This is a genomic window from Ignavibacteriales bacterium (genome assembly GCA_016709155.1).
GTDB lineage: Bacteria > Bacteroidota > Ignavibacteria > Ignavibacteriales > Ignavibacteriaceae > JADJEI01.
On record JADJEI010000001.1, the window covers coordinates 1,557,128 to 1,614,798 of the forward strand.

At 35.7% G+C, this 57,671-nt stretch carries 51 protein-coding genes, 1 tRNA gene and 2 pseudogenes (2 of these 54 running past the window's edge); 26 read left to right on the forward strand and 28 right to left on the reverse strand.

Features of this window, described 5'->3' with window-relative positions:
* Nucleotides 1-876, reverse strand: the start of a protein-coding gene (locus IPH11_07500) for a TonB-dependent receptor (GenBank protein MBK6913503.1). 1,407 nt of this gene lie to the left of the window's left edge; only the first 876 of its 2,283 coding nucleotides appear in the window; it begins with the start codon at nucleotides 874-876; the stop codon falls past the left edge of the window.
* Between the two features lie 156 nt (nucleotides 877-1,032).
* Here IPH11_07500 and IPH11_07505 point away from each other — a divergent pair, with 156 nt between their 5' ends.
* From IPH11_07505 to IPH11_07525, 5 genes are all read left to right on the forward strand, one after another.
* Nucleotides 1,033-2,559 carry a response regulator gene (locus IPH11_07505; protein MBK6913504.1) on the forward strand — a complete coding sequence of 509 codons (1,527 nt, stop codon included), beginning with the start codon at nucleotides 1,033-1,035 and terminating at the stop codon, nucleotides 2,557-2,559.
* A 145-nt stretch (nucleotides 2,560-2,704) separates the two neighbouring features.
* On the forward strand, nucleotides 2,705-4,030 hold the full coding sequence (locus tag IPH11_07510; GenBank protein ID MBK6913505.1) for a UDP-glucose/GDP-mannose dehydrogenase family protein: 1,326 nt from the start codon (nucleotides 2,705-2,707) through the stop codon (nucleotides 4,028-4,030).
* 14 nt (nucleotides 4,031-4,044) lie between these two features.
* Entirely contained in the window at nucleotides 4,045-5,037 is a 993-nt protein-coding gene (locus IPH11_07515; protein MBK6913506.1) for an HD domain-containing protein, read from the forward strand.
* Between the two features lie 35 nt (nucleotides 5,038-5,072).
* On the forward strand, nucleotides 5,073-5,834 hold the full coding sequence (locus tag IPH11_07520) for a hypothetical protein (GenBank protein MBK6913507.1): 762 nt from the start codon (nucleotides 5,073-5,075) through the stop codon (nucleotides 5,832-5,834).
* A 13-nt stretch (nucleotides 5,835-5,847) separates the two neighbouring features.
* Entirely contained in the window at nucleotides 5,848-6,591 is a 744-nt protein-coding gene (locus tag IPH11_07525; protein ID MBK6913508.1) for an NAD-dependent deacylase, read from the forward strand.
* Between the two features lie 92 nt (nucleotides 6,592-6,683).
* Here IPH11_07525 and IPH11_07530 read toward each other — a convergent pair whose 3' ends face one another.
* Nucleotides 6,684-6,959 (reverse strand): GlsB/YeaQ/YmgE family stress response membrane protein, encoded by a 276-nt coding sequence (locus IPH11_07530; GenBank protein ID MBK6913509.1) that lies wholly within the window; start codon nucleotides 6,957-6,959, stop codon nucleotides 6,684-6,686.
* Between the two features lie 101 nt (nucleotides 6,960-7,060).
* Here IPH11_07530 and IPH11_07535 point away from each other — a divergent pair, with 101 nt between their 5' ends.
* The 9 genes from IPH11_07535 to IPH11_07575 all read left to right on the forward strand — a co-directional run bounded on the left by IPH11_07535 (nucleotide 7,061) and on the right by IPH11_07575 (nucleotide 14,530).
* Nucleotides 7,061-7,591, forward strand: a complete 531-nt coding sequence (locus tag IPH11_07535) for a cob(I)yrinic acid a,c-diamide adenosyltransferase (GenBank protein MBK6913510.1) — start codon at nucleotides 7,061-7,063, stop codon at nucleotides 7,589-7,591.
* Between the two features lie 212 nt (nucleotides 7,592-7,803).
* The gene (locus IPH11_07540; GenBank protein MBK6913511.1) at nucleotides 7,804-8,463 is read left to right on the forward strand and encodes a metal-dependent transcriptional regulator; all 660 of its coding nucleotides are present in this window, start codon (nucleotides 7,804-7,806) and stop codon (nucleotides 8,461-8,463) included.
* 7 nt (nucleotides 8,464-8,470) lie between these two features.
* A complete protein-coding gene (locus tag IPH11_07545) occupies nucleotides 8,471-9,496 on the forward strand; it encodes a metal-dependent transcriptional regulator (protein MBK6913512.1) in 1,026 nt (341 codons plus the stop codon).
* Between the two features lie 2 nt (nucleotides 9,497-9,498).
* On the forward strand, nucleotides 9,499-10,308 hold the full coding sequence (locus IPH11_07550) for a 50S ribosome-binding GTPase (protein ID MBK6913513.1): 810 nt from the start codon (nucleotides 9,499-9,501) through the stop codon (nucleotides 10,306-10,308).
* Nucleotides 10,309-10,356: 48 nt separating this feature from the next.
* Nucleotides 10,357-10,743: a GxxExxY protein gene (locus tag IPH11_07555; protein MBK6913514.1), complete on the forward strand. Its 387-nt coding sequence runs from the start codon at nucleotides 10,357-10,359 to the stop codon at nucleotides 10,741-10,743.
* Between the two features lie 82 nt (nucleotides 10,744-10,825).
* Nucleotides 10,826-12,250 carry a ferrous iron transporter B gene (locus tag IPH11_07560; protein ID MBK6913515.1) on the forward strand — a complete coding sequence of 475 codons (1,425 nt, stop codon included), beginning with the start codon at nucleotides 10,826-10,828 and terminating at the stop codon, nucleotides 12,248-12,250.
* A 22-nt stretch (nucleotides 12,251-12,272) separates the two neighbouring features.
* A complete protein-coding gene (locus IPH11_07565; GenBank protein ID MBK6913516.1) occupies nucleotides 12,273-13,382 on the forward strand; it encodes a VIT1/CCC1 transporter family protein in 1,110 nt (369 codons plus the stop codon).
* Nucleotides 13,383-13,392: 10 nt separating this feature from the next.
* Nucleotides 13,393-14,169, forward strand: coding sequence for an exodeoxyribonuclease III (gene xth / locus IPH11_07570; protein ID MBK6913517.1), 777 nt, complete (start codon nucleotides 13,393-13,395; stop codon nucleotides 14,167-14,169).
* Nucleotides 14,170-14,350: 181 nt separating this feature from the next.
* A complete protein-coding gene (locus tag IPH11_07575) occupies nucleotides 14,351-14,530 on the forward strand; it encodes a hypothetical protein (GenBank protein ID MBK6913518.1) in 180 nt (59 codons plus the stop codon).
* Nucleotides 14,531-14,670: 140 nt separating this feature from the next.
* Here the strand turns inward: IPH11_07575 and IPH11_07580 are convergent, their stop codons facing one another.
* From IPH11_07580 to IPH11_07590, 3 genes are all read right to left on the reverse strand, one after another.
* Entirely contained in the window at nucleotides 14,671-16,023 is a 1,353-nt protein-coding gene (locus IPH11_07580) for an insulinase family protein (GenBank protein ID MBK6913519.1), read from the reverse strand.
* 62 nt (nucleotides 16,024-16,085) lie between these two features.
* The gene (locus IPH11_07585) at nucleotides 16,086-17,402 is read right to left on the reverse strand and encodes an insulinase family protein (GenBank protein MBK6913520.1); all 1,317 of its coding nucleotides are present in this window, start codon (nucleotides 17,400-17,402) and stop codon (nucleotides 16,086-16,088) included.
* Nucleotides 17,403-17,502: 100 nt separating this feature from the next.
* On the reverse strand, nucleotides 17,503-18,393 hold the full coding sequence (locus IPH11_07590) for a DMT family transporter (protein ID MBK6913521.1): 891 nt from the start codon (nucleotides 18,391-18,393) through the stop codon (nucleotides 17,503-17,505).
* Between the two features lie 346 nt (nucleotides 18,394-18,739).
* Here IPH11_07590 and IPH11_07595 point away from each other — a divergent pair, with 346 nt between their 5' ends.
* On the forward strand, nucleotides 18,740-19,222 hold the full coding sequence (locus IPH11_07595) for a hypothetical protein (GenBank protein MBK6913522.1): 483 nt from the start codon (nucleotides 18,740-18,742) through the stop codon (nucleotides 19,220-19,222).
* Nucleotides 19,219-20,275, forward strand: a pseudogene (gene mnmA / locus IPH11_07600) (tRNA 2-thiouridine(34) synthase MnmA). Before IPH11_07595 ends, mnmA begins: the two are co-directional and overlap by 4 nt.
* A 19-nt stretch (nucleotides 20,276-20,294) precedes the next feature.
* Here the strand turns inward: mnmA and IPH11_07605 are convergent.
* Nucleotides 20,295-20,519, reverse strand: coding sequence for a hypothetical protein (locus IPH11_07605; GenBank protein ID MBK6913523.1), 225 nt, complete (start codon nucleotides 20,517-20,519; stop codon nucleotides 20,295-20,297).
* A gap of 360 nt (nucleotides 20,520-20,879) precedes the next feature.
* On the opposite strand from IPH11_07605, the gene IPH11_07610 reads away from it, so the two are divergent.
* On the forward strand, nucleotides 20,880-21,812 hold the full coding sequence (locus tag IPH11_07610; protein MBK6913524.1) for a DUF4097 family beta strand repeat protein: 933 nt from the start codon (nucleotides 20,880-20,882) through the stop codon (nucleotides 21,810-21,812).
* Nucleotides 21,813-22,002: 190 nt separating this feature from the next.
* Here the strand turns inward: IPH11_07610 and IPH11_07615 are convergent, their stop codons facing one another.
* The 13 genes from IPH11_07615 to IPH11_07675 form a co-directional block, all read right to left on the reverse strand.
* Nucleotides 22,003-23,667 carry a T9SS type A sorting domain-containing protein gene (locus tag IPH11_07615; GenBank protein MBK6913525.1) on the reverse strand — a complete coding sequence of 555 codons (1,665 nt, stop codon included), beginning with the start codon at nucleotides 23,665-23,667 and terminating at the stop codon, nucleotides 22,003-22,005.
* 121 nt (nucleotides 23,668-23,788) lie between these two features.
* A complete protein-coding gene (locus tag IPH11_07620; GenBank protein MBK6913526.1) occupies nucleotides 23,789-24,418 on the reverse strand; it encodes a T9SS type A sorting domain-containing protein in 630 nt (209 codons plus the stop codon).
* Nucleotides 24,419-24,852: 434 nt separating this feature from the next.
* Entirely contained in the window at nucleotides 24,853-26,748 is a 1,896-nt protein-coding gene (locus IPH11_07625) for a hypothetical protein (GenBank protein ID MBK6913527.1), read from the reverse strand.
* Between the two features lie 19 nt (nucleotides 26,749-26,767).
* On the reverse strand, nucleotides 26,768-29,716 hold the full coding sequence (locus tag IPH11_07630) for a T9SS type A sorting domain-containing protein (GenBank protein ID MBK6913528.1): 2,949 nt from the start codon (nucleotides 29,714-29,716) through the stop codon (nucleotides 26,768-26,770).
* A gap of 19 nt (nucleotides 29,717-29,735) precedes the next feature.
* Nucleotides 29,736-30,365 carry a T9SS type A sorting domain-containing protein gene (locus tag IPH11_07635; GenBank protein MBK6913529.1) on the reverse strand — a complete coding sequence of 210 codons (630 nt, stop codon included), beginning with the start codon at nucleotides 30,363-30,365 and terminating at the stop codon, nucleotides 29,736-29,738.
* Between the two features lie 2,321 nt (nucleotides 30,366-32,686).
* Complete coding sequence (locus tag IPH11_07640) at nucleotides 32,687-33,376, reverse strand: T9SS type A sorting domain-containing protein (protein MBK6913530.1); 690 nt, start codon at nucleotides 33,374-33,376, stop codon at nucleotides 32,687-32,689.
* Between the two features lie 1,288 nt (nucleotides 33,377-34,664).
* Entirely contained in the window at nucleotides 34,665-35,990 is a 1,326-nt protein-coding gene (locus IPH11_07645) for a T9SS type A sorting domain-containing protein (GenBank protein MBK6913531.1), read from the reverse strand.
* Nucleotides 35,991-36,407: 417 nt separating this feature from the next.
* Nucleotides 36,408-37,247 carry a hypothetical protein gene (locus IPH11_07650; protein MBK6913532.1) on the reverse strand — a complete coding sequence of 280 codons (840 nt, stop codon included), beginning with the start codon at nucleotides 37,245-37,247 and terminating at the stop codon, nucleotides 36,408-36,410.
* Nucleotides 37,244-38,479 (reverse strand): T9SS type A sorting domain-containing protein, encoded by a 1,236-nt coding sequence (locus tag IPH11_07655; GenBank protein ID MBK6913533.1) that lies wholly within the window; start codon nucleotides 38,477-38,479, stop codon nucleotides 37,244-37,246. Before IPH11_07655 ends, IPH11_07650 begins: the two co-directional genes overlap by 4 nt.
* 155 nt (nucleotides 38,480-38,634) lie before the next feature.
* Nucleotides 38,635-40,203 carry a serine/threonine protein kinase gene (locus tag IPH11_07660; GenBank protein ID MBK6913534.1) on the reverse strand — a complete coding sequence of 523 codons (1,569 nt, stop codon included), beginning with the start codon at nucleotides 40,201-40,203 and terminating at the stop codon, nucleotides 38,635-38,637.
* Nucleotides 40,204-40,207: 4 nt separating this feature from the next.
* A complete protein-coding gene (locus IPH11_07665) occupies nucleotides 40,208-40,834 on the reverse strand; it encodes a sigma-54-dependent Fis family transcriptional regulator (protein ID MBK6913535.1) in 627 nt (208 codons plus the stop codon).
* A complete protein-coding gene (locus IPH11_07670) occupies nucleotides 40,747-41,694 on the reverse strand; it encodes a sigma 54-interacting transcriptional regulator (GenBank protein MBK6913536.1) in 948 nt (315 codons plus the stop codon). Before IPH11_07670 ends, IPH11_07665 begins: the two co-directional genes overlap by 88 nt.
* 9 nt (nucleotides 41,695-41,703) lie before the next feature.
* Entirely contained in the window at nucleotides 41,704-42,684 is a 981-nt protein-coding gene (locus tag IPH11_07675; GenBank protein ID MBK6913537.1) for a hypothetical protein, read from the reverse strand.
* Nucleotides 42,685-42,855: 171 nt separating this feature from the next.
* On the opposite strand from IPH11_07675, the gene IPH11_07680 reads away from it, so the two are divergent.
* Complete coding sequence (locus IPH11_07680) at nucleotides 42,856-44,016, forward strand: metallophosphoesterase (GenBank protein ID MBK6913538.1); 1,161 nt, start codon at nucleotides 42,856-42,858, stop codon at nucleotides 44,014-44,016.
* A gap of 9 nt (nucleotides 44,017-44,025) precedes the next feature.
* Here IPH11_07680 and IPH11_07685 read toward each other — a convergent pair whose 3' ends face one another.
* From IPH11_07685 to IPH11_07715, 7 genes are all read right to left on the reverse strand, one after another.
* Nucleotides 44,026-44,997, reverse strand: a complete 972-nt coding sequence (locus IPH11_07685; GenBank protein ID MBK6913539.1) for an aldo/keto reductase — start codon at nucleotides 44,995-44,997, stop codon at nucleotides 44,026-44,028.
* Between the two features lie 119 nt (nucleotides 44,998-45,116).
* Nucleotides 45,117-46,103: a porphobilinogen synthase gene (gene hemB / locus IPH11_07690; protein MBK6913540.1), complete on the reverse strand. Its 987-nt coding sequence runs from the start codon at nucleotides 46,101-46,103 to the stop codon at nucleotides 45,117-45,119.
* Between the two features lie 39 nt (nucleotides 46,104-46,142).
* Nucleotides 46,143-46,508: a four helix bundle protein gene (locus IPH11_07695; GenBank protein ID MBK6913541.1), complete on the reverse strand. Its 366-nt coding sequence runs from the start codon at nucleotides 46,506-46,508 to the stop codon at nucleotides 46,143-46,145.
* A 19-nt stretch (nucleotides 46,509-46,527) separates the two neighbouring features.
* Nucleotides 46,528-47,904 carry a protoporphyrinogen oxidase gene (hemG, locus tag IPH11_07700; GenBank protein ID MBK6913542.1) on the reverse strand — a complete coding sequence of 459 codons (1,377 nt, stop codon included), beginning with the start codon at nucleotides 47,902-47,904 and terminating at the stop codon, nucleotides 46,528-46,530.
* Between the two features lie 132 nt (nucleotides 47,905-48,036).
* Nucleotides 48,037-48,603 (reverse strand): DUF1697 domain-containing protein, encoded by a 567-nt coding sequence (locus tag IPH11_07705; GenBank protein ID MBK6913543.1) that lies wholly within the window; start codon nucleotides 48,601-48,603, stop codon nucleotides 48,037-48,039.
* A gap of 22 nt (nucleotides 48,604-48,625) precedes the next feature.
* Complete coding sequence (hemH, locus tag IPH11_07710) at nucleotides 48,626-49,288, reverse strand: ferrochelatase (GenBank protein ID MBK6913544.1); 663 nt, start codon at nucleotides 49,286-49,288, stop codon at nucleotides 48,626-48,628.
* Between the two features lie 61 nt (nucleotides 49,289-49,349).
* Nucleotides 49,350-49,577, reverse strand: a complete 228-nt coding sequence (locus IPH11_07715; protein ID MBK6913545.1) for a ferrochelatase — start codon at nucleotides 49,575-49,577, stop codon at nucleotides 49,350-49,352.
* A 281-nt stretch (nucleotides 49,578-49,858) separates the two neighbouring features.
* On the opposite strand from IPH11_07715, the gene IPH11_07720 reads away from it, so the two are divergent.
* Nucleotides 49,859-50,428 (forward strand): DinB family protein, encoded by a 570-nt coding sequence (locus IPH11_07720; GenBank protein MBK6913546.1) that lies wholly within the window; start codon nucleotides 49,859-49,861, stop codon nucleotides 50,426-50,428.
* Between the two features lie 30 nt (nucleotides 50,429-50,458).
* On the opposite strand, the gene IPH11_07725 is transcribed toward IPH11_07720, so the two are convergent.
* Complete coding sequence (locus IPH11_07725) at nucleotides 50,459-50,899, reverse strand: YtxH domain-containing protein (GenBank protein MBK6913547.1); 441 nt, start codon at nucleotides 50,897-50,899, stop codon at nucleotides 50,459-50,461.
* A 91-nt stretch (nucleotides 50,900-50,990) separates the two neighbouring features.
* On the opposite strand from IPH11_07725, the gene IPH11_07730 reads away from it, so the two are divergent.
* Nucleotides 50,991-51,257, forward strand: a complete 267-nt coding sequence (locus IPH11_07730) for a CoA-binding protein (protein MBK6913548.1) — start codon at nucleotides 50,991-50,993, stop codon at nucleotides 51,255-51,257.
* Nucleotides 51,235-51,453 (forward strand): CoA-binding protein, encoded by a 219-nt coding sequence (locus tag IPH11_07735; protein ID MBK6913549.1) that lies wholly within the window; start codon nucleotides 51,235-51,237, stop codon nucleotides 51,451-51,453. Before IPH11_07730 ends, IPH11_07735 begins: the two co-directional genes overlap by 23 nt.
* Nucleotide 51,454: 1 nt before the next feature.
* Here the strand turns inward: IPH11_07735 and IPH11_07740 are convergent, their stop codons facing one another.
* Nucleotides 51,455-52,357, reverse strand: coding sequence for a DMT family transporter (locus IPH11_07740; GenBank protein MBK6913550.1), 903 nt, complete (start codon nucleotides 52,355-52,357; stop codon nucleotides 51,455-51,457).
* Nucleotides 52,358-52,510: 153 nt separating this feature from the next.
* On the opposite strand from IPH11_07740, the gene IPH11_07745 reads away from it, so the two are divergent.
* The 5 genes and pseudogenes from IPH11_07745 to IPH11_07765 form a co-directional block, all read left to right on the forward strand.
* A tRNA-Lys gene (locus tag IPH11_07745) sits at nucleotides 52,511-52,583 on the forward strand.
* A 183-nt stretch (nucleotides 52,584-52,766) separates the two neighbouring features.
* Complete coding sequence (locus IPH11_07750) at nucleotides 52,767-54,095, forward strand: lysine 2,3-aminomutase (GenBank protein ID MBK6913551.1); 1,329 nt, start codon at nucleotides 52,767-52,769, stop codon at nucleotides 54,093-54,095.
* An 81-nt stretch (nucleotides 54,096-54,176) separates the two neighbouring features.
* Nucleotides 54,177-55,916: pseudogene (locus IPH11_07755) on the forward strand (bifunctional metallophosphatase/5'-nucleotidase).
* A gap of 109 nt (nucleotides 55,917-56,025) precedes the next feature.
* Entirely contained in the window at nucleotides 56,026-57,315 is a 1,290-nt protein-coding gene (gene hemL / locus IPH11_07760) for a glutamate-1-semialdehyde 2,1-aminomutase (protein MBK6913552.1), read from the forward strand.
* Nucleotides 57,316-57,512: 197 nt separating this feature from the next.
* Nucleotides 57,513-57,671: the 5' portion of a hypothetical protein gene (locus IPH11_07765; GenBank protein MBK6913553.1), read on the forward strand. The gene runs 270 nt beyond the window's last position; the window shows 159 of its 429 coding nt (coding positions 1-159); the start codon lies at nucleotides 57,513-57,515; the stop codon falls past the right edge of the window.

The following is a 57,671-nucleotide window of genomic DNA, read 5'->3' on the forward strand; positions in this document are numbered from 1 at the left end:
CGGTACAAAACCAAAACCCGCGGCTTTAAAAATAAAATCGAGATAACTTCTCCTGACCGAAAAAATAAAATCAGAGTTTTCGGAAATAGGACCTTCGAGATTCAAACCAAATTGAGAGGCAGAGATAGTAGCTTTGCCGCCGAATCTGTCGTTGCGTCCGTTTCGTAAATCAATGCTAAGCACGGAAGAAAGTTTGTCACCGTAAAGCGAAGAGAATCCCCCCGTTGAGAATGAAGTTTCTTTTACAAAATCAAGATTGATATAACTTAAAGGTCCGCCAGTTGCCCCCTGCGTACCAAAATGATTTATGTTTGGAATTTCGAGTCCGTCAATAATATAAAGATTTTCGGATGGAGCGCCGCCGCGAACTATCAAATCATTTCTTCCGGCATCAGCTTGCGCAACACCCGGTAGGATTGATAAAGCACGAATCACATCTTCGAAGCCGCCGGGGCTTCTTCTGATCTCTTCGTAATTAAATTTTCGGATACTGTTTACTTCGTATGGATCGTTATTGAAGTAATCGCTGGTAATAATTACTCCGCCTATTTCAATCACTTGCTCTTGAAGTTGAAAATCAACCTGCACCGGTTTTGCGCTCATCAAAATCACGCTGGTTTTTGTAATAGACGAAAAACCAACCGATGAAGCCCGCAGTTGGTAAGTGCCCGGAGGAATATTTTCAATTCTATAATTGCCATAAATATCGGCGGCAGCACCGAAATTTGTTTCGAGAATTATTACATTGGCTCCGATTACAGGCTGTTGAGTAATGCGGTCGAGAATTCGACCGTAAATGCTGGAAGTTTCAGTCTGTGCATCTAGAAAATTTTGGTGGAGAAAAATGAGTACTATTATGATAAAGTATTTTGTCATGATAATTTTATTTTTTAATTCAACTTATGAAGAAAGATTCAATATAGATTTGATTGAGCTCAATAATTTTACTTTTGAATTTCTTATATTTCACTGTAAATAATTCAACAAATTAAAATTTTCTATTTTACAGCAAATACTAAATTCGGTTTTAGTATGGAACCGCATACAATATTGAATAATAACCACATAACTTCTGAAGAATTAAAATCGCTGTTAAATAACCCCTCCGATCAATTTAATTGGCTTATCAAATTTGATTCTGAAGGTGAGAAAATTTTCTATTCAGATAATTTTCTTTTTATCACTGGTTATGCTCCTGATGAACTAAGAACTCCTCACTTTAAAAATAATTTAATTGTAATGCAAGAATATTATTCCGCAGTAAAAAGTGAGTTCAACAAGTTTTTTAACTCTGATTCTTCAAATGATTTAGTCATTCAATATAAAATTCGGACAAAAGATAAAAGAATATTGTGGCTGAGTGAAACCGTAAAAGCAGCAAGAGATAAGAATGGCAAAATAATAAGCTGCTACTGCTGCTCGAGAAATGTTACTGAATATGTTGAACAGCTTGATAAAATGAGTTCTTACATCAATGAACTCCGTGCAAGCATTCATGCTAAAGATGGATTTATATCAATTTTATCGCACGACCTTCGCGCACCGTTTACAAGCATTCTTGGCTTTTCCGAAATACTGCTTAACGAAACTCATCTTAGCGAAGCTGATAAAAACGAATATCTTAGTTACATAAATCAGTCATCGCAAAACCAGCTTCAACTCATAAATTATATGCTGGAATGGTCACGTTTGCAAATGAACAAAACGAAACCCGATATACAACGAATTCAATTGCAGAGTGTTGTTTTCAATTGTGTTTCTTTTTTAACAGGAAATGCTGTTAGAAAGAACATTGACATTAAGGTAAATGTTGAAAGCAACCTATACGTTGATGCCGACGAAAGATTATTGGTTCAGGCAGTGCTTGGCTTGTTAAGCAATGCAATAAAATATTCGCACGAAAATCAAACCGTGGAAGTAAACGCCGGGGTTTATGATGAAAAGTTTGCTGAGCTTTCGGTAAAAGATGACGGTGTGGGGATTTCTGATATACACAAGCTTAAACTTTTTAAGATTGATAGATTATTTTCAGTAGAAGGAACTAAGGGTGAAAAAGGAACCGGGCTGGGCTTAACTCTCGTTAAAGAAATTATTGAAAAACTTGGTGGTCAGATATGGTATTTCTCAGAACAGAATAAAGGCAGTGAATTTCACGTAACAATGCCAAGATCGAAAGAAACTATTCTCATCATTAATGATGATTTATCTTCGCTGGATAATATGAGAGAAATCATATCATCAAACTTTCCAACTTACTCTTTAATCTGTGCTGATAATGGTTATTTGGGACTTGATTTGATTAAGGAAAAGATTCCCCGTTTAATAATTATTAATCATGATCTTCCACTTATGAATGGGCTGCAATTAATTCAGGAGATAAGAAAAAATGAAAGAAATTTCGCGATCCCCATTATTGTTCTGGCAGAATTAATTTCGGATGAATTGATTGCCCATTATAAAACTGCCGGTATAATTTGTGTTATAAAAGATTTATTCAATTATACTGAATTAATAAATAAATTAAATGAAACTCTCATCAATGAACTTTCCGCAAATTGATTACTAAGGGATTGCTCTCCCGCTGCACATAAAATTGTTCAAAGCACTTCTGAAAATTTTGACAAATAAATCTTTATCTTTCAGAAGTTCTTAAAAAAATAATAGAATTTGAACTCATTTAATCAATAAATAATCGGAGGTAATTTTGAATATTGCGGTTATTGGCACCGGATATGTTGGTTTAGTCACAGGCACTTGTTTTGCAGAAACAGGCAATAATGTAGCGTGTGTAGATATTGATCTAAAAAAAATAAAGATGATGAAATCCGGCAAGGTTCCGATTTACGAACCGGGGCTTGATATTTTATTTGAAAGAAATATTAAAAATGGCAGATTAAGTTTTACGAGTGACCTGCACGATGCAGTCAGGCATTCTTCTATTATCTTTTTATGCCTGCCTACTCCTCAGGGAGGGGATGGAGCTGCAGATCTTAAATATGTACTCGGTGTTGCCGAAGATCTCGGAAAATTTTTCAAAGCTGAACCAAACATTGGATTTAAAGTGCTTGTTGATAAAAGTACTGTCCCGGTTGGTACAAGTGAAAAAGTTAGATCACTTGTTAAAAAACACGCCCCGGATTTTGAATTTGATGTTGCAAGTAACCCGGAATTTTTGCGGGAGGGTATGGCTGTTGAAGATTTTATGAAGCCGGAAAGAGTTGTTATTGGAACATGTAATGAAAAAACAAGAGAGTTAATAGATCTGCTTTACGAACCATTTGTAAGAAGCGGCAACCCAATTTATTTTATGGACGAGAAGTCGGCTGAGATGACTAAGTATGCTGCTAATTCATTTCTTGCAGCCAAAATTTCTTTTATGAACGAAATAGCTAATCTATGTGAACTTACCGGAGCCGAAGTGGAAAAGGTTCGTATCGGAATGGGTTCTGATTCAAGAATCGGGAAGAGATTTCTTTTCCCCGGCGTTGGTTACGGCGGTTCATGTTTTCCAAAAGACGTTATCGCATTGGTAAATACTGCAAATGAAAATAATTATGACTTTAAAATTCTCAAATCAGTTGTTGAAGTAAATGCTAACCAAATAAAATTATTTTATAATAAAATTGCTAATCATTTTGGCTCGCTAAAAGGAAAACATTTTGCTCTGTGGGGATTAGCATTTAAGCCAAACACTGATGACGTGCGCGAAGCGCCTTCAATACAACTTATTCAAATGCTTAAAAAGGCTGGGGCAACAATTTCGGCTTATGATCCTGAGGCAAAAACCACGACACAGGCTGTTATCGGTGATGCAATCACCTATGCTAAAACTTCTTACGAAACACTTGACAAAGCTGATGCTTTACTGATTGTCACTGAGTGGAATGAATTTAGGACTCCGGATTTTGAAATAATTAAATCAAAACTAAAAAATCCATTAATCTTTGATGGAAGAAATCTTTATGATCTCGATAAAATGAAAGATCTTGGGTTTACTTATTATTCTATTGGAAGAAGAATTATCAAGTAGATATTATTTAAAAAATGCTGAACCAAACTGAACTTAAAACGCTGAATAAGGGCGAGGCTGTAAATCATTTTCTTTTAGTAAAGAAAATTGAAACAAGGCTGACCAAAGCAAATAAAGAATATTTGTATCTTGAACTTTCAGATGCGAGTGGTTACATAAGTGCAAATATCTGGGATAATGTTGATTCTGTTTCTTCTATAATTAGCGCAGGATCTGTTGTAAAGATCAAAGGAACTATTGATGATTATCAGGGGACACCCCAGCTTAAAGTTAATTCAATATTGCCAGCCCGTGCAGATGCCGGAATTTCCGCTGTAGATTTTCTTCCGCTATCAAAAAGAAATTTTGATGAGATGAAAAATGAGTTCGATGCAAGAATAAATAAAATCGAAAACAAATATTTGAAAGCGCTTCTTCAATCTATTTTCAATGAAGAAAGATTTAAAAAATTTTCTTACGCACCGGCAGGTAAATCGTGGCATCACAGTTATATTCACGGACTTCTTGAACATACGCTGGAAATAATTCGTATATGCGATTTGATGTGCGAGATTCACTCTGAACTCAATCGTGATCTTCTTATCACCGGTGCGATGCTGCACGATTTCGGAAAGACAGAAGAATTGTCATTCGAATCGGGTTTCGATTATACAACAAAAGGAAGATTACTCGGGCACATTGTTATCTCTGCAATGCTGATTGATAAAACAGCAGATGGAATAAAAGACTTTCCAAAAGATTTGAAAGATTGTCTAATTCATCTTGTATTAAGTCATCAAGGAAAGTTGGAATTTGCCACCCCCGTTGTACCAAAAACTCTTGAGGCAATCGCCCTTTATCAAGCAGATGAATTAAGTGCAAAAGTGAATGCTTATAAAAATGCTTTAAGTGAAATCAAAACTCCCACAGGCTGGACAAAATATCTTAGTCTTATTTCGACAGAACTTTATAATCACGGGATTTCTTCCTCACAAGAGGTAGATCAAAACAAAACTCTTTTCGACTAAATGAAAGGATCGTAATGCTTAACTATTCTAAATCTCTGTTTCTTTTTTTTATAATTGTTTGTCTAATCTTATCAAACAATTTATTAAATGCTCAATCATTGGATGAACTTTTAAGGGATGGGGATAAGTTTACCGAGGAATTTAATAATCAGAAAGCACTGGATACATATTTGAAAGCGGATAAAATGTTTCCTGATCAATGGGAAGTTAAATGGAGGATCAGCCGCGCCTATATTGATATTGGCGAACATATGCCTGAAAAAACTGACGAGCAAAAAGATGCTCAGCTTGCGTTCTATCAAAAATCATTGAGTTATGCAGAAAGTTCGGTGAAGCTTGCGCCCGATCAGTCTATTACTTATATCCGAAGAGCAGTTGCCAATGGACGAATTGCCTTATTCAAAGGAGTTTTTTCAGTGGGTGGAATTGTTACCCAGGTAAAAGAAGATTGTGAAAAAGCTATTAAACTTGGCAATGGCGGTAATTATGTTCAGTCACTCGCTCATTATGTGCTTGGTAGAACCCACGCAAAAGTCAGCGAAAAATGGGCACCCGCCCGAGCTGTGCTTGGACTTGGTTGGGCTGACCTTGAAATTGGAATTAAGGAATTAAAAAAATCTACCGAGCTTTATCCAAACTTCAGAATGTTTTATCTCGATCTCGGCAAGGCTTATATTGAAGATGGTCAGGATGACAAAGCTAAAGAGGTTTTGAATAAACTTATCAACAGTCCAAAGAAAGATGAGGACGATGATAAGTTTTTAAGCGAAGCTAAACAACTGCTAAAAGAATTATAAGTTGAATATTGAAATTTCTAAGGAAGTAATTAATATTCTTAAGGAGGCTCAATCAGTAATTTTTTTTACGGGAGCCGGAATATCAGCCGAAAGTGGTATTCCGACTTTCCGCGGTAAAGATGGAATCTGGAATAAACTAAGACCTGAAGAGCTTGCAAGTTTTGATGCTTTTCTGAAAAACCCCGACCTTGTGTGGGAATGGTACAATCACCGCAAACAAATTATTCATAACACGAAACCAAATGCAGGACATCTTGCAATAGCAGAATTGCAAAAATATTTTTCAAAAGTTACTGTAATTACACAGAACATTGATAACCTTCATCGAAGAGCGGGAAGTAAAAATATTTTTGAACTTCACGGAAACATCGAACGAAATTACTGTTCGGTTTGCAAGAAACCTTTTACGGAAGAGCTTGATTTCTCAGCAGGAATTCCTCATTGCGAATGCGGCGGGATGATCAGACCCGATGTTGTTTGGTTCGGTGAAATGCTTCCTCAAGATCAGTTTGATGGTGCTGAAAAAGCCGCTTCGAGCGGCGATGTATTTTTCGTTGTTGGAACCTCCGCCGCAGTTTATCCTGCCGCCGGTTTAGTATTTACAGCACAAAGAACCGGAGCCTATTTAATTGAAATTAATATTGAACCAACAGAAATAAGTTCAATTGTTAACTATACATTTATTGGTGAATCCGGGAAAATTCTGCCGCTAATTTTAGACGAACTAAAATCAGATAATTATTTTACTCCTGCCTAAATTCGTTGCTGATTAATATGTACTGAAAAAATATACTATTAAGGTTTAATTATTAATAATAAAACTTTAACAATGCAGAGAATAAAAAGCCATTAACCTTTCTTACCCGTCAACACACTCAAGACAGTAGTGAAAATAACGGCTCCGATTATTGCCCAGATAAACTGAAAATTTCTTCCAGCTAAATCTAAGGTAAAAAACTCCGGCAGTTCAAATACTGAGGCAATCCAATTACCCAGTGCAGCTCCAATGAATCCTACAAGCACTGATATAATACACCCGCCTCTGCTGAAACCTGTTAATAACTTAGCAATCGAACCTGTAATACCTGCTATTATAATTAATAGCAATAATTGAAATACTGACATAAATAACCCTCTATGTAATTTATTGTTGCTTAAATATAGAGATATTTTTTGTTATCATTAAGATTTTTATGATAATTGGTATAAAAAAAATTATAATAATTATGCCGCTTGAAAAAGGATTTATTCAAATTTACACCGGGAATGGAAAGGGCAAATCTACTGCCGCAATTGGACTTGCTGTTCGTGCCGCAGGAAATGGTCTGAAAACTTATATCGCACAGTTCATGAAAGAATTTCCCTATAGCGAACTAAACAGTTTAAAGTACTTTAGTGAATGGATAACTGTCGAGCAATTCGGCGGCGATGATTTTGTTTATAAAAAACAAATGCCGGGCAAAATTGAATTGGACAAAGCTAAACTTGGATTAGCTAAAGCAAGGGCAAAAATGATCAGTAAAAAATATGATGTTATAATTCTTGATGAAGTTTGTGTGTCAATCTATTTTGGTTTATTCAGCGATGAAGAAATTCTTACTTTTATGAAAATGAAACCCGATAATGTTGAACTGATTTTAACCGGCAGATATTGTCCCGACAAACTATTAGAAAAAGCTGATCTTGTCACTGAAATGAAGGAGATCAAACATTATTACCAGGAGGGGGTTTTGTCAAGAAAAGGAATTGAATCCTAAAATTAGTCTGTGTTTTTCTGTGGAACTTGGAGCTGAATTATCATTCGGAGAAACACAAAACAGACACAGCGTAAGCAGCAAAATAATTTTATGTCACCTCCTTTGACATGCTGCCGGGAATTCCTATTACAACTGCCAATTTTTATCCTTGCTTCCAATTATACTAAAGTATATTTTTAAGCGTCCTTAAAAATATAATTAGAATAACTTAAATGGATAATATTTCACAAGAAGATTACTTAACGGCAATTTATCGGAATCTCAATGATGCAGGAGAAATAAAACCGAATTTGCTTGCATCAAAACTTGAGATTTCAAATGCTGCGGTAACTGATATGCTGCGTAAACTATCACGTGATGGTTTTGTAGATTACCAAAAATATAAAAGTATAAAACTAACATCCCAAGGCGAATCTTATGCTAAAAACATGCTTCGCCGTCACAGGATTTGGGAAGTGTTTCTTCATCAGACTTTAGGAATGCCCTGGGATAAAGTTCACGATGAAGCTGAAAAACTTGAGCACTCTTCTTCAGATGATTTGATAAATCTTTTAGAAGAATTTTTAAAATTTCCCGAAGTTGATCCGCATGGCTATCCGATTCCAGATAAGAATGGTAAGATAAAAAAATCAAAATCTGTTATTGCTATAACGGAATTAAAAGAAAATGATTCGGCAAATGTGATCCGTGTTAATGACGACGTAAAAAATTTATTATCGTATGTGACAAAAATTGGAATTACCCTTGGCAAAAAAATCGTTGTTAAAGACAAACTCGAATACGACGGTTCGGTATTGATTAAAATAGAGAGCAAAGAAATAAATCTTAGTAACAAAATTGCTTCAAACATTTTTGTTGAAAAAATAAAATAGGTAATGAATGAATGAACCCTTGGTGCTTTTAATTATTGGAATTCTGGTAACATTAATTTTTGTGATACTGTTCTACCCCAACAAAGGTATTATAGCGGTTTGGAAAAAGTCTAAATACGCAAACAAAAAAATTTTAATTGAAGATGCTTTAAAATATCTCTACAACTGCGAGTACAACCGAACTAATTGCACGCTAAATAGTATTGCAGGCAATCTTTCTATTTCGGCAGATGATGCTGCAGATATAATCTCAAGACTCGAGTCAATGGGACTTGTTTCCGCCAAAAAAGATGAGCTTGAATTAACTTCTGACGGCAGATCATACGCACTTCGTATTGTCCGCGTCCATCGTTTGTGGGAAAAATATCTTGCTGATGAAACAAGTGTAAAAGAAGACGAGTGGCATCTGAAGGCAGAAGAATTAGAACACACCCTAACAACTGAGCAAGCTAATCAACTTGCAGCGCGAATTGGTAATCCCGTATTCGATCCGCACGGCGATCCTATTCCATCGGCTTCTGGTGATATTCCCGAAAAAAAAGGAAAGCCTTTGACTGAAATGAAAGTCGGTGAGTTTGGAAATATAATTCACATTGAGGACGAACCACACTCAATTTACAGTCAGATACTTGCCGAAGGATTGTTTCCTGGAATGCAGATTCGAATGATCGAACATTCGGATAAGCGTATAAAGTTTGTTGCAAACGGTGAAGAATGTATCCTCTCTCCTCTGATCGCTAAAAATATCACAGTTGGGATATTAAAGTTTGAAAAACAAATTGAAGGAAAATTTAAAACTCTTTCATCACTAAAAATAGGAGAGGAAGGAACTATCCTAGGAATAGCAAAAGCACTTCGCGGTCAGCAGCGAAGAAGATTAATGGATTTAGGAATTGTGCCGGGAACAAAAATAGAAGCAGAACTCGAAAGTTTTTCTGGTGATCCTGTGGCATACAACGTTCGCGGAACAACTGTAGCCTTGCGGAAACAGCAGACAGATAAAATTTATTTATTAAATGAAGAAGAAAAATAAAAATGGCTGGTGTTGATTTAAATAATTGTGCAAATTGTCCCATCCACAATATGGGCAACCTTAAAAAGCTTGGTATCGATATGAGCAGTTTTGATTTTGTTGTTGCTCTTGCGGGTAATCCAAACACCGGTAAAAGTACTGTATTTAATTATCTAACTGGGTTAAGACAGCATACAGGCAACTGGCCCGGGAAAACTGTTACACGTGCTGAAGGTGGCTTTGAATATGGTGAAAAAAAATTTAAGCTTGTTGATTTACCGGGAACGTACTCACTTCTTTCTACAAGTACAGATGAAGAAGTTGCACGTGATTTTATTTTATTCGGGCAGCCGGATGTTACGGTAATAGTTGTTGATGCAACTCGGATCGAAAGAAATCTAAATCTCGTATTGCAAATTTTAGAAATCACTGATCGTGCGGTATTATGTCTTAATCTTATGGATGAGGCACGTAGAAATGGGATTGAAATTGATGATAGAACCTTAGCAAAAGAATTGGGAATTCCTGTTATTCCAACATCCGCAAGGCGGGGTGAAGGGATGAATGAACTGCTTAATGCTGTTAATGATGTCACAGCAGGGAAATATGTTTGTAAGCCGTACAGGTTAAAAACCAATCAAAGTGAATTAAACTTTGCCATAGAAACATTAAGTGAAGAAATAGAATTAGAATTTCCCGGCTTACCAAATCTGCGATGGGTGGCATTAAGATTACTTGAAGGCGATCAAAGTATTATTGATGCTATTCGCAGCGGTGATTTAGGAAATCTAAAAAAAGAAGAATCTATTGAAGTATCTAATTCTGAAAATTAGTAAGAAAATAATAGCCACAAAGGCACAAAGACACGAAGGGATGAAAATATGATTCCTTTATCAGATGAAGAAGAACGAATTGGAAAAATTATTGTTAATGCAGCATTTAAAGTTCATAAAGAATTGGGACCTGGCTTACTAGAAAAAATTTATGAAATTGCGTTAACACATGAGATCCAAAAAACAGGTTTAAATGTAAAAAGGCAAGTAGATATTCCGATTGTGTATGATGGGATTCAGTTTGATGAAGGGCTAAGATTAGATTTATTAGTGCAAGATTTGGTAATTGTAGAAACAAAAGCAATTGAACAAGTAAATCCAGTATGGACAGCTCAAGTACACAGTCATTTAAAACTTACAAAAAAGCGACTTGGTTACTTAATAAACTTTAATGTTGTACTTATTAAAGACGGAATAAAAAGATTAGTGTTATAGACCTTTGTGTCTTCGTGCCTTTGTGGCAAAATTTTTTCTTTATCGTTAAGACGCAAAGAACAAATGAATAAAAAAGAATTATATGAATAACGATAACATAAAACGAGAATCAATCTTAGCCACGGCAAATAAGTTGCGCTGGGATGTGGGAGAAAATCTCCACGACACTCTAATGGAATCCATTTATGAAAATGCCACCTCCATTGCAAGTAAAGTTGTAAGCTTTCCCGATAAGAAACCCGCGTTTAGTCTAGATAGAACTTTGGATAAAATACTTACAAGCAAGTATCTCGGTTTTCCAATTATGTTTTTGATACTTGCAGTTGTCTTCTGGATAACAATAGAGGGTGCAAATGTTCCTTCAGGTTTAATTGCAAACTTACTCGTAGATACGATGCATCCAATTTTAAAAACTATTACTGCTTCGTTTATGCCATGGTGGTTAAGCGGGGTATTGATTGACGGCGCTTATCTTGCAATGGCGTGGGTTGTAAGTGTAATGCTTCCGCCAATGGCAATATTTTTTCCTGTCTATACCTTGCTTGAAGATTTTGGTTACCTTCCGCGAGTGGCTTTTAATATGGACCCCCTTTATAAAAAAGTTGGTGCGCACGGAAAACAAGCATTAACAATGACAATGGGATTTGGCTGCAATGCTGCGGGTGTTGTTGCAACAAGAGTTATTGATTCCCCGCGCGAAAGATTAATTGCAATCATTACAAATAATTTTTCTTTATGCAACGGAAGATGGCCCACACAAATTCTTATCGCGACAATTTTTATTGGCGGTGCTGCCCCAGCGTATCTTGCAGGAATCGCATCAGCAGGAGCAGTTGTGTTTATTGCAATTTTAGGAATTGGATTTAGTTTAATTGTTTCGTGGGGATTATCAAAAAGTTTATTAAAGGGCGAAGCATCAGCATTTAGTTTAGAGTTACCGCCTTATAGACCACCAAGAATTCTGCATACACTTTATAGCTCTATAATTGATAGAACAATTTTTGTTTTGTGGCGTGCAATTGTATTTGCTATTCCTGCCGGAATGGTAATCTGGTTAGTTGCAAATATTATGATTGATGGAGTTTCAGTAGCAAATCATTTTATAAGTTGGTCAAATCCGGTAGCATTTATCTTCGGGTTAAACGGAATAATTTTACTTGCATACATAATTGCAATTCCCGCAAATGAAATTGTGATTCCAACAGTTTTAATGTTAACGGTTGCAAACCTTGCAATTTCAGGAATTGGCGGTGATAGCGGAGTAATGTTTGAACTCGATTCTGTTACAGATACCGCATCAATTTTACATGCTGGAGGATGGACTTTATTAACGGGAATTAATTTAATGATTTTCAGTTTACTACATAATCCTTGTTCAACTACCATCTTTACCATTTACAAAGAAACTAAAAGTATAAAATGGACTGTCATCTCTACGCTACTTCCGATTGCAATGGGTTTTACAATTACATTTTTTGTAACGCAGGTTTGGCGATTACTATTTTGAAAGTTCAAATTTTACACAAACTATGATTGACAAAAAAACTAAATCTCTTTGGCTTCATCACCTTCGCGATGAAGTTGATGCAGCATTTTTGTACAGAAAACTTGCCGGCTTAATTTCTGATGAAAAGAAAATTAAGATATACAAACAGCTTGCTGAAATCGAAGACAAACATGCCAAAGCGTGGAGCGACCTTCTTCAGAAGGAAAATATTAAAACTAATTATGAATCTGTATCTACGAAAGCAAAACTACTGGCATGGTTTTCTGAAAAATTTGGCCCGGGTTTATTAACAAACATGCTTTTAAAAGAAGAAGCCGCGGAAGTAAAAACATACCTTGCTTTATATAATTCAAGTCCCGCCGGGATAACAAAAAATATAGCACTACGCCTTGCACGCGATTCAGCCGAACACGCAGATAGGCTTATGCGTTCGGATGGGATCAAATCCGAACCCTGGCACAGTTCTAACTCGGGCGGTTTACTGCGAAATATTGTTTACGGTTTTAATGATGGTTTAACTGCAAACTTTGGTTTGATTGCCGGCATAATCGGAGCTAGTGCCGCACCGCATCTTATTCTTATTTCCGGCATAGCCGGCTTAACTGCAGATGCACTTTCGATGGGTTCGTCAGGTTACTTGGCTGCGGTAAGTGAAAAAGAAGTTTTTGATTATGAGCGTAAAATGGAAGCTGAAGAAATTAAACACATGCCCGAATTAGAAACTGAAGAACTTGCACTTATTTATGAATCAAAAGGAATGAACTCCGAAGAAGCACATGCACGTGCCGTAGAAGCTATGAAAAATCCCGAACAAGTTCTCGAAGATAAAGTGCGCGAAGAACTCGGCATTATTAACAAACCATTTACTCCATTTAAAGAAGGATGGGTTACCGGACTTTCGACTGCCGTGGGTGCTCTCATTCCTGTCTTTCCTTTTTTTTTCCTGGAGGGTTCAATAGCGATAATAAGTTCTTTTATTATCTCAATGCTCGCACATTTTGGAGTTGGTGCAGCAAGAAGTTTTTTCACAGGGCGTGGGATTTTCCGAAGCGGCTTTGATATGTTTGTTGTTGGCTTCGGTGTTGCAGCAGTTGGTTATTTTATCGGTGAATTAATTATTAAAATTTTATAGAGAAATTTTTATGACAAAATTAAAATTACTTTCGTGGAATGTTAACGGGATCAGGGCTGTTCAGAAAAAAGGATTTATCGAATGGTTGTTAAAAGAAAATCCCGATATGCTTTGTGTTCAAGAAACCAAAGCTCATCCCGAACAATTATCCGAAGAACTTTTAAATATTAATGGATATAAATCATATTTCTCTTCTTCGATAGTTAAGAAGGGGTACAGCGGAGTTGCTATCTACACGAAGGAGGAGCCAATTAACGTTGAACATGGTTTTGGAATACCGAAGTTTGATGATGAAGGCAGAATTATTCTCGCCGAGTATAAAAATTTTATGTTGATTAATATTTACTATCCAAACGGTAAAGCAAGCGCTGAGCGGTTGCAGTACAAAATGGATTTTTATGATGCCTTTCTCGATTACTCAAATAAACTTGTAAAAAAAGGAAAGAAACTTGTTATCTGCGGGGATGTAAACACAGCTCATAAAGAAATTGATCTTGCCCGGCCAAAAGAAAACGAAAAAACTTCAGGCTTCCTTCCAATCGAAAGGGAGTGGATGGATAAATTTTTCTCGAATGGTTATCACGATACTTTCAGAATGTTCAGCAGCGAACCGGAACAATATTCCTGGTGGGATATGGTAACGCGTGCCCGCGAAAGAAATGTCGGCTGGAGAATAGATTACTTTTTTGTATCATATAATTTTAAACAGAATGTAAAAAATGCTTTCATCCTCGAAGATGTAATGGGCTCAGACCATTGTCCGGTAGGAATTGATATAGAAATTTAAAGATCGCACGAAAGTCTCTTATCGAAATAGAATTATCCGCGAAGCAAAGAATATCTAAAACTTCAGCAATAGTTCTCTCTATAAAATTTTGATCTTAACATTATTTCCCAAGTGACGAAACCACACTGCCCATTTAGCCTTAACTATGCCAAATTAGCTTGCAGACTTTTACAATATTACCTTGAAGCTTCAGAACCCTATTGCAGATTTTGACAATGCCACCATGAAGCTTCAAAGCCCTATTGCAGATTTTCGCAATACCGCCATGAAGCTTCAATGCCCTATTGCAGATTTTCGCAATGCCGCCATGAAGCTTCAAAGCCCTATTGCAGATTTTAACAATGCCGCTATGAAGCTTTAGAGTGCTACTGCATATTTTTACAATACCATCATGAAAATTTCAAACTAAGCTGCTGATTTTTAAATTATAAATATGAAAATTCTGCTGAAGTAAACTTTTCAGTTTTAAAGAATTTTAATCATTGCTTCAGCAGAAAAAACCTAAAATCCTTCTGCAGTAATTTCTTTCTCTAACACTTCGCCGTATTTTTTTACTTCACTGCGCAACTCATCTGCTTTGCCGATTAGTACAAACTGAAGTTTATCTTTTGGAAAATATTTATTGATTATTTCTTTTGATTTTTCAATAGTAAAAGCGTCAACATTTTTTTCAAAATCATTTATAAAAGAATCATCCAATCCGAAGTGGAACATTTCAGTCAATAAGTTTGCAAGGTCGCCGGAAGTTTCATAGTCTGGGGGAAACTGTCCTTTAATATAATTTTTTGCAGATGAAAGAGTTTTATCATCAATGCCTTTTGCCCAAAGGCGATTGTAAGTTTCAAGTGCAAGATCAATTGCCTGAATAGTTGTTGAAGTTTTTGTGAAAGTGCTGATTAGAAAAGTCCCGGAATATTTATAAGGAACAAATGAACTTCGCGCACCGTAAGTCAATCCCGAATTTACACGCAGTTCATCATTCAACCAGGAAGTAAATCTTCCGCCGAGTATTGTGTTAATTACTTGAAGCCCGACAAAATCGGAATTATTTCTTGTAACCCCCGCCCCACCAATCAGAAAAGTGGTTTCATAAGAATCGCTTTTGTTTACAAGTAATACACGGCTCTTTTCAAATTTTAATTCAGGAGTTTCAAATATTTTTACTCCGTCAAACTCAACCGATTTCCAGTTTCCGAATAATGACGAAATTTTTTCTTTCATTTCAGAAGTAGAAAAATCTCCGACAATTGCGATTGCCGAAAGCGAAGGCTGATAATTTGATTTATAAAAATTCTGAATATCAATTGGAGTGATAGCTGTAATTCCTGTTGATGTCCCGTTAACAGGATTGCCGTAAACGCTATTGGCAAAAATAAATTTGTTGAAGTAAGAACGAATCACACTCCGCGGACTCTCTTTTGCCTGTTCAAGTTCAACAAGCCAGCGCTGCTGACGTTTATTTATTTCTTCTTTGGGGAAAACCGGATCAACAATTATTTCTTTCAATATTGGTAAAATTTTATCAGCATCATCTTTTATGAATGAAGTTGATAGGGTTGATGTTTCGGTTCCCGCATTTGTGTTAATATTAGCACCAAAAAAATCAAAAGTTTCTTCTATCTGATTTTTAGTGAAGCTCTTTGTCCCGTATAACAACGCATCTGAAGTGAAGGAAGCTAACCCGTTTTTTTCTCCGTCATTAACTGCACCTGCGGGAAAGACTGCTGTAATATAAATTAATGGAACTTCATGGCGTTCCATTAAATAAACAGTCAGTCCGTTGGAAAGGGTTACTTTTTCATAAGGGGGTAGCGAAAACTTTTTTGATTCCATTTGTGCCATTGTGTTGAACATCGTTGATAATAAAATGGTAATAATAAATACTTTGGTGAATAATAAATTATGCTTTTTCATTTTTAATTCTCCTCTCCCTGCATTATCCCAATTGTTTTGTTTGTTTTTACAAAATATTTTGCAGCAACTCGTTTAATATCTTCCGTCGTGACTTTCTTAAAATCTTTCGGTGCATTGAACATTTTTTTATAATCACCAAAAAACATTTCATAAGTGCCGAGTGTGTTAGCTTTGCCATTTATGGTTTCGAGCGAGTGATAAAATTCAGAATGCTTTTGATTTTTTACTTTTTGAAGTTCATTCTCAGACACGCCTTCTGAAATAATTTTGCTTAATTCATCTTCAATCGCATTCTCAAGTTGAAGAGCGCTCACTCCATCATTTGCAACTGCATAAATGAAAAAGAGAAAGGGATCAAACGCCTGCGGGAAATAAGTTTCTACATCAGTTGCAAGCTGCTGTTTATCAATGATTGAACTATAAAGCCGTGAAGAATTGCCGCTTGTTAAAATTGAATTGAGAAGTTCGAGAGCGTAAAAATCTTCAGAGCCGGTAGCAGGAACATGATAAGCAAACATAACGTTGGGAGTAAAAACATCTTTCTTAACAAAAATTCTTTTCTCGCCGAGTTGATTAGGTTCAACTGTATGAATTTTTCGCGGCGCATCCTGTGCAGGGATTGGTTCAAAATATTTTTCGGCCAGTTTTTTCACTTCATCAAAATTGACATCACCTACTATCACTACGCTTCCATTGTTTGGTGCATAATAAGTTTTAAAATAATTTTGAAGATCTTTTTTCTGCCACCCCTTTATGTCCGATTCATACCCAATAACAGGCCAATGATAAGGATGGGCTACCATCGAAACACCAAGCAGTTCCTGATTGAGATATTCCCAATTACTGTTCTCAAGCCCGGTACTCCTTTCAGAAAGTATAACTCCGCGTTCACTTTCGATCATTTTGTCATCGAAATTTAAATCGGCAATTCTATCGGCTTCAAGTTCAAACATTAATTCGAGAGATGAACTTGGAAACCAATCAGTGTAAACAGTTACATTCTCTGTTGTGTACGCATTGTTCGAACCGCCGGCAGCTTCCATAGTTCTGTCGAATTCTTTTGGTCCGTATTTTTTAGCACCGTTAAACATCATATGTTCGAAGAAGTGTGAAAGCCCCGTAATGCCGGGATATTCATTTCGTGAACCGACACGCCAGAATAAATACATATTTGCATTCGGGATTGAATGATCTTCGAGAACTATTATCTTCATTCCGTTTTTAAGTTGAAAAGTTTTCACGTCTTCAGGTTTTGTTTGTCCAATTGCTGCCATAGTCAAGCACACAAAAAATATTAATAATTTCATAAATGCCTTCATAAAAAGAAGTTTTAATAATAAGTGATTGTAAAAATATCTAAAAAGATTGACACGATTAAGGAATAATTTTTTTTACTAAACGAAAGTTCAAATGATAAGTTTATTTCCTTTTTAGCTGAACGAGCACCGCACCGCAAGCCGCTGCAAACATTCCCAATCCTTCTTGCATTGATATTTCCTCTCCCAGAAAAATCCATGCAAGTAATGCTATCTGAACTAACATAGTTCCATTAATAATACTTGATTCCATTGCGCTCAACATTTGCAGAGTTTTATTCCATAATACAAATGCAAGAGCCGTGTTTACAATTGCAAGCCATAAAAGATAAAATAAATTTTCCTTACTGATTTGATTAATCCCTTGAACAAATATACCAGTAATGATTAATACAAAAGATCCCACACCCATGCTTACAAGCGTAACAATAAACGGACTAAATTTGCCGGATCTGTTTACTTTTCTTCCAAGAACAGCAGACCCGGCATTTGCGAAAACCCCGATTAACATTACAAACAATCCCGCTTGCTCATTTTCCAAAAAATTTATTGGAACAAAGTAAATAATTATACCAGTCAGAAAAAGAAAGGTACCAAACCACTGAAGGTTTGTTGGATACTCTGAAATCAAAACGATCGCCATAAAAGCAACAACGATGGGGGTAAAATTAAGTAACAGACTAACAGTAACTGCCGGGATGAGTGATAAGCCGATAAACTGCGCACCTTGCGTAAGCGGATAAAACATCAATCCAAGAAGTGAAAGATTTATCCAATCTTTTTTCGCTAATGATTTAATGACTTTAATATTTTTATTTGTGAATGCAAACGGAAGCAGACAAATAAACGCAATGAAGTATCGAAGTCCTGCAAATGTAATGGGCGGAATTTCAGTCAAGCCCCACTTAATAATCACAAACGATGTTGACCAAAGAAAGGTTACAAGCAATGCAAGCAAAATAGCAGATAGCCTTGGGGCAATTAATAAATTCATTAATTAAATTTATTGAAATTATATTTGAGAAAAAATTAAAAATAACAAGGGGAACAACTCGTTCCCTTTTAGAGAAATATTACCACACCCCAGCGCAGCAAGATCGTATTTTTAGTACGGTTGTTGTACCAAAACCAGGAGCGAAACCAGCAATGTTCCATTCCATTTGACAATTGACATTTGATGACTGACGTATTGCTTGTCCTGTCCACTGTTACTGCTTTGTTTTGTTTTTTTAAGGCAGCATTATTTAGTTTATTGGAAAAATATTGAAACAGAAATTTCAGGAATGCGAGTCAAAAAATTGTTAAATTTTCATCAGATTATTTTTGAATTAAAATTAAAGATGAAGACATATTACTATCCTTTATTTTACAAGTTATTATTTCGTTACGGAAATATTCCACTTACTTTTATATTATCAGCCTATCTTGTTTATCTCGTCTTGAACATTGATAGGGAGCTGTATTTTGTTCTGCCAACACTCATAAATCTTTTTATTATTTATTATTTGAATAAGACTTACTTGCGCATGTACAAAATTATGCCGTTCAGAATAAAAGCCGATGACGAGAAATTGTACTGCGATAAATTTATTTTTTCTAAAAAGATTGCTGAGATTTGTTACGAAGATATTTCGTTGCTTCAAGGCGGAATATTCAGCGGTAAGCATCGCGGGATGATGGTTATTAGGGATGGAAAAAATAATTTCACAATTGGTTTTTATCATAAAATAAATGGCGGAAAAGCTCTCGAAACAATTCTACTTAGCAAAGTTCCAAAACCTGTTTACGATGAAGTGATAAATAGAATCGGAATTAAAAAATGAAAATTGCAGTTTTACTTTCCGGCGGAGTTGACAGCTCTGTTGCATTGAATTTGTTGAAAGAACAAAATCATAATCTTACTGCTTTTTATTTAAAAAATTTGGCTGCAGGATGAATTTTCTTTTCTTGGCGACTGCCCCTGGGAAGAAGACTTAAAGTTTGCTCGTGCTGTCTGTGAGAAGGCTGGGGTACCTCTCGAAGTGCTCCCTCTTCAAACAGAGTATTGGGACTCGGTAGTTTCATACACAATAGATGAAATTAAAGAAGGAAGAACCCCCAACCCTGATATGTTCTGTAACAGCCTGATTAAGTTCGGGCAGTTTTATGATAAGATTGATTCTGCTTTTAAAAAAGTTGCAAGCGGGCATTATGCAAAAGTTATATGTGATAGATCAAAATATATTTTAAAAACTACTCCTGATCCTGTCAAAGATCAAACATATTTTCTCGCATATCTCACACAGCAGCAATTAAGCAGAGCATATTTTCCGTTGGGTGATTTTAATAAACAGCAAGTAAGAGACCTTGCTCATAAATATGAACTTGCAAACATGGATCGCAAAGACAGCCAGGGCATTTGCTTTTTGGGTCAGATAAAATTTGATGAGTTTATTAAACATCATCTCGGAGAATTATCCGGGGATATAATTGAAATTGAAACTCAAAAAAAGCTTGGCAGACATAAAGGATATTATTTTTATACCATTGGGCAGCGCTCGGGGTTGGGGTTATCCGGCGGTCCCTGGTATGTTGTGAAAAAAGATATCGAGAATAATATCGTCTTTATTTCAAGACAGAATACGCAAGAATTAAGCAGAGATAAATTTTTAGTCGGAAAGTTCAATTGGATCGCTGGAGAACAGCCTTCAAAAGAAAATCTAAAAATAAAGATTAGGCACGGCGCCCAGTATTATAATTGCAATTTAAAATTCATCAATGATGATAGTGCCTTAGTTCAGTTGGATAAAGGTGATCGCGGAATAGCGCCTGGACAATTTGCAGTTTTTTATGATGACATGGTTTGTCTGGGCGGGGGTATTATTCTCCTGGAATAATTTATACTGTTAGATACAATTAACTGAGAATATTTTTATTCAGATTAAATTTTTTCAGTTCGTGAGGCAGACTATAAATTTCCCTCTCCTTACTTATACTCAGCATTTTTTGGCAGCCGCTGCAGAAGTATGCATATCTTACTCCGATAACCGAATCCAACTTACAAACCCACACCTCATTTATTTTCGCACGGCAAAGTGGACAGGTCATCTGTACTTTTTCTTTTTCAATTTTCTTGAACATTTATTTATCCTGCCGTTTAGACAAAAGTGATTTGATTTTTGTTACTTCCAAAATAGATTTTTTTATGATAATAACCAGAACAAAATCAATCCTTGCTACTCCAAAATTGATGATAAAAAATATTTATGCTTTATTTGCTTGTCATTTCACTGTTTCATATTGCCGCTCAACAAAAATTATTTCCGCATATAAGAATGAGGTTGGATTAGACTTTAGCTTTTAGTTTTTTCACCTGTGAAATTGTAATAATCTTTTTCAACAGGAAACAAACAAAGCATTTGAAGATTGATTTCTCAGTTATTTATAAATGCAGTAACCAAATTCTTTTTCTTAAGTCTAAACATAAAAAAGGAGCAAAATATGTCAACACAAAAAAACTTTTTCAGCTATTTAACTTTTCTACTCGCAATGGTTATACCTTTGTCTTGTGCTTATTCATCAGACAAGAATAACTTATCGGACGACCTAAAGGTTCTGCACGAAAAAACATTTCAAATATCACCCGGTAAAAAAATTGAGCTTGATGCTTCGGTTGGTGATGTAATGATAACTTCGTGGGACAAATCGGAAGTTTATATTAAAGTACTCGGTAATGAAAAAGCCGAGGACAAAATTGAATTTGAGTTTAATGGAACATCGGACTTAGTAAAAGTAAAAGCTAAAAAGACCGGATCATTATTCAACTGGTTTGGAAGCGGAGTAAAATTAAGATTTGAAATCAAAGTTCCTGCGTCTTTCAATACTAAAGTTTCTACCAGCGGGGGTGATATTAAATTTGCGGATGTTTCCGGAGATCAATATTTAAGCACTTCAGGAGGGGATATAATAGTAAAAAACTCGCACGGAAAATTAGACGTATCAACTTCGGGCGGTGATATATCAACCGAAAACAGCAAAGGTTTGATGATGCTTTCCACTTCCGGCGGTGATGTGATTGCTAATAATTTTGAGGGAGATGTCTCTGCGGAAACTTCAGGCGGAGATATCCATTTGAGCGGAATGAATTCAAAAGTAAAAGCCGAAACTTCAGGTGGTGATATTGTGCTTGATTATTCAGGCGCAAATGATGGAATTGATTTAAGTACGTCAGGCGGAGATATAATGATAAAACTCCCTGCTGATTTTAGTGCTGCTGCAAAATTGTATACTTCGGGCGGGGATATTTCCTGCGAGCTTACAACTAACAACGTAGGCAAAAAATCTTCCTCAAAACTTGAAGGCGATTTGAATTCTGGTGGAAATCTTCTTCACGCCGAAACTTCAGGTGGTGATATTGTTGTAAGTAAAAAGTAGTACTATAATTTGATAAAGATGACATCTCCTTTTAGGATGTCATCTTTATCATTAATTCGCATTACGTAATTGTCATGCTGAATTCATTTCAGCATCTAAAAATTTTAAGAAAGAAGATCCTGAAACAATTCATTATCCAACAGACATAATGACATAAAGTTTACCTTTGCATAACTTGAGTTATATGATACTATTTAAGTACTACCATTTTCTTACTTAGCACAAAGTCATTGACTTTTAAAGTATAAATATAAACACCACTGGTCAGCTTATCTGAATTAAACCCCACCTCATATTGACCTATTGTTTGCATTTTATCTACAAGCTCTGCTACTAATTCCCCAAGTGGATTATAAACATTTAAGGTTACAAATCCATTTTCAGATAACGCATACTTGATCGTAGTTATAGGATTAAAGGGGTTAGGATAGTTTTGAGATAAAGCATAATAGGTGGGAAAATCTGATCCTGTGTTTTCTACTGAATTAATTAAACCGGGAATATAAAACCCGCTTATCAGTTCAGCATTATTTTTTAACACACTAATGCTATTAAGATTATTACTTCCCATTGCTGCAAAAATACAGATAGCAATTTCTTGAGTGTCGCCAGGAGCCATAGTAAATGGACCTGATGAGATTAGTATTCTTCTATCCCCGGGTGCGGGTCCATCTTGCCAGCCGTCTCCTTCGTACCAACCCTCCCCTAGTCCAGGATTTCCTGCTAAAGGATATTTTACTGCTTGCTGAGTATGAGGATCAATAAACGAACTACCATCCCATAGTTTCCCATTTAAATAATTATAAAATTCAATAGAACCCGAATAGCTGCCCAGATCCGGGTCCCTATACACTGCACTGCTGCCTATATAAAACGCAAATGATGTCATGGGAAGATTTCTAAAACCTTTGCGCCAATGACATTTAAAATATGCACTATCATTTTGCCCCGCTTCTACAATTGGCCCTTGCAACAACAGATGTCCTATTGCAGGTGGATTTTCGCCATAATAGTTCTCATCAAAATTGTCGCTATTATAGGTATAACCAAGATTCAAAATACTGTCGCAGCCAGAAAAGTCATCTCCGGCAAATCCTAAATCGTCGTCACTCCAGTAACCAATGAACAGGCTATCTATATTATTATTACTTTCGTTTACTAAAAGATATTTTCTAAACACAGCATCTTTTAAAAAGTTCGTTTCGGAAAAAGAATAAGTGGCAGCTTGTACTTCCAAACCGATCGGTTGACTTCCATAAGTAAAGGTTGTTCTAGCAGAATCCAGATCGTTAGAAACATACCACAAATTTTCTGTTCCCACGAATTCGGGTTCGTCTACACCAAAAGTGAAAACTCCGTCTCCATTCACATCAATCCAAGGGGCGCCATCTTCAACCGGCCACTCGTTATAGTCCCTTTCGTATTCATCCCGTCTTTCACCGGGCGGAAGGTTTTCCCATCCTTTTAAAATTTTATATATCCTATACTTCAACAAACTTGGGTCGTCGGGTGAACCATCATCAAGAATTTTCCCTGCTTGTAATCCATACCGATAAGTGGAACCATTGAAGTATATCTGTCCATTGATCTTTCCGCCCCAGATTAATCCATCAGCAAATATTGCTGAATTTGTTGCGGCTTCACCTCCGGGCCAATAGAAACCACTCCCATCCGACAGTGGATCATGAGAACTACTACCATTATTTCCCTGCCATTGATAAACTTCATTTACTGAGATAAAATTATAATTATCATTAGTAAAAATTTGATCGCCAGCTTTTTGAAGGCTTTGAGCTTGAATCAAAGCATTCAACAGAATTAAAAAAATAATCAGGTTGCTTATTTTTGTTTTCATAATTACTCCTATGTATTGATTTAAACTTAAAAAATGTTTATGGTTTATCATTATATTGTAAAAGGACGATCTCATCTAATTTTTATCCCCGCTTGATTTTAATATTTTTAAATATGCATTTTCACTTTAGTACCACCATTTTTTTAGTTTGAGTAAAGCCGCCTGCCCCGCTTACAGGGTTAACCTGCATTCTGTAAAAGTAAACTCCGCTGGCAATGTTTGTTGCATCAAACTCTACTTTGTATTTCCACCTTACTTTCTCTTCGTTTTCTACGAGAGTTTTTACTTCTCTTCCGAGTATGTCATATATCTTTATTGTCACATTCGCCTTTTCGGGTACCTCATACTCAATTGTAGTCTTGGTATTAAAGGGGTTGGGGTAGTTTTGAAATAAAGTATAACCTGATGGAGCAATTGTTTCTTTGGTGTTAAGAATATCAACAAGCTCTGTGTTATAAAACTCCTGCACGTGTGCAGTAAGCTCTCTAAGTTTTGTTATGCTGTTAATATTATCAATTCCTCTTGCAATAGGAATGGCGATAACTATTTCCTGAGTATCCCCGGCGGCTAGATTGAAAGGACCTGAAGGTACATGAAATCTGTGATCTCCAGGGGAATCTCCACCGGGCCAGCCCTCTCCTTCATACCAGCCAATGCCAGAAACGGGGTCACCAGATAATGGCCAGAGTGTTGGCTCGCCGGTGATTGGATTAATTATTGAGCTTCCATCCATATTAAGTCCCTGCATCATATTATAAAACTGAACTGTCCCTTCATAAACTCCAAGATCAGGATCGGTGGGATAAAAGATCTGACCCTTTAAGTTCATTCCGGAAGAAGCCATTTTTAAATTTCTATATCCTCTCTTCCAACCTTTATCATATCTTGCGCTATCTCCATATAAAGAGGGAATGATTGGACCCTGAACAATCATATGCCCAACCGCTGGAGGAGGTGTTCCATAATAACCTTCATCATTGTCATCCCCATTAAAACTATAGCCCATATTGTATGTCGAGTCAAACCCTTCATAATCATCCCCCGCATTACCCATATCATCATCGGTCCAGTAAGTAAAATACATATCGGTAATAACTGTTTTACCTTTATTAATAACTTTATACTTTTTGAAAACTACATCTTTAAGATCTTCTCTATTAAAACCAAATACGGTTGTTTGGAATTCTAAACCAATTGGGTCTGAGCCATAAGCAAATCTTGATGTCGCAGTATCAAGATCATTTGCAACATAGAATAAAGTTTCATCACCAATGAATTTGGGTTTATCAAAGCCGGGGGATAAACACCATCTTCATTTACATCATCCCACGGGGCTCCCGCTTCAATAGGCCAGTGGTTGTAATCGTATTCAAGTCTCTCTTTTAGAATTCCTTCGGTGAGTGATTGCCAGTCTTTTCTAATCTTAAATATTTTGCTTTGAGCTGAAAGTGGATTATCCGCAGTACCATCTTCAAGTATTTTCCCCGGTTGAAGCCCAGCTCGATATGTATTTCCATTCACTCTAATTTCACCATTTACTTTTCCTCCCCAAACTAAGCCATCATTAAAAATTGCGGCGATAGTAGCAGAATCGCCGCCAGGCCAAAAGAACCCGCTGGCATCGGTTCTTGGATCGTGCGAACCCATACCGTCGTTTCCAATCCACATAAATATTTCATTAGTTGAAATATGATCTGTTGGCTGATATATTGAAACATAAATAGGATATTCAGAATAATTAAATATATTCGGGTTATTAGTATCTTCAATTTTTATTTTAATACTGTCAGTATATAATAATGGAACTGACCATTTATACTGACCTGAATCAGCATCAATATTTTCTGCAATCAAATTCCAATTATTTCTATCATCAATTGAATAGAAGAGATTTATTCTTTCAACTCCATTGCTATGCCAGCCAATTATTAAACCATTAAAAGTTAAAATATTTTCACCACCAATAGGAGTTATAAGATTTATTGAGTTATAATTTCCAAATGAATCGGTTTTAAGCAGCCATGGGTTTCTAATATATTTATAACCATAATCAACAATATTAAAATATGCATACAAAATTCCTGAACTTAAAATTGAATTATCAGAATTTTCAATTATATGATAAACCTCTCCATATACAGGCTTTTTCCATAATACATTTCCTGTCTCATCGATTTTAATTAATGAATCCGGATATGAATTAATATTTATTAAATAATTTCCATCAGAAGTTTGTATTACAGGTCCAGGATCTCTTAAAAAATTTCGTGTCCAAATAACATTATTCATTGAATCAAGTTTTATGACTGATTTAGTCCCTGATAAAAGTAAAGATCCATCATTGAGTTCTGAAGTAAACTTGTGTATTCGATTTGCGACTAAGATACTATCTCCTTGCGAATTTATTTTTAGTATCTGGTTCCTATATCCGACGGCAATACCATCAGCCCCCCACTTTTTTAGAAAAAAGTCACCCACGGTCATAGTTGGTGTTGCTGCGTATATTTTTTTCTGCCATATAATGTTCAATTGAAAATCTGTTTTAATAATATTGACAGGAGGGCTGATTCCATTTCCTATATATGCGACTAAATAACCATCGGACTCAGTCTTTGTGATTGCACAACCAACAATTGATGAATCAATAATTAGATTTGAGTTAAATGTTTCATTACCACTAAGATCGAATTTCTTTAAGTTCAGAGCATTTAAACTATCCGCACTTTGAACAGTGATTAAAAGAATTTCATTTTGTTCGGTAATCAGTATCTGATTAGTTTTTCTATATTCTGTTGGAAGAGTTTCTATCTCTTTTCGCCACAGAGTATATCCATTTTGATCTGTTTTGATTAGAATTACATTTGTCCATTGCCGGATATTGGATCCATTTACATATATATAGCTGAGTTGACTTGCAGCATACAAATAACCGCCACCCGGAAGTTCTAATGTTTTTAATCCTATAAGTTCATTAATCCCAAAGTTCGGATAGCTTCTTTCAAAGGTAATTGTCTGCGTATTAGCGGCTATTGAAATTATAATAGTCAATAGAAAACAAAGCAGTATAATTCTTTTCTTCATAGAAATCACCTTCTGATTTTCATTTCAACACCACCATTTTTTTAGTTTCAGTAAAGCTGCCTGCCCCGCTTACAGGGTTAACCTGCATTCGGTAAAAGTAAACTCCGCTGGCAATGTTTGTAGCGTCAAACTCTACTTTGTATTTCCATCTTATTTTCTCTTCATTATCTACGAGAGTTTTTACTTCTCTTCCGAGTATGTCATATATTTTTATTGTCACATTTGACTTTTCGGGCACTTCATATTCAATTGTGGTTTTTGGATTAAACGGGTTGGGGTAGTTTTGGAATAAAGTATAACCTGTTGGGGCAATTGTTTCTTTGGTGTTAAGAATTTCAACAAGCTCTGTGTTATAAAACTCCTGCACGTGAGTTGCAAGTTCTCTAAGTTTTGTTATGCTGTTTATATTGTCTGTTCCTCTTGCAATAGGAATAGCAATAACAATTTCCTGAGTATCACCAACCGCTAAATTGAATGGACCAGTTGGGACGTGATACCTTTGATCCCAACCTCTGGGCCAACCAGGCATCAGGTACCAGCCGGTACCATTCACAGGATCTCCCGATAATGGCCAAATTGTTGATTCTCCTGTGTATGGATTTATTATCGGGGATCCGTCCTGCTGAAGACCTTGCATCATATTATAGAATTGAATTGTTCCCTCATAATCACCAAGGTTTGGATCATTCGGCCATGAGATTGATGTTTTCATAATCAATCCAGAAGAACTCATTTTTAGATTATTAAAACCAATTTTCCAACCATATTCAAATCGTGCGCTATCATTTTCTAATGTAGAAATTATCGGGCCTTGAACGATCTGATGTCCTACTGCGGGAGGTGCTGTTCCATAATATTCATCATCATTATAACCATTATAAACATAACCCATATTATAAGTTGAGTCAAAGGCCGAAAGATCATCATTGGGATTGCCCATATCAACATCTGCCCAGTAAGTAAAATACATATCTTCAATATCGCTGTTACTTTTGTTTATCACTCTGTATTTCTTGAATACAACGTCTTTCAAGTCTTCTCTGTTAAAACCAAATACGGTTGTTTGGAATTCTAAACCAATTGGATCTGATCCATAAGTAAATCTTGATGTAGCAGTATCAAGATCATTTGCAACGTAGAATAGAGTTTCATCACCAATGAATTTTGGTTTATCAAAACCAGGAGTATAAACACCATCTTCATTTACATCATCCCACGGGGCTCCTGCTTCTATGGGCCAGTGGTTGTAATCGTATTCAAGTCTTACTTTTAATATTCCTTCGGGGAGTGATTGCCAATCTTTTCTAATCTTAAATATTTTGCTTTGTGTTGCAAGTGGATTATCCGCTTTGCCATCCTCTAAAATCCTGCCTGGCTGTAATCCGTATCTGTAAGTATCTCCATTGACTCTGATCTCTCCATTAACTTTTCCACCCCAAACTAATCCATCTGCAAAGATTGCAGGAATAGTTGCTGAATCTCCGCCAGGCCAAAAGAACCCGCTGGCATCGGTTCTTGGATCGTGCGAACCCATACCGTTGTTTCCAATCCACATAAATATTTCATTTGTGGATATGTAATCTGTGGACTGATAGATGGAAACGTAAATCGGATATTCCGAGTAATTAAAAATATTTGGATTGTCTGAATCTGAAATTTTTATTTTTATGCTGTCAGTAAAAAGTAAAGGAACAGACCAGATGTATTCACTGGTAGTGGCATTAATATTTTCTGCAAAAAATTTCCAGGTGTTTCCATCATCAGTTGAATATAAAAGATTTACCCTCTCAGTTCCGTTGCTATGCCAGCCGATAGTATAATTATTGAAAGTTAGTATGTTCTCATAACCTATTGGTGTTATAAGATTTATCGAATTGGAATTTCCCAATGAATTAGTTTTCAAAACCCAACAATATTCTACCAAATTATTATAATAATAATACTGATAAATCTTACCGGATATGATTAAAGAGTTATCTATAGACTCTGAAATATCAAACGCTAATCCTTGCACATCTATTTTCCAATTTACATTTCCTGCTTCATCCATTTTTTGAATTGAATATGGATTGTTGTAGTCTGAATTATTAACGAATAATATATAGTTACCATCTGAAGACTGAATAACGGGTCCGGGATCTTTTGCGAAGTCACGAATCCAAAGGACGTTGCCCAGTGAATCGAGTTTGCTAAACATTTTATCACCGGTAATAATAATATTGCCGTCTGAAGATTCTGAAACAAAGTTGTGTTTTTTATAAAAAGTAGAAAGACTATCTCCACTTAGGTCTATTTTCAAAATGGTTGATTTGAAACCAACCGCATAGCTGGTTGAACCAAACTTAAGGATACTAAAACTTCCATAAATGAATGATGGTGAATTAGTCATTATCTTTTTATTCCATGTAATATTGAGTTGCTCATCAATTTTTAAAATACTGATTGGATTATCTGAGAATATATCTCCATAAGTAATCAAGTATCCTCCATCTCCAACTTCCTTAACAGCACACCCGCCAATAGTTGAATCGCTGATAAGATTAGCACTTAATTTTTCGTTACCGGCAAAATCAAACTTTTTGATATTCAAAGTATTTATACTATCAACGCTTTGGATTGTGAGCAGTAGAATTTCATTTTGAGCAGTAATAAGCGTTTGATTTGTTGGTCTGAATAGTGATTTGGCTGTACTGATTTCTTTACGCCAAATAGTGTAACCCAAATTATTTATCTTCATTAAAACTATGTTTGTCCACTCTGGATAATAACCGCCACCAAAATAAATAGTCTGGTTTCTACTTCCTGCGACTATAAAACTACCATCGGGGAGCTCAAATGTTTTTAATCCAACAAAAAGTGGTTCGCCAAAACTTGGATAGCTTCTTTCAAACGTAATAGTCTGCGAATTAACGGTTATTGAGATAATCATTGTGAATAGGAAACGAAGGAATATAATTTTTGCCTTCATAAAAATAACTTTCTGATTTTCATTTCAACATCACCATTTTTTTTGTTTCAGTAAAGCCGCCTGCCCCGCTTACAGGGTTAACCTGCATTCTGTAAAAGTAAACTCCGCTGGCAATGTTTGTTGCATCAAACTCTACTTTGTATTTCCACCTTATTTTCTCTTCGTTATTTACAAGAGTTTTTACTTCTCTTCCGAGTATGTCATATATTTTTATTGTCACATTCGCCTTTTCGGGCACTTCATATTCAATTGTGGTTTTTGGATTAAACGGGTTGGGGTAGTTTTGGAATAAAGTATAACCTGTTGGGGCAATTGTTTCTTTGGTGTTCAATATTTCAACAAGCTCTGTGTTATAAAACTCCTGCACGTGAGCTGCAAGCTCTCTTAGTTTTGTTATGCTGTTTATGTTATCCGTTCCTCTTGCAATAGGAATGGCAATAACAATTTCTTGTGTATCACCGGCGGCTAGATTGAAAGGACCTGAAGGTACATGATATCTGTGATCTCCAGGGGAATCTCCACCGGGCCAGCCCTCTCCTTCATACCAGCCAATGCCAGAAACGGGGTCACCAGATAATGGCCAGAGTGTTGGCTCGCCGGTGATTGGATTAATTAATTGACTTCCATCCATACTAAGTCCCTGCATCATATTATAAAACTGAAGTGTCCCTTCATAAACTCCTAAATCTGGATCCCCAGGCCAATAATATCCATCCCATTTCATAATCATTCCGGAAGAAGTCATTTTAAGATTTCTGAATCCTATTTCCCAACCATTATTAAACAAAGCACTATCTTCAATTGTAGCTTGAATGATTGGACCCTGAACAATCATATGCCCAACTGCTGGAGGAGGTGTTCCATAATAACCTTCATCATTGTTATCCCCATTAAAACTATAGCCCATATTGTATGCTGAGTCAAATCCTTCATAATCATCCCCCGCATTACCCATATCATCATCGGTCCAGTAAGTAAAATACATATCTTCAATATCGCTGTTACTTTTGTTTATCACTCTGTATTTCTTGAATACAACATCTTTCAAGTCTTCTCTGTTAAAACCAAATACGGTTGTTTGGAATTCTAAACCAATTGGATCTGAGCCATAAGCAAATCTTGATGTCGCGGTATCAAGATCATTTGCAACGTAGAATAGAGTTTCATCACCAATGAATTTTGGTTTATCAAAGCCGGGGGTATAAACACCATCTTCATTTACATCATCCCACGGGGCTCCCGCTTCAATAGGCCAGTGGTTGTAATCGTATTCAAGTCTCTCTTTTAGAATTCCTTCGGTGAGTGATTGCCAGTCTTTTCTAATCTTAAATATTTTGCTTTGAGTTGAAAGTGGATTATCCGCAGTACCATCTTCAAGTATTTTCCCCGGTTGAAGCCCGGCTCGATATGTATTGCCGTTGACCTTAATTTCTCCATTAACTTTTCCACCCCAGACCAAACCATCATTAAAAATTGCGGCGATAGTAGCAGAATCGCCGCCAGGCCAAAAGAACCCGCTGGCATCGGTTCTTGGATCGTGCGAACCCATACCGTCGTTTCCGATCCACATAAATATTTCATTTACGGAGAGGTAATCTGTTGGTTGATACACGGATATATAGATTGGATATTCTGTTAAATTAAATATATCCGGATTGTTAGAATCTTCAATTTTTATTTTTATACTATCAGTAAACAACAATGGAACAGTCCAATTATAAACCCCGGTATCTGCATTTACATTTGAAACAATTATATTCCAGTCAATTCCTTCGTTGGTCGAATAGTATATATTTACTTTTTCAACATTACTGCTGTACCATCTAATTTCATAAAAGTTAAAGGTAAGTAATTCTTCTCCACCCACGGGTGAAAGTATATTTATAGCAGTGTGTTCTCCTGAAGAATCTGTTTTGAGCATCCAAAGTGCATCATAATAATAGTACCATTTGCCTGTCAATAACAAAGAGTAGTCAATTGTTTCTAAAATACTAAAGCCTCGTCCCAAAATATTTTTTGTCCAGATTATATTCCCGACATCATTCATCTTCTGAATCGAATATGGATTATTATATTTTGTGTTGTGAATTATTACTATATAATTGCCATCTTCAGATTGAATCACTGGGCCAAGTTCTTTTTCAAAATCATAAGACCATACATCAATTCCATTAGGATTAAGTTTTGTAAGTTCAGAACCGGAAACAAGAATATCTCCGTCCTTAGTATCTGTAATAAAACTGTGAGCATTTGAAATAGAAAAGAGACTATCTCCAACAGAACTGATTTTAATAATTCTGCTCTTAAATCCAATTGCATAACCATCATTTCCCCATTTAGTAATTGATAAACTTCCATGATACAGTGAAGGATAGAAAAAATTAATATTTTTTTCCCAGAGATTGTTAAATGATTTATCCAGGCTGATAATTCTTATATTATTTTGGTTATCATCATTACAGGCTGTGATTAAATAACCATCGTTCCCTAATGATTTTATTGCACATCCCCTCAGGGTTGAATCAGCCAGCAGGTTTATTTCAATTATTTCGTTTCCATCAAAATCGAATTTAGAAATATTTAGTGTGTTAACGTTTTGAACATTTTTAATTGACAGCACTAGAATTTCATTCTGATCTGTGAGAAGAACCTGATTTGATGGCCTGAATTGCGATTGAACGGTTTGAATTTCCTTTTGCCAAATATTGTAACCATACATATCTGTCTTTAGTAATATAAGATTAGACCAGTCATCATAAAAATTATAATATAAAGGATCATTCGACCGCGATCCAGCAATTAAATAATTTCCATCATTAAGCTCTAACAACTTGAGACCAACTGCATTTGGTTCGTCAAGATTTGGGAATAGTCTTTCAAAAGTTATGCTCTGCGCTCTCAACGGAATTATTGCAACAATAGCAACTAAAATTTTGACAAATAATAAAATTCTTGATTGAATCAACTTATTCATTTCAGTACAACCATTTTTTTTGTTTCAGTAAAGCCGCCTGCCCCGCTTACAGGGTTAACCTGTATTCTGTAAAAGTAAACTCCACTGGCAAGGTTTGTTGCGTCAAACTCTACTTTGTATTTGCCTGCTGGCTTTTCTGAGTTTACAAGATTTGCTACTTCATTCCCTAGTATGTCATATACTTTCAATGTTACTTGAGAGCTACTGGATACTTGATATTGAATGCTGGTTGTTGGGTTAAAGGGGTTGGGATAGTTTTGTGATAATGAAAACTCTGATGGAATAATATTCTTGACTTCATTAACTTCCGTAACAAGGGTGGTGTTGTACCAAGTCTGCAAAAATGCCGCGTATTGTTTTATTTTTGTGATACTGTTTAAGTTATCTGTTCCTTTTTGAAGGAATACAGCAAAAACAAATTCATTGGTATCACCGGGAGCTAACGTAAATGGCCCCGATGGAATAAGCGATCTTCTGTCACCAGGAGACGGACCATCGGGCCAGCCTTCTCCGCAATACCAGCCTGTTCCAGATTCCGGATCTCCATTGAGAGGAAAGATTGATCCAAGACCTGAATAAGGATTAATTAAACTATCACCAAAGTTGCCTAATCCGTGAAGCAAATTATCAACTTCAATTGTTCCTTCATAAGTTCCTACCTGAACATCTTGAGGCAGTCCACCCATATTTTTAAATCCGGGGCTGTAAGCGCTCATTCTTAAATTTTTATAGCCTTGCCGCCAGCCATAACCGTACCTGGCACTGTCAGTTTGCGATGCAGAAACAATTGGAGGCTGTATAATCATCCGTCCAATTGCGGGGGGAGGTGTACCGTAATACGACTCATCATCATTATCGCCATTGAAAATATATCCCATATTTAACAGCGAGTCACAACCAGGATAATCGTCACCAGCAAAACCTAAATCATCATCAGACCAGAATCCAAGAATCATATTCTCTGCAATCTGATTTCCTTTATTAATAATTTTGTACTTTTTGAATACTACATCCTTTAATATATCTGATTTATGTCCCCAGGTTGTCACCTGAAATTCTAAGCCAATGGGAAGGCTGCCGAAAACACTTAAACTTTTTACCGTATCAATATCGTTTGAAACGTACCATAATGTTTCTTCCCCAATAAATTTTGGTAAATCAACACCGCGGGTAAAAATCCCATCTCCGTTTATATCTTCCCACGGAGCTCCGATTTCTGCAGGCCAATTGTTGTAGTCGAATTCATACTCATCTCTTTCTTCACCAGGGGGTAGTGATTCCCAATCTTTTCTAATTTTCCATATTTTATAACTACTATCGGTTGGATCAGATGGTTGACCATCATTATTAATAACTCCCGGTCTTATTCCGCTTCTGGTAAAATAACTACCGTTCGCTCTCTTTTCACCACCGACAAGACAAGCCCACCACAAACCGTCTAAGTAAGTTGCTGTTAGTGTTCCATTTACTCCGCCAGGCCAAATTAATCCGGATCCGCCGGATAGGGGATCTTGCGAACCGATTCCATTATTGTTTATCCACATTAGTATTTCATTTATTGCGATGTAGTTGAGATCAGTAGAATAAAGAGTAAATGGAATTTGGTTCTGATCAAAATTTATTGTGTCTGAAGTTTCCACAACTTTAATTTTGCATTTAACATTTGTTGTATCGGGTAGATCCCAAAAAACTGATGTGTCACTTACGAAGTAATGATTAATTCCTGCCAATTGCCATGAAATTTCATTGTCAATTGAATAATAAATTTTGATGGAATCTCTTGGAGGTCCGGACCAAGTAATTAAATGGTTAGTATAGGCAGTTCGATTGTATTCCAAAAAACTTCCATCTTCCGGGTAGAATAACTTTATCTGCTGCGGGAAAATTAATTTTGAAGTCAATAGGACTAAACTGATGACTAAAATAATTATGGGTCTTTTCATTGCTTTCACCTTAAAAGTTCGGCAAAAAATTTCATTTCAACACGACCATTTTTTTCGTTTCAGTAAAGCCGCCTGCACCGCTTACTGGGTTAACCTGCATTCTGTATAAGTAAACTCCACTGGCAAGGTTTGTTGCGTCAAACTTCACTTTGTATTTGCCTGCTGGCTTTTGTGCGTTTACAAGATTTGCCGCTTCATTCCCAAGTATATCATAGACCTTTAATGTTACTCGAGAGCTACTGGATACTTGATACTGAATGCTGGTTGTAGGGTTAAATGGGTTGGGGTAGTTTTGAGAAAGTGAAAACTCAATTGGCAAATTTTCTGATTCGTTTAATCCTGTAATAACTCCCCCTGAATTTGTTTTGAACAATTTTCCATTGTCACCCAAAATCCAACCGTGATTTGAATCTGTAAAAACAATGTCTCTTAGTTTCAGTTCGGTTGTATCAACAAATATACTGATCCATGTATTTCCCGTATCACTGCTGAAAAAAAGATTATCATAATCAGTAAAAAATACTTTCGAAGCATCACCGGGCATGAATTCAAAATCGTTTCCCCAGCCATCTCCCGAATGTGACTCTGTCCATGTACCTCCACCATCAGTTGTTTTGTGAATTGTACCGACACATTGTGGATTGCAAGCCATTGATTGCAATAAAATTATTTCCTCATTAAAACATTTAAGCACTGAGCAGGAACCACTGTAATTGGCTTCGATCCAGCTTGCACATCCATCGCTTGTTTTAAATAATTTCTCCGGGTTAATTCCCGACTCATAAAAGTAACCATGCATCGGATCCGTGAAATCGAGCCGCCGCCAAGTGTCACCTGACCAAACATCAATAAACGTTGTATCATTTGATTTTACCCAGGTGGAGCCGCCGTCTGATGTAATTAAAAATACTGCCGGTTTATTCGCAAATGTAAAAGGTGCATCTCCCATCGCAACCCCGTTTGACTCATCAAACATTTCGATGTAATTCATGAATTGTGTCAGTGATTCGTCATCAAATTGGATTGACCAATTATCGCCTGCATTAGTAGTTGCAATTATTTTTCCAAGGTCGGTTGCTATCCAAAAGTTGGACTCATCAGAAATAGAAACATCTACTACTGTTTCGATGATTGTATCAGGCAGATCAACTTTAGTCCAGCTATCCCCCCCATCAGTTGTTTTGAAAAGTCCGGTATTGGTTGAGATCAAAGCATTGTTACTATCTGATGCATCAATCGCCCAACCTATACCCCAATCTTCCGGTAAGCCGTTTGTTTGTCTTATCCACTGGGCATCAACATAAGTTGAGAAAGAAAAAAAAGTCGCAAGTAAAAAAAACATTAATAATGATTTCATTTTATCTCCTCTTTATTCTTTGTTACAAAAATACTTCTCTTTCGAACAACTTACTGCGGAGAAACTCATTAAGCAGATTCCGGTTCTCGGCCCTATCCCGGCTTGCAGAGTTCCCCGCAGAAGTTTGACCAAACATATTGCCCTATGCCGGTCGTTTTATCACGCCAACATACGTACCATAAAAATCAATTGGGCGCGTTCCGGAATTAAGAGAGGTTTTAACGAGTGTTTTAAAAAAGAATAACCCTTCACCGTTTATTTCTGCTTCTATTCAAAACTAAATGAGCTTTGAAAAACATTTAGACGGAGAAATTATTAAGATTCGGCTCCTTCTTCCCTTTAAACAGAGAGAACCGAACTGACTATTGAAAACTACTACGAAATATTTTCGCGTGCTGCGAATATTTTTCGCACCGGCTAAAAATTGAATTTGAAGTTAAGCGAAATATTTGAAGGAGAATTATTGAAGAGATCTGAAGTTATTTCTGCATTTAATTTTTCAGCAAAGAGATCATCAGAGAAAAAAAACAGGTCAATTTGTGCGTAAAGCCAGAGAACAACCGATGAGATGATAAATGCATTTCTAATTTTATAAGCGGAATTGTACCTGTCATATTTATTTTGAATTAATTCCAAATCAATCTCATTCAAATAAGAATTTTGCTTTGTATTAGAATCGAAAATAAAATAAATCATTGAACCAATGCTTGCGGCAGAAATTGAAGTAAGAAACCAGCCTCTAAAATTCTCTTTAAGATAAAGATGACCAAACCCGGGCAGCAGGGCAGAACGGATAACCGATTGGGCAAAAATATCTTTCTCCATTTTTAATAAACCGGGATTTGAAAGAAATGTTGTAATTGAATCGAGTGCTTCATTCTTATTGTTAGTACTGCCCTTGATTTTTATGAAATCAATCCTGAGCTTTTCAAAAAGGTTAATAATCTTCGGTGATATTTCAGATGGGTTGGGAGAATATTCAGGATTGATATTCAGTATTTCGATAAAATTGCTTCGGGCTGAATCTTCTTTAGCCATTGAGTAAAATGAAATTCCTCTTAATAAATAAATTTGAACAAGTTTTTCGGGAGTGAATTCCTTTTTATTTTTAAGCAAAGTATCTGATAACGAAATAACCCCGCCATAGTTAAATGATTGGAAACGAGATTTTAAATTGTTAAGTCCTTCATCCTGAGCCTTTACGATTAACGTTGCGATCAGAAGCATTAAGAGAAAAATAATTTTGTTCAACTTCATTTTAAATAAATCATTTTCTTAGTTTCAATAAAACCTTGACCAGAAATTGTTTCGGGATCACTGACCTGCAATTGATAAAAATATACCCCGCTTGGTAACGGTGTTGATCGCAATGTCTCCACATTAAACTCAATTTCATAACTGCCTTCAGGCTTGAATTCATTTACTAAAGTTACGACTTCCTTTCCTAAAATATCATAAACTTTCAATGTTACTTGTAGTGATGGTGCCCGCAACGTCTCAAAGGTTGGGATGACATACTTGATTTTCGTTGAAGGATTAAAGGGGTTTGGATAGTTCTGAGAAAGCTCAAAGCTAGTGGGGGTTTTATCGAAGTTATTTTCTACGCCTGTCAACGAAAAATCAAGTTTTTCAAATTCGCTCACAACTTTTGCTGCTGCATTGTAACCACCGAAAACATAGATTGCATTGTCCACATAAGCAGCCATATTCAATGCTCTGCCAATGTTTAGCTTCGGACCAGATTCGATTGTGTAACCGGTAGGGGTAACACTAAATATATCTACGCTTGAAAGAGGATAGGTGCCCTCGTTATAACCACCGATAATGTAGACCTGATTTGAATCTCCGATTCGAACTGCCGAGCCGCCGGCACGAGGAACAGGCAGATCAATCGGCAACTCTTCAAAAGTATGATTGATTGTACTAAATTTTAAAATCTTTTGAGAAACTCCATTGAAGACTCCGCCAAAAATATAAATGTCTTCACCGATTGCTGCACACATTTGCTGCTCGGGTAAAACATCAAATGAATAAAGATTATTCTCTTGAAAACTCACCGCACCGGTTGCAAGATCATACTCCACTAAATAAGGCAGTTGCCCAAAATTAGGTCCGCTTAAAGGATTGCCGCCGATGACATAAAATTTTCCATTAGAAATTATTCCCGAAGAAAATATTCTCTGAAAATTAATATTCTCGGCTAAATAATTCGACCCGATTGGAACACTCCAGTATTCAATTGATGAATCACTTGAAGCAGGATTAAATACACCCCCAAAATAATAAACTGTGTCTCCAACAAAATCTGAAGCGAAACCAAATCGGGCTTCCTGCATATATGTATTTAATTTCCAGATATATAAAAACGTAGAATACTTTTGTATCCAGTTCACGTAACCCTGGGTCGAATCAGACCACCCCCCCATGATATAAACATTACCATTGTTTGGATATGCTTGTCCGCCAGCTATCGGTATGGGGCATTTCACCAACAACCTGCCAATCAACTTGCGCCAATAATGTTTTAGAAATTAAAAGCAGCATAACGATAAATATTTTCAGTGCAGATTCCTCTTGTGTTTCTTTATTGATGAGGCATTTACAACTTTCGCACCAGAAAAAATGATCAGTTTTTCTTTCATACTCAATGGAATTTATGCTGAATAATCAAACTATCGCCACTTTTGACATTTAGCTCTTTCGAATACTCCTTGAAATCAGGGTTTTTAATACTTAAAATAATTTTGCCCGGAATAATTTTAATGGGAGAATTCAGCGGTGTTTGTCCAATGAATTTACCGTCAATAAATATTTCTCCCCAGGGATAAACTTCGCAAAAAATATAAGCTAAATAATCATTTAAATTTATGTTTATCCTTTTTATTTCATCATTTTCAATGTGAATAGTTCTGTGTATCTCAGGGTAATTCGGATGGCGAAAAATTATTTCGTGAACACCAGTGGTTAATTTGATCGGATTTTTTAAAGGAGTTATTTCAATTAATTTTTTATCAATAGTAATTTCAGCCCATGGAATACATTCAATCCATAATGTACTAATTGCTTCTTCGTTTTTATTTTCAAGTCTGTAATCCTCTTTCAAATCACTATCAACATTTTCTGTATTCACTTGCGAGCTTGTTTCATTAATTGGTGTTTCAATTATTTTATAACCATCATCAAAACTAATTCTTGATGAATCTTTGATTTCTATTGACGACGGAAGAGAAGGTAATGAATCAGTATTTCCAGAAGTAATTGTTTTTTGTTCTGAAGAGAATTGATTCTTGAAGAAATATATCAAAGCAGCAATCAGAACAATTGATGCGAATGCAAACACGAATTTCAGAATGGATTTTTTTTTCTTTATGAAGACAGTTTTCGTTTCGGTTTCTGCCTTGTCGAAGCCGAGAATGAGAAGTGCTTTTTCTGCGCTGTTGCTTCTTGCATCACAATTTTTTTTCAGAAGATCAATAAGAAGTTTTTGATATTTATCGTTAAGTATTTTTATTTCAGGAACAAGTGAATCTTCATCATAATTCAAAATATTATTTAATGATTCGTTAACATCTTTCCCTAAAAAAGGATTTCTGCCAATAAGCAATTCATAAAATATTATTCCGGCGGAAAAAAGATCGCTTTTATTTGTTAGTCTTTCTCCGCGGATTTGTTCGGGTGACATGTAGCATGGAGTGCCGACAATTGAATACTGATCCGTAATAAAATTCTCATCAGACGTGAATGCCAAACCAAAGTCGCTGATTTTTAGTTTAAAAGAATCATCAACGAGAATATTTTCAGGCTTCAAATCGCGGTGGATAATATTATTTTTATGTGCGTAGTTTGATGCTTTTAGAATTTGCGTGATCAAAAATTCCTTTTCACTGTCCGTAAATTTCTTTTCACCGAACAGCTTTCGAAGATTTTTACTTTCGAAATATTCAAATGATATATAAAAATACTCTTCCGAAGTTCCGAAATCGAGCACACGAATAATGTTTGGATGATCAAGCTGTGCAAGAATTCTACCCTCTCGTTTAAAGCGTTCAATTTTCTCAGAATCTTTTGATGTACTTGTATTGAGTGTTTTAAGAATTATTCTTTTATTAAGAAAAACATGATCGGCAAGGTAAACCGCACTGTGCTCGTCCTTTTTCAGACAGTCAATTATCTTGAATTTTCCAAAATGAATTACGCTGTTCGGGTCATCCATAAAATTACTTATTCATTTCCAGAAGTTTCAATTGAATCCATCTAACTGAAACGCCGAGCGATTGAGCCGCAAGAGTTTTATTGCCGTCAAATTTCTCGAGGCGTTTTTTCAATAAAAATAATTCGATATCGCGAAGTGTTCCATTCAATTCGGCTAAATTATCATTGTCTTCGAAAATCAAATGTTCATCGGTTATATTATCTGTTTCACAAATGATTACAGCGCGATGCAGAACATTTATTAATTGTCTTACGTTTCCGGGCCAGGTATATGCTTCAAGCTTCTTCATTGCTTTGCGATCAATATTAAAATCTTTTCTGGATAATTTTTTTAGATAAAATTTTGTAAGCAGAGGAATGTCACTCAATCTTTCGCGCAGAGGGGGAATTCGGATTGGGAACACATTCAACCTGTAAAAAAGATCTTCACGAAATTTTCCTTGCGATACCAGGGAATGCAAATCGCGATTGCTTGCGGCAATAAGTCTAACATCAACTTTTCTTACTTCTGTATCGCCAAGCCGGATTATTTCTTTGTTCTCAATTACACGTAAAAGTTTTGCCTGCACCGGAAGAGACACATCTGCAATTTCATCAAGAAAAAAAGTACCCCCGCCTGCAACTTCGAGCAATCCTTTTTATCTGCATCAGCTCCAGTGAAAGCGCCTTTTTTATAACCAAACAATTCGCTCTCTAAAAGGTTGTCCGGAATCGAACCGCAAAATTGTGCAAGGAAGGGTTTGTCTTTTCTATTGCTTAATTTATGGATAGCCTGTGCAGTGATATCCTTGCCGGTTCCCGATTCACCAAAAATTAAAACAGTCGCTTCACTCTTTGCAACTTTATTCAACATTACTGAAAGCTCTCTCATCGGTTTACTCTCGCCAATGATATCAGGAATTTGTACTGTCGTTTCAACTTGATTTGTCAGGACTAAATTTTCTTCTTCAAGTTTTTCAACTCTGTTTATTCTATCTAAAGAGAGAGAAACGAGGTTGGATATAAAATTTAGAAATGTAAGATTTTCTTCGTTGAATTCTTTTCGATCAGTTTGACTGTCTGCAAAGATCACTCCCCAAATTTTATTTTCCCGGAATACAGGAACTCCAATTACAGATTTTATCTTTCGCAGCTGTACACTCTCAAATTGTGAAAGTTTCGGATCTGACTGAACATCGTGATACAAAATTGCTTTTCGTTTTTTTATAACTTGCTGAATAACCCCGGACGAAAATTCTGTAATGTCGGATATTGATTCTTTGTTAATATTCCGCGCTGCAAGAATTATAAAATTATTACTATCTCCGTCATACTTTACAAATACACCTCGCTCAGCATTGATAACATTGATGATAAAGTCTATTACATTTTCCAGAAGAGAATCCTGATAGTTCGAGCTGTTGAGCAGAGAGCTAATTTTAAAAAGCGACTCGAACTGTTCGGGTGAAAGTTTTTTTATTTCGCGAAAGTCATGTTTAAATAATTTGCTCATTATAAATCTCTATTCTATTCTGAAAGTTGCCGGCTTAGATCTGCTGCGGTTCAAGAACTCATCTATTGCCCAAATGACCCAAAAATAATCACCGCTTGTGAGTGATGAATCAGTCAATACAGAGATTTCGCTCGAAGAAATATTTTCTTTCTGCCATACTAATTCCGCAGGACTTTGATTTGTAAAGACTTCGACTTTATAATTAAAATCAAAACCCGGGAAAAATCTTTCCCAGTTCAAAAATACCGGCTGATTGACAATTTCATTGTTTAAGGGCGATAATAATTTAACCTCCTCCCTGATTATTCTTTTAACATTAGATGATCCCACTTTAAAATATCTGCCATCTAAATCTTCGACTACGAAATCAAATCCTTTCCCGATTGTTTCATCAATAAAAGTCACATTTAATTCTGATAAGTCAAATTTTCTTTCATAAAATCCTGTTTCAGAATTGAATTGAAGAACTTGTTTTGTGTTAAAAACCTGAGATTCAATAAAGACCGAATCAATATCGTTTGCCCCATCCTCATCCGATAGTTTTACAGCAACAAACAATTCATAAAGCTGTGTGAATTGAAACCTGTTTTGAACTATTGAATAAATTTGAATGCTGTCAGCGATTGGTTTTGCATTTAAAAAAGTTTCGAGGGATTTTTTCTTTTCTGCTCCCCATTGAACGAACAATGAATCGTCGCTGTACAAATCGCTTCTGAAGATAAGCCAGCCGTCGGCTTTTTCTATATTGACAAATGAATAATTTCCATTATTATCGGTGAGGACAGTTGTTAGATTATTTTTCCAAATTACTTCTGCATTCTTTACAGCTAAATTCGGAAATCCTAACGCTTTAACCCATCCTTCTATTGATGCAAGATTATTTTCTGGATTTAGCGGGTCTAACGGGTTGTCTCGAGGGGCTTCGCACGATGGGATAAAGATCACAATTACGAATGAAAAACAAATAGAGATTAAGTTTAATTTTTTCACTATAATTAAATAGAAAGTTTTTACTTTGTTTTAACATTGATAAAATAACTAAAAAAAAGAAATGATGTTGCTGATTTAATGTCATAAAAAAGGGAGAATGTGAATTTTTATTTTTTGATCATTGCTCTAATTGTAATTCTTGGTTTAATAGAATTTTATTTTATTACGAGAATGAATAAAACTCTCACCACTCTTAATGAATTTTTCTGGGTTAAGAATAAAAATAATTTTCTGACTGCTTATTTAATAATAACTAATATGTATTCCGCATTTTTGATTTGTAGCTGGGGGTACGCGGCAATTACAGATAACTCACCGATTGTTCCGCAGAATATATTTTTTGATTCCTTGATAATATTTCCATTTTGGTGGATGATCGTTTTTACGGTACAAGTAACTCTATTTATTCTGTCATTTGATTTCATAAGACTGGTGATTTTTCCTTTCACAAGAAAAGTCAAAGAAAAAATATTTAAGATCGAATCATATTCTGTTTTTGTTCTTGCATTATTTTTTCTGTTGTACGTTCCCTTTCGTTTTTGGTATGATTATCGAAATATTTCTCTGAACAACGTAGAAATGCCGGTTAAGAATTTACCGGCCGAATTCGATAAATTCAGGATAGTTTTTATTTCTGACACACAAGCCGATAGGTACACAAACGATTCCAGACTTTCTGATTTTGTTATAAAAGTTAATTCGTTACAAGCTGATCTTGTTTTGGTGGGGGGAGATATTATTACATCAACTCCCGATTACATTTCGACAGGTGCGAAATATCTCGGAAAAATAAAATCCGGGTATGGCGTTTACTCCTGTGTTGGTGACCACGACAATTGGGCTTATCGGAATGATTTTGAAAGAAGCAGAAATGAGGTGAGGGCAGCATTATTAAAAAATAATGTTAGAATGCTTGACAATGAATCTTTAATGATTCCTCTTAAAGATTTTAAATTATTTTTATCCTTCACTACTAATACTTACATGGATAAAACAACTGATCGTACATTAGACAGCCTGGCTAAGCAAAGTACGGGTTCGGATTTTAAAATTATGATTACTCATCAACCTTTGAAGAATGTGATTTTAAATTCTGTCAAAAACGATTTCGATTTAATTCTTGCAGGACACACACACGGCGGGCAAATAACTTTTCTATTTCCCTTTTTCAACCTCTCGCCGACAATATTTGAAACTAAATATTTACGCGGCGAATTTGATTTTGGTAAAACTAAAATGCTGGTATGCCGCGGACTTGGAATGTCACTCGCACCGGTTCGTTATAATTCAACTCCAGAAATAATTTTATTAGAATTAAAAAAAGGGAATTGAATAAAAATATTATTTTAAAAACGTTTCTTCGATAAAACCGAACTCTTCTTTAGTCAACGGCTTATCGGCTGCAAATAAATTTGATTTAACCTGACTCAAATTTCTAAAACCGGGAATTACAGTTCCAACAAAATTATAATAAAGCAAATACTGCAAAACAGCTCTGCCAAGCTCGTTGATAGATGACCCAAACTTAAGTTTCATTTTTTCGATTCGTGGTTCAAGCCACTCAAGATGTTCTTTGGAAAAACGCTTTAACCCTCTGCGATGATCACCAAATTCAAATTGCGGAGGATTTTTTGAAGAGTATTTACCGAGCAGCAAGCCTTCACCGAGTGGTCTGAATGAAACAAAAGATATTTTTCTTTCTTCTATTAGTTTTCTCGTGGGAGAATTTGAATTAATAAAATCCTTTTCAATCGGGTTAGCAAAACTTTGAATGACTTCGGGGTTTACTTTCGGGATTAGTTTCATAAAGTCTTCATTTGAATATGCCGATTGACCAATCACTCTTATTTTTCCCTCATCCTTTAATTTGTAAATTACTTCAATTGCATCGTCAAGATATTTATCTTTCTCACCAAAATCTCCATGATGAAAATAATAGATATCAATGTAATCGCGATTAAGATTAACGAGGGACTGTTCGCATTGATGACGAATATGTTTCGGCTCGTAAGCGTGTGCGGCAGTTCCGGGGAACCAGCCAATTTTTGTGGAGATAACAAAATTGTTTGTACGCTTGCCAAGAATTCGTGCAAGCATTCTTTCTGCACGACCATTGCCGTAAACGTCAGCATTATCAAAATGATTTACGCCATTTTCGATAGCGTAGTTAATAGCTTCTGCAATTTCATTCTCATCAACATCTGCCCACCCGTTTGGATCGCCGTTAACCCAATTTAGACCGCCCATTGTCCAGCAGCCAAGTGATATTTCCGAAATTTCTAATTCGGTCTTTCCAATTTTTCTGTATTTCATTTCACATCTCCTAACTTAATCTTGATCTTGAACCTGAACTTAATCTTGATTTTACACCAAAACGGTAATGTTCAGGATCAAGTTCAGGTTCAAGTTCATGGAATAATAATTATTATTTACTACTTTTGATTTCTGTCAATCCACCTTGCAAGATCTTTTGCAAAGTAAGTTAAAAACATATCTGCGCCAGCACGTTTAATTGCAAATGCAGCTTCAACCATTACACGCTCTTCATCAATCCAGCCATTTGCACCGGCTGCTTTTATCATAGCATATTCACCGCTAACTTGATAAGCAGCGGTTGGCATTCCAAATTTTTCTTTAACTGCACGAATAACATCTAGATATGGTCCTGCTGGTTTTACCATAACTATATCTGCGCCTTCTTCAATATCTTCAGCAACTTCGCGCAAAGCTTCGTTAACGTTTCCAATATCCATCTGATGAGATTTTCTATCTCCAAAAGACGGAGTTGAATCGGCGGCATCTCTAAAAGGTCCATAAAAACCGGAAGCATATTTTGCGGCGTAACTCATAATCGGAATTTTAGTAAAGCCTTTGTAATCCAACGCTTTTCTTATTGCCGCAACTCTTCCATCCATCATATCGGAAGGAGCGATCATATCAGCACCAGCGTCAGCATGTGATACTGCTTCTTTGGCAAGAAGTGAAATTGTTTCGTCATTCAAAATATCTTCACCATTCAAAAGTCCGCAGTGTCCGTGCGAAGTATATTCACACATACAAACATCTGTAATTATAAGAAGATTATTTACTTCTGCTTTAATAGCACGAATAGCTTGCTGAATTATTCCGTTTGCATCGTAAGCACCGGAACCAACTTCATCTTTGTGATCGGGTATTCCAAAAAGTATTATTGCAGGAATTCCAAGATCACGAACTTCTTTGCATTCTTTTACAAGTTCATCAATTGATAATTGAAAAACCCCAGGCATAGATTTAACAGGGTTTTTAATCTTTGTTCCCGGTACAACAAACAGCGGATAAATCAAATCGTTTTTTGTTAAGACCGTTTCGCGAACCATATCACGCACAAGCGGATTGTATCTTAAACGACGATGACGAATGACAGGATACGAACTCATAACTTCTCCAATGTAAAATTTAGAATGTATAATGTAGAATTAAGTTTCCTTTGATGATTTAATAATTGCAGTAAGTAATTTTGACAATTCTTCACAATCATTAAACAGGCTTATAAATTCCTTCTCTGAAATTATATCAGATTCCTTTAATAATTTCAACCAATATTCGGTTTCTCTTGATTCTTTTAAAGATATGCCAAGTTTATTAATAAAATCTTTTTTGGTAAAGGCACTTTGAGCTTCTGAGACATTGGCACCAATTGAAGTTCCGGATCTAAGCAATTGCTTAAATATAGAATTTAAATTGTAATTGTCTTTTGATTTTACCTTGTAAAATTTGATAATTCTAACTGCAAAATCAAAACTTTTTATCAATAGGATTATAAGAATTTGAAGTTTCTGCATTTTAAAATCATTCTAAATTCTACATTTTTAATTGTTCATTGATCTTGTCGCAGACAAGAGCGGCGTTTTTTACACAATCTCCAACGGAAATTCCGCCACGGAAATTACCACTTATAAACAATCCAGGATTTCTCTTTTCAAAATCATCAAAAAATCTTTCGTGTTCAACATATCCCAAATTGTATTGCGGAATTGCTTTTTCCCAAAATCGTTCCGATGAAAAAACAGGATCTGTAGATATTCCCATTAAAGATTCAAACTCTTTTCTTACTTTTATTAATAATGATGTTCTGTCTTCTTTAACAAACTCAGGGTTTCTTGATCCGCCAACAAATAAAGTAAACGCTGCTTTGGTTTCATCTGTTCGATCTGAAAAGATAATCGAACTCCAGAGTGCGCCAAGAAAAGATTTATTTTCTTTTGCAGGGATTAAAAATCCAAATCCATCTAAATCTTGTTTGATGTTTTTTCTATCGTAAACTAAATAGTAAACTAAAACCGGCGGATAATAAATTGCATCAGCATGAGTTTTAAAATCCTTATCATAATTTGTAAAAATTCTGCTTGCAGTATAAGATGGAATTGTAGATAGGACAGCATCGCAAACAATTTTGTTTGTTACTCCATTTTGCTGATAAGAAACCGAATATCCATTTTCATTTTTATCGACAGAAATAACTTCGCACGAAAGCAAAATATTGCTGCCAAAATATTTTTCAATCGCTTTTGGCAGAGCAATCATTCCGCTTTTAAAGGATAACATTTTTGCAGATTGCTTTGCAACCTCGGCTCGTTTTTTTCTTTCACGGATACTTCGAACGGTACCAACAATTAATCCACCGTACTTTTCTTCAAGCGCATAAAGTTTTGGGAAAGCAGATTTAACACTTAAGTCTTCCGGTCTTCCGGCATAAACACCGGCAACAAAAGGATTGATTGCATAATCTAAAAATTCCTGTCCCAATCTTAGCTTCACAAATTCGGCAAGACTTTGATAATAGCCATCGTTGGATTTTCCGATAAATGGCTCTGCCATTAATCGTAGCTTCGCTTTACCGGAAAACAATTTTGTTTTAATTAATCCTTGTGGAGACATTGGAAGCGAGTGAAGTTTGTTATTACGAAGGATGTATCTTTTGTTAGCAAGTTTACTTGCGTATAAAAGTTCAGGCTCAAGTTCAAGTTCACGAATTATTTGTCCAATTACAGGAGTAGTTTCTAAAGCACTATTTGGTCCGCGATCGAATAGAAAACCATTCTCAGTTACACTTTCTATTGATCCGCCAACAGCATTATTTTTTTCTATAACCGTAACATCAAATCCTTTTTTTGATAAAAGATATGCGGATGTTAGCCCTGAAATACCTGCACCAATTACTACAATTTTTTTATTCATATATTTTCCTCTTGAGCCTGAACCTGAACTTGAACCTGAACTTATTATTTATATTCTTAATTCAAATTTACTAAATGAGGTGAAATCGCACGAAGTGTGTTTTCAAACAAAACAATAAAGTTCCGATAGTACTCAACTAATTTCTGTTTTAATTTGCTCTGACGCTAACTCAAAAAGCTTGTTTACAGTTTTCCAATTTCGTGTTGTGGCATTCAACTTCAACTTATTCTCAATATAATTATTTGACAATTTGGTTTTTCCATACCCATTGACACAATAAAGAAAAATCTCTTTGCCGACAACGATGAATTTATCAGGAGAGTAATCCAATTTTTTTAAGGAATCCAAATACATATTGACAGGAACTTCAGAAAGAAAAGTTACATATAGCTTTTCTGCGTTGATATTTTTTCCATTTAAAAATGGATTTACAGCAGTGATTATATTTAATTCTTCTACTGTTCTTATAAGAACAGAAACAGAGAAATTATATTTTCTTACAATTGCTTTTTCAATCTTTTCAATAATTTTATCCGGCGGAATATTTGAGCCAGAATTGAAAACAACATTACCGCTTTGAATGTACGTCTGTACATTTTGCAATCCGAGATTTTCATACAGCGATTTTAATTCACTCATTAAAATTTTCTTTTGCGCGCTGACGTTTATTCCGCGAAGTAAGGAGATGTATGTTTTCATAAAAATAATTTACTCATAAATATTATTGAAGACTCAATTTCACTAAATCGCTTAAAGCTGAAATAAACAAATCCGAATCATTCAGTCCGTTCATCACAAAATAATTTTCGATCCCACATTCGTCAGCAACATGGCGATATTCAATATTCAGTTCGAAAGCAGTTTCAACGTGATCAGAAACAAAGCTGATTGGAATTACTAGCAAATGTTTTTTACCTTTTAACGAAAGTTCTTTTATTTTATCTGAAGTGGATGGCTCAAGCCACTTTGCCGGGCCCACTTTGCTTTGGAAACAGAGATGATAATCGTGAGAATGATTTCTTAATTTCATCACCGCTTCCATTGTTTCTTTTATTTGTCTGCTGTAAGGATCACCTTTCTTAACATAACTAACGGGTGTTCCGTGCGCACTAAAAACTAATTGAACATTTTCCCTTTCACCTTCCGGAAAATTTAATAATGATTCATCAATTCTTTGATTTATAGCTCTTAAATAATATTTATTTGTCGGGTAAGAATTAATATAAATCAAATTAGATGCTTCACCTCCGTAAACTCTCTTCCACTCATTAAAGGACGAACCCGTTGTTGACATCGAGAAGTGTGGATATAAAGGAAGTAAAACTATTTTATAAATTTTTGGGTAAAAATAATTTCTGCCGTCTCTTTTGTCAATGGTTTCCAATAACGCATTGCTGTAAACACTTCCGCATCAAAATTATTTTTTAATAAATCCGTTTGAAGCATTAAGCGCTGTTTTCTGTCCACATATTGATGGGTGAGCTTCCCCCGATCAGTTTATATTCTTTCTGAACTTTTGGCACACGCTTTTTAGAAATAAATTTTGCAAGTGATTTTTGAAATGGAATTTTAAATATGTCCGGGTCATTAAACAGATTTTCGAGAAACGGTTGAACCGCATCAAGAGAATCCGGTCCGCCAAGATTAAATAATACTACTGCTATTTTATTCATTACTTTCCATTAATTTTTATTCAAGCCAATTGATACGTCTTAGTAAATTATGTTATGTACATTTGATGAAAACCTTCGATTTTATCTCCAGAGAAATAATTAAGGATTTTTCTATTGAATCGAACTTAACCTTATTATTCATTTCCATCTTTCAATCAAAATATTTTTCTCTTAGTCAAAATAACTCTTGACTATAAACATACAAATGAAGTAAGTTAAGCCTGTTGTTCCCGCAGAGTTTATTACTTAATTAACTAATTCTCAATTATATGGAGTGTGTTATGAAATACAGATCAAACTTTTCTGTCCTTTTGTTCGTTCTAATAGTTTTTTCTTCAGTGATTCAATCAAGACCTGTAGTCAATTTATCAGGCGATGAGCATTCTGGTTTTCAAGCCGATTTGATTGGAAATATTGATGCAGTATCGGGAAAAATTTTTCAACTGCTCGATGCTATGCCGCAGGATAAAATGGAATGGAGACCTGCTGAAGGTGTTCGCTCTGTTTCGGAGGTTTATCTTCATATCGCTTTTTCAAATTACCTGATCTTAATGAGTACCGGAGCCGAAGTGCCTCCTGAAATTGCTTTCGAGAAAATGAATGCCTGGGATACTCAGACAATGGATAAAAAGGAAATTGCCGAAATTCTTCGCACATCTTTTGATAAAGTAAAAGATCTAATAAAAAATACTTCCAATTCGGATCTCGAGCTTGAGATGGAAGTTTTTGGAATGAAAATGACGAGAAGAGCATTCTTTATGGGAATGCACGGTCACATGCATGAACATCTTGGACAGTCAATTGCTTATGCAAGAATGAATGGTGTTACCCCGCCCTGGAGCAAACCATAACAGGCACTCAGAACATTTTAAAATTAATTTTTATATTGGTCTTCTTCTCATTCCTTCGTGTTTGGGAAGAAGATTATATTCTCCAAGCCAGTCATATTTGTCAATATAATCTGTTTCTTCATCAGCGAATTGTTTGTATGATTCTATTGCCGCAGAATATGCCGAATGAATTGCTTCGATTTCCTTTTCAAAACTTTCTTTAGTGCCTTTATATTTTCCGGAAGCAAACTGCTTTGAAATATTTATTAACTCTTCTGTCTTTCTATAAATATCGCCGGCTGTGGATTTTGCTCTTTTGATTAGTTCGCTTGCTTTTTCCTTAGCATTTTCAAAGTAAATATCTAAATCATTTGTAAGTATAGTCCTGAAAATTCTACCTTCTCTTGTTGCGAATAGAAATGTGAGCATACTGCCTGCTGCAGCACTTAGAAGCAATGTCCCAATACCAAAACAATTTTTCTTTTCCCTCATTAGGCTTTCCCTTTTTTATTTCTCGGATAACAAAAAGTTTATTAATAAAAGTTAATTTTCTAAAGCAAAAATAAAAAAATCAGAGGAGAACATGTCAAGTAAAACAATTGAGGAAATTCTTAACTGCCGAAACATCGCAGTGGTTGGTGTTTCAAGAAATCAGAAGGGATTTGGATTTACTGCTGTACAATCATTAAAAAATTCCGGCTGCAATGTTTATGCAGTAAATAAAAATTCAATTCCAGGAGATAGTACTAATCTTTTCCCCAAACTTTCAGCGATTCCTGCTGCACTCGATGCAATTATCACAACCGTACCACCGGATGAAACGATGAATGTTTTTAAACGATGCCATTAGTCTTGGTATAAAGAAAGTTTGGCTGCAGCCAGGTTCGGATTCAAAAGAAGTAAAAGACTTTTGCGAAACGAATAACCTTCAATTCGTTTCCGGCGAATGTATAATTATGTATTTGAAAAACATTGGCTTCATTCATCGCGCGCACAAGTGGATTCACGATAAGTTTGAACATAGAAGAACTGCGATTTCTAAATAAGTTATTTTATTCTACTTACTTTAATAATGCTGGCGAAGAGAATTGCAACACCTATCCACTGAACTAAAGTTAAAATATTTCCGTGTACAAAATACTCGAGCACCACTGCAGTTAAAGGGAAAGCTAATTCGCAGATAGAAGCAACTGAAGCAGTGATTCTTTTCAATCCATAATAATACAGAAAAATTGCGGGACCACCGGTTGTAAATGCTATAATAAAAAATACCATCACCTGATGAGATGAAATTGTTTGAATTGATTTTGCATCTCCTGCAGCAATCATAATTACGAACATTATTATTGAAGTAATAGCAAAACGAAGATAGGTTCCTAATTCAAAACTTACGTTAAGAAGTGCACGTTTACTAAGTACAGTTGACGAACTAAAGCTTAAAGCGGCAAGCAGAGCAAAAAGTGCAGCTATTGTTGTTTTATCTCCTGCATTAAAATCAGGTATCGTAAATCCAAAAGTCATCAAATAAGCACCAAGGATTGCCAGGGCAGCCCAGAGAAAAAATTCCCTGTGAAGTTTTTCTTTTAAAAAAATTGCCGCCAAACTTATTGCGAAAACAGGTTGAAGTTTTTGCAAAAGAATTATAATTGATAGATTGACAAAATTGACATAAAAAAGTGCCTTCGTAATCGCCATTGTTCCAACTGCACCGCCAAGTAATGCTACTCCGGCATAAGCCAGCCAATCTTTAAACGATAATTTTTTAAGTATGAAAATATTTTTAAATAAAAGCGGCGTTAACAAAACAGCAACTATTGAACTTTCGATAAAAACAACAAGCACAACTGGAAGGCTGTATAAGGATGGTCGAAGTACAATACCATCCACCCCCCACAAACTTGCAGCAATAACAATTAAAAAAGCCGGTAGAATTGAATATTCGGAATATATTTTTTTTGATCGTTCATTTAGCAAATAATAAGATTCGTTTTTATTGAGTGGAAAATTAGATTATTATCATTGATACTGAAAGAGATAAAGCAATTTTCAAATAAAATATCAGTTGTTTTTTGAAAGTGCAATAAAAATCTTTATTTTTGCCCCGCATCCTTAGCTCAGTTGGTAGAGCATCTGACTCTTAATCAGCAGGTCGCGGGTTCGAATCCCGCAGGATGCACTAAAATTTTAATTCCTCCTTCTGTTTATCTGATTAGTTTAAATGGTCAATTTTTTCCCCCGAGCTTATTGCAAAAAATCGTTTAGACTTGATTTTATGATCAGAAATCTTATTTTGCAATAAAGAGATACTTAAGACACATCAAATTCTCGAGTTAGTAACTAATCAGAAAGGAGATGACGTATGAAGTACAATTCATTCATGCTTCACAACTTCAGAAACATCCCCCAGCTAAAATTAATTTCTTCAGAATTAATTGAAGCAATAGAAACGGTTGGTTCTGTACTTCCATTCAAAACCAACAATTATGTTGTAGATAATCTTATTGATTGGAACAACATTCCCGATGATCCAATGTTTAAACTTACTTTTCCACAAAAAGATATGCTGATTCCTAAACATTATAAGGAAATGAAATCAGTTATTAAAAATGGTGCTGATAAAGCAGCGATAAAAGAAGCTGCAAATAAAATCAGACTTACATTAAATCCGCATCCTGCCGGACAGCTTGAACACAACGTACCAATGGTTGAAGGAGAAAAACTTTTTGGTATGCAGCATAAATATCTTCAAACATTACTGTTTTTCCCGAGTCAGGGACAAACCTGTCATGCTTATTGTACCTTTTGTTTTCGCTGGCCTCAATTTGTTGGGATGGAAGATTTAAAATTTGCCTCTAAAGAAGCCGAACATTTAGTTGGGTATGTTAAGACACATAAAGAAGTCACTGATGTTTTATTCACCGGTGGTGATCCTTTGATAATGAAAACAAAGCACCTTGAAAATTACATACGTCCATTATTAGAAGCCGATATTCCCAACCTTAGAAACATTCGAATCGGAACAAAGGCACTTGGTTATTGGCCATACAGATTTTTAACTGATGAGGATGCTGGTGATTTGCTTAATCTATTCGAAGACGTTAGACGAGCAAGTAAACATCTTGCACTAATGGCTCACTTTAATCATCCAGTTGAACTTAGTACAGATACGGTAGCTGAAGCAATAAAAAGAATTTTAAGAACTGGCGCTGTAATAAGAACTCAATCACCCGTTATTAAACATATAAATGATTCGGCAGAAACTTGGGCAGATATGCTGAAGAAGCAGGTTGCTCTTGGCTGCATTCCATATTACATGTTTGTTGCAAGAAATACCGGTGCGCAGCATTATTTTTCTATTCCACTTATTGAAGCCTGGAAAATATTTAGGGAAACATACCAATCCGTTAGCGGTATTTGCAGAACGTTACGTGGACCAAGCATGTCTTGCCTTCCGGGCAAAGTTCAGATACTTGGTGTTGCTGATATTAAAGATGAAAAAGTTATGGTTTTCAGAATGATTCAGGGAAGAAATCCCAATTGGGCAGCGCGTCCATTTTTTGCTAAGTATGATGAGGAAGCAATTTGGTACACAGATCTTAAACCGGCATTTGATGAAGAAAAATTTTTCTTTACCGATGAGCTAAATGAAATTTTAACTCCCGCAGAAATAGAAAGTGATTTTGAGTGATTTGTCGGTGTGACTATCTTTGTGTATCAATAAACTTTAAGAAATGAATATGCAAAAAGATTATCACACCTTTATTTTTTTATTATTTGTGCAATAACTTTTGTTTTTACTCTTAACGCACAAACAGTAACCGTAAAAATAATAGAAACCTCTGATGTACACGGTGCAATTTTTCCTTATAGTTTAAAAGACAATAAAGAAATTAATTCTTCGCTTGCCCGTGTATCAACTTATGTTAATCAGCAGCGGGCAGATACAAATCAAATCGTTTTTCTTTTAGATAACGGAGATATAATACAAGGTAATCCTGCTGTTTATTATTACAATTTTGAAAAAACTGATACAATGAATCTTTACGCTGATGTAATGAATTATATGAAGTATGATGCGGCAACTATTGGCAATCACGATATTGAAACGGGACACGATGTTTACGATAAGTTTAATAAAGAATTAAATTTTCCGTGGCTTGCTGCTAATGCAATAAACACAGAAACAAATCAGTCTTACTTTAAGCCTTACACAACTATTGAAAAAGGCGGAGTTAAAATTGCAATACTTGGTTTGATAACTCCTGCAATTCCGCAATGGCTTCCGGAAAAAATCTGGAGCGGAATGCGTTTTGATGATATGATTGAAACTGCACAAAAGTGGGTTAAGAAAATCAGAGAAACCGAGCAGCCTGATTTAATGATTGGCTTATTTCATTCCGGTGTTGATTACACCTATAACAACGAAAATGAAAACACTTATAAAAATGAAAATGCTTCTCGACTTGTAGCAGAAAAAGTTGATGGTTTTGATTTGATTTTTGTTGGACATGATCATGCCGGCTGGAATTTTAAAACTAAAAGTCCTTCAGGAAAAGAAGTTCTGATACTCGGAACAAACGCCAGCGCACAAAATGTTGCTGTTGCAAACTACACTTTAAAATATGATAAGATGTGTATGATCTTTGATAAGAAATCAATAACCGGTGAGCTTGTAGATATGAAAGATTATGCGATTGATATGAGCTTTGTAAATCACTTTAGTAAAAATCTTGATGCGATAAGAAATTATATTTCTCAACCGGTTGGTGAGTTTACAGAAATGATTTCTTCTCGTGATGCAATGTTCGGTCCATCAAAGTTTGTTGATTTGATTCATACGGTTCAACTCGAACTAACGGATGCCGATGTTTCGTTTACAGCTCCACTTTCATTTAACACAAAGATTGATGCGGGTAAACTTTTTGCACGTGATATGTTTGATCTTTATCGCTACGAAAACTTTTTATACACGATGGAACTTAGCGGACAGGAAATAAAAGATTATCTTGAATTTTCCTATGGTAACTGGATGAACATTATGAAAGATGAAAATGATCATCTGCTAAAGTTTAAATTGGATGAAACGGGAAATCTTGTCTACTCAGAGCGATCAAAATCTCCTGAGCTTGAAGAACGCTTTTACAATTTTGATTCCGCTGCGGGCATTGAATATGTTGTTGATGTTACAAAGCCTGTTGGTGAAAGAATTAAGATTATTCGATTTTCAAATGGAAACGATTTTGATCTGAATAAAAAATATAAAGCAGCCATCAACTCTTATCGTGGTAATGGCGGCGGAAGACACTTAACAGATGGCGCAAAATTCCACACGAAGAATTGAGCAAAAGAGTTCTCAACACAACAGAAAAAGATCTTCGTTACTTTGTAATGAAGTGGATTGAAGAATAAACAAACAGTAGAACCAAAACTTCTTAACAACTGGAAAGTTGTACCGGAAAATTTTTGGCAAGCAGGCAAACAAAAAGATTATCAAATACTTTTTAACTAAGTGGTTCTAAGTGCTCTTTGTGTCTTCGTGGTAGATCTTTTTTCACCACATAGACACTTAGAACACTAAGTTTCACTAAGAAATATTTATTAACTAAAACTTATTTTTTATGAACACAACAAAAAGCAAACAACTATTTGAAAAAGCAAAAAAATTTATTCCTGGCGGAGTAAACTCACCCGTGCGGGCATTCAAGTCTGTCGGCGGCGATCCAATTTTTATTGAAAGAGGAGCTGGCTCAAAGTTTTATGATGTTGATGGTAACGAATACATAGATTACATCGGAAGCTGGGGACCGCATTTATTCGGGCACAATCCGCCATTTATTAAAGAAGCACTAATACGAACATTTGAAAACGGAACAAGCTTTGGCGCACCAACCGAAATGGAAGTTAAAATGGCTCAGTTAATTACTGATCTTGTTCCATCTGTTGAAATGGTGAGAATGGTTAACAGCGGAACCGAAGCCACAATGAGTGCTGTTCGCGTTGCGCGTGGTTACACAGGAAGAGATAAGTTTATAAAATTTGAGGGCTGCTATCACGGTCACGCTGATCATTTTTTGATTAAAGCAGGCAGCGGTGCTTTAACATTTGGCGTCCCAACTTCTCCCGGAGTTACAAAAGCTAACGCTTCTGATACTTTGCTTGCGGATTACAATAACATTAATTCTGTTAAAGAATTGGTTACAAAGTATCGCGGACAAATTGCAGCAATTATTATAGAGCCGATTGCGGGTAATATGGGTGTTGTGCAAGCGAATGAAGAATTTCTTGTTAACCTAAGAGGAATCTGTAATGAAGAAGGTATTGCTTTAATTTTTGATGAAGTGATGACAGGATTTCGTGTTGCGGCTGGAGGCGCACAGGAAATTTTAGGTGTTAAGCCAGATCTAACAACATTCGGAAAAATTATTGGCGGTGGTTTACCTGTTGGTGCGTTTGGCGGAAAAAGAGAAATTATGGAAATGCTTTCACCAAGCGGGCCCGTTTACCAGGCAGGAACATTAAGCGGTAATCCACTTGCAATGTGTGCAGGATTTGCTGCGCTAACTTACATTAAAGAACATCCTGAAATTTATGTTAAGTTAGAAAAATCTTGTATGTATCTGGAAAATGGATTTAAAGAAAACTTAAACTCTGTTGGAAAAAATTATGCAATGAATCGTGTTGGCTCTATGATGTGTATGTTCTTCACAGAAAAACCTGTTAATGATTTTAAATCTGCTTTAACTTCTGATACGGCATTGTACGGAAAATATTTTCACGAAATGCTAAATCGCGGAATCTATCTTGCACCAGCACAGTTTGAAGCTTTGTTTGTTTCAACTGCACACACAAAAGAAGACCTGGATAAGACTATATTGGCGCATAGAGAAGCGTTGGAAACTATCTTTTAGCGTACCGATTTGGGGGGGGGAGTTGTTTTGAATATTTTTCAATTAGTTCTAATCTTTTCATATTTTAAAACCTAATAACTTATATTTTGTAGTTATTACGAAATAAATATAGTTTTTAAAGAAGATTATACGCAATATTGCGTAAAGAATTTTGTTAGCGGCAAGCATAAAAGAAGACAATAAACAAAAAAATCGGTATGAAAACAGAAAAGATACACACAACAAATTACTACGACACTTTTATTGAAGTTGCCGAAGACACAAAAGTTTCTTGTGGGACAAAACCACCTTTCAAAGCTGACAAGAAAACTATTGCCGAGATGCAATATGAATTAATTGCGAACAAACCCTACATA

Excerpts from the sequence above, each read along its gene's own strand:
- IPH11_07595 (MBK6913522.1), top strand. The coding sequence starts at position 18,740 with ATGAAGACATATTACTATCCTTTATTTTACAAGTTATTATTTCGTTAC.
- IPH11_07750 (MBK6913551.1), top strand. The coding sequence starts at position 52,767 with ATGAAGTACAATTCATTCATGCTTCACAACTTCAGAAACATCCCCCAG.
- IPH11_07720 (MBK6913546.1), top strand. The coding sequence starts at position 49,859 with ATGAAATACAGATCAAACTTTTCTGTCCTTTTGTTCGTTCTAATAGTT.
- xth (MBK6913517.1), top strand. The coding sequence starts at position 13,393 with ATGACAAAATTAAAATTACTTTCGTGGAATGTTAACGGGATCAGGGCT.
- IPH11_07625 (MBK6913527.1), bottom strand. The coding sequence starts at position 26,748 with ATGAAGAAAAGAATTATACTGCTTTGTTTTCTATTGACTATTATAATT.
- IPH11_07550 (MBK6913513.1), top strand. The coding sequence starts at position 9,499 with ATGGCTGGTGTTGATTTAAATAATTGTGCAAATTGTCCCATCCACAAT.
- IPH11_07695 (MBK6913541.1), bottom strand. The coding sequence starts at position 46,508 with ATGCAGAAACTTCAAATTCTTATAATCCTATTGATAAAAAGTTTTGAT.
- IPH11_07650 (MBK6913532.1), bottom strand. The coding sequence starts at position 37,247 with ATGAAGTTGAACAAAATTATTTTTCTCTTAATGCTTCTGATCGCAACG.
- IPH11_07565 (MBK6913516.1), top strand. The coding sequence starts at position 12,273 with ATGATTGACAAAAAAACTAAATCTCTTTGGCTTCATCACCTTCGCGAT.
- IPH11_07640 (MBK6913530.1), bottom strand. The coding sequence starts at position 33,376 with ATGGGTGGACTGCCTCAAGATGTTCAGGTAGGAACTTATGAAGGAACA.
- IPH11_07670 (MBK6913536.1), bottom strand. The coding sequence starts at position 41,694 with ATGAGCAAATTATTTAAACATGACTTTCGCGAAATAAAAAAACTTTCA.
- IPH11_07620 (MBK6913526.1), bottom strand. The coding sequence starts at position 24,418 with ATGATGCAGGGACTTAATATGGATGGAAGCTCAATAATTAATCCAATC.
- IPH11_07610 (MBK6913524.1), top strand. The coding sequence starts at position 20,880 with ATGTCAACACAAAAAAACTTTTTCAGCTATTTAACTTTTCTACTCGCA.
- IPH11_07730 (MBK6913548.1), top strand. The coding sequence starts at position 50,991 with ATGTCAAGTAAAACAATTGAGGAAATTCTTAACTGCCGAAACATCGCA.
- IPH11_07605 (MBK6913523.1), bottom strand. The coding sequence starts at position 20,519 with ATGTTCAAGAAAATTGAAAAAGAAAAAGTACAGATGACCTGTCCACTT.
- IPH11_07735 (MBK6913549.1), top strand. The coding sequence starts at position 51,235 with ATGTTTTTAAACGATGCCATTAGTCTTGGTATAAAGAAAGTTTGGCTG.
- IPH11_07555 (MBK6913514.1), top strand. The coding sequence starts at position 10,357 with ATGATTCCTTTATCAGATGAAGAAGAACGAATTGGAAAAATTATTGTT.
- IPH11_07530 (MBK6913509.1), bottom strand. The coding sequence starts at position 6,959 with ATGTCAGTATTTCAATTATTGCTATTAATTATAATAGCAGGTATTACA.
- IPH11_07560 (MBK6913515.1), top strand. The coding sequence starts at position 10,826 with ATGAATAACGATAACATAAAACGAGAATCAATCTTAGCCACGGCAAAT.
- IPH11_07635 (MBK6913529.1), bottom strand. The coding sequence starts at position 30,365 with ATGATGCAGGGACTTAGTATGGATGGAAGTCAATTAATTAATCCAATC.
- hemB (MBK6913540.1), bottom strand. The coding sequence starts at position 46,103 with ATGAGTTCGTATCCTGTCATTCGTCATCGTCGTTTAAGATACAATCCG.
- IPH11_07585 (MBK6913520.1), bottom strand. The coding sequence starts at position 17,402 with ATGAAGGCATTTATGAAATTATTAATATTTTTTGTGTGCTTGACTATG.
- hemG (MBK6913542.1), bottom strand. The coding sequence starts at position 47,904 with ATGAATAAAAAAATTGTAGTAATTGGTGCAGGTATTTCAGGGCTAACA.
- IPH11_07505 (MBK6913504.1), top strand. The coding sequence starts at position 1,033 with ATGGAACCGCATACAATATTGAATAATAACCACATAACTTCTGAAGAA.
- IPH11_07645 (MBK6913531.1), bottom strand. The coding sequence starts at position 35,990 with ATGAAATCATTATTAATGTTTTTTTTACTTGCGACTTTTTTTTCTTTC.
- IPH11_07630 (MBK6913528.1), bottom strand. The coding sequence starts at position 29,716 with ATGAAGGCAAAAATTATATTCCTTCGTTTCCTATTCACAATGATTATC.
- IPH11_07540 (MBK6913511.1), top strand. The coding sequence starts at position 7,804 with ATGGATAATATTTCACAAGAAGATTACTTAACGGCAATTTATCGGAAT.
- IPH11_07685 (MBK6913539.1), bottom strand. The coding sequence starts at position 44,997 with ATGAAATACAGAAAAATTGGAAAGACCGAATTAGAAATTTCGGAAATA.
- IPH11_07725 (MBK6913547.1), bottom strand. The coding sequence starts at position 50,899 with ATGAGGGAAAAGAAAAATTGTTTTGGTATTGGGACATTGCTTCTAAGT.
- IPH11_07580 (MBK6913519.1), bottom strand. The coding sequence starts at position 16,023 with ATGTTCAACACAATGGCACAAATGGAATCAAAAAAGTTTTCGCTACCC.
- IPH11_07615 (MBK6913525.1), bottom strand. The coding sequence starts at position 23,667 with ATGAAAACAAAAATAAGCAACCTGATTATTTTTTTAATTCTGTTGAAT.
- IPH11_07705 (MBK6913543.1), bottom strand. The coding sequence starts at position 48,603 with ATGAAAACATACATCTCCTTACTTCGCGGAATAAACGTCAGCGCGCAA.
- IPH11_07535 (MBK6913510.1), top strand. The coding sequence starts at position 7,061 with ATGCCGCTTGAAAAAGGATTTATTCAAATTTACACCGGGAATGGAAAG.
- hemL (MBK6913552.1), top strand. The coding sequence starts at position 56,026 with ATGAACACAACAAAAAGCAAACAACTATTTGAAAAAGCAAAAAAATTT.
- IPH11_07590 (MBK6913521.1), bottom strand. The coding sequence starts at position 18,393 with ATGAATTTATTAATTGCCCCAAGGCTATCTGCTATTTTGCTTGCATTG.
- IPH11_07545 (MBK6913512.1), top strand. The coding sequence starts at position 8,471 with ATGAATGAACCCTTGGTGCTTTTAATTATTGGAATTCTGGTAACATTA.
- IPH11_07515 (MBK6913506.1), top strand. The coding sequence starts at position 4,045 with ATGCTGAACCAAACTGAACTTAAAACGCTGAATAAGGGCGAGGCTGTA.
- IPH11_07680 (MBK6913538.1), top strand. The coding sequence starts at position 42,856 with ATGAATAAAACTCTCACCACTCTTAATGAATTTTTCTGGGTTAAGAAT.
- IPH11_07660 (MBK6913534.1), bottom strand. The coding sequence starts at position 40,203 with ATGGATGACCCGAACAGCGTAATTCATTTTGGAAAATTCAAGATAATT.
- IPH11_07715 (MBK6913545.1), bottom strand. The coding sequence starts at position 49,577 with ATGAATAAAATAGCAGTAGTATTATTTAATCTTGGCGGACCGGATTCT.